This is a genomic window from Neochlamydia sp. AcF84 (genome assembly GCF_011087585.1).
Taxonomy (GTDB): Bacteria; Chlamydiota; Chlamydiia; order Chlamydiales; family Parachlamydiaceae; genus Neochlamydia.
The window spans coordinates 1-57,671 of the sequence record NZ_VJOT01000074.1; the positions used below are offsets into that span (position 1 = coordinate 1).

Sequence of the window (57,671 nt, forward strand, 5' to 3'; positions counted from 1 at the left end):
AACTTAAGAATAGGTAGATTAAATGGTTATTGGGAAGCTTACTGGAATTCCTACAAAGCTGCTGCTTAAAAAGAATTGCCAACACTTTTGTTTACACCCTTTCTTAAGTTTAATATAAGTGCCTAATTAACCATGCTAAAAAATTTAAGCGATAAAAAATTTTAAAAATCGAGCTAGCTTATGCTGCGCCTGCCCGCTCTTAGCCTTCTGAGGCACGGCGAGCTTCTTCTTGTATCTGCTTTAAATGGGCTTGCTGTTGGGCCATTCTACTGCATATATTCATCGCAATTCCTTGCATCATGGCAGAATAAACTTCAGGGGATTGCTCTTTTAAATCTGACAAGCTGCTGATATTCCCTGATTGAACGCCTGTAGAGGCATTATTCTCAGACCCAGCCGAAGAGGGAGTAGCAGAGCTTACTATTGCTGAAGACACTGCAGCAGAGTTAGAATTTATGATAGTCTCACTCATAGTGTACCTTCCGGAAAAAGTTTTATCTCTCTAATATTTATTATAACAAATTATTATTTTACATTCATCTCTTTGTAAGAAAATTAAATTATATAAGATAGGGAACATCTTAATAATTGCGCAAATTGTTACTTTTAATAATCTTGCAGTTAAAAATAAAATTGATTAACCATTCGACTTAAGGCTCTTCCGGAAGCTTTTTCCTTAACCCCGTCACTTTTCCTCATAAATCCTTGAAGATGAAGATAGTGAATTTTTTTATAGGCACTAGCGCGAAAAAGAAAGGAGAAAAAAGTATGAAATTTACTGGCCCACAAATACAAACTCTTGCTTTTAAGATAAGGACGTTCAAAAAGTGAACGAGAGTCATCTTTTATCTCAAGTTGAACGAAAACTTTTCTTTTAGAAAGAATATGGGGGCGGATTGAGCTTGATCAAATAGATAGATCTAATGGCGTGATTCTTGGAATCATTATATTGTTTCCGCAAAAACAGCCAGGCCACGAGGACCCATTAAGGAAGATTCAGCATGAAATACTCATGTGCTAAATGAAATTCATTCCCCCTACCTGCCAACTTTTTAAAAATTAGACTTCTTGCTTAAATAAATTTTTGCTATTTTCTTATCCTTTAAACTAAGGAAAAAGATATGGAAAAATATGAGAAGCTTAAAGTACTGTCTGCCGAACAATTTAGAAGGCTGACAGGAGTAAAGCGTGAAACATTTGAAAGAATGGTCGAGGTTTTAGTAGAAGCACAAAACAGAAGATACAGAAGAGCAGGAAGAAGAGGCGGGCTAAGTATCCAAGACAAGCTTTTGATGGCGTTGGAGTATTTAAGAGAATATCGAACTTATTTTCATTTAGGTAGAAGTTATAGATTGAGCGAAAGTGGTTGTTATCGAGCATGTAGATGGGTGAAAGACACATTAATTAAAAGTGGGGAATTTTCGCTTCCTGGAAAGAAAGCTCTTCTGGAAAAGGATAGTGAATACGAAGGAGTGCTTATAGATGCATCAGAATCACCTGTAGAGCGACCTAAGAGGAGAGTTAAAGAAAAAAAAGATAAGGAATCGCAACAACAAGCAGCAGCATTTCTATTCAGGAAAAAAGAAAAGGCATACCCTAAAAAGTCAGGTGGTGGTCGATAAGAAGAGTAGGAAAGTTATTTGTACGGCCTGTAGCAATGGTAAAAAGCATGATTATAAGTTGTTTAAAGAAAGTAAGGCGCGCTGGACTGATAACCGCTGCGCGATAACCGATAGTGAATATACAGGTATAAAAAAACTTCGAAGAAACTCTAGGCTATCAAAAAAATCTAGAAAGAGAAAAGCGTTAACTCAGGAAGAAAAAAAGCAAAACCAAGCAATATCTTCGGAAAGAGTAATAAACGAAAATGTGATTGGGAGTTTGAAAAGATTTAAAATCATAAGCGATAGATACAGAAATCGAAGAAGAAGGTTTGGTTTGCGCTTTAATCTTATTGCGATGATCTACAACTATGAAATTGAAATCTAATTACTCAAGAAGCCTATTGAAAAGTTTTGAATTCTTGCTTTAAAGATTAGTTGGCATCTGAGCAAAACATTTCAGAGTTCTTATGCTATATCTCCTCAGAGATTCGTGTTACATTCCCCTTCGAGAAGATAAGGGGGCTCCTATGCTTTGATGGAGGCGTCATGCTCTTCCGAAAAATTAGACATACAATTTAGCCCTATTCCTTAAACATAAATGTGGGATGGGTAGTCAGGAGATTTTTTTTAGGATGGATGGGAGTGAGGAAGCAAGCCTTTCTTTTGGGAAGAGCTTATCAAGCGTCCGAGACTTGTCAAGGCAAGGGGTAGGATGAGAGAGAAGAGCAACAAGTGCTTAAAGGTTTGATCTTCAAGAAAATTTCTTATTATTCTTCTACTTTTAATGCATCTTTTACCGCTTGAATATCAAACCCTTTACGGATAAGGGCGGCAAAAACTTTTTGTTTTTCTCTATAATCAGCCAGATTGCGTGTTTTATATTTGGTATTTATTAAATGCTGAATACTTTGCTGAGAAGTATTGGCTTGAGCATACATTTCTACATATCTATGGGCTTCTAAACGAGATATTCCTTTATTCATCAACTGACAGATAATTCGTTGAGGCCCTGTATGGCGAGACAACTGCCTTTTAACAAATCCTTCAAGCCAATCATTATCATTTAAATAGCCTAGACGTATACACTCTTGCAAAATTTCTTCTATAGTTTCCTCTGAAACTAGATTTCTTTTTAGCAATTTTTTCATTTGAATAGATAGATAACTGCGCATGGCTAGACAATCTAAAGCATATTTTTTAGCTTTGGCATATTCTAACTTTTTAAATTTTTCTTGAAAGGCTGCTAAGCTATCGCTTTTTGGAAGCAAAGGTTGGCGCCCGAATATTTTGGTATGAATATCTCGCCAAGGTTCCTCTTCAATAAGTACCGTCATTAGCAAGCGAGATCCTTCTTTGGGCAGGCAACTAATTTTCATGGGGCTCCCCTACTCACTTCATGAGAACGATCTTTTTTACAGGCCTTTGATCCATACGGATTCCTTTAGAAGAAACGCTTTTAACGGTGGTGTTAGCAAAATCAAATATGACTTTAGATTGCTTCTGTTTAATTTTAGGAATGAGTTGCAATTCTACTCGGGCTTGCTCTGCAGTAGAAATATACTGTAGCTCCATTCCTTTTTCAATATAAGTATAGACTTTATCCAAAATAAACTGCGTAATAATGAAGCGTTTAGCAAAACAAATATGAGTTTGAGGGTTTTTGTAGGCTACATTTATAACGGTTTTCTTATCAGCAATACCGGCATACACGACTTTATTGCCGTCCTGATGGACATATTGCTTTTCAGGTATATTAATAACAGTGTAGGTACCATCTTTAAACATAAGCAAAATTTTATCAAAATTTGTACATTCAAAAAGATTACTGCTGCTTACTTTAGTGCCAATAAATCCTGAAACAGGATCAAACCCTACTTTAACATTGCGTAGAGTCATAGCACGCTTATCTACTTGTTGGATAGCTTGTAGCTGTGTTGTACGCGGATAAGCTTTGCCATATTTGTTAATTATTCCTCGAATGTAATTAATCGTAAACTTTTTAATATCTTTAAGATCTTTTTCTACTTTTGCTAGTTGCTTGCGTGTAGCAGCAATTTCTTCTTGGTTTTTATTTAAGTCGAAACGAGAAATACGTCGAATGGGAATATTCAGCAAAGCTTCGCGATCTTCATAAGTAGGGACACGAGAAAGTTGGGGATGGAAAGGCTCTAAGCTTAATTCTATCGCTCCATGAATTTTATCGTAGGAAGAGATATTCTCTATTGTTTTGTAAAGGCGATTTTCAATAAAGATTTGTTCCAAAGTCTTATTAAAAATTTTCTCATAAAGTTTTTTACGCTCAATTTCTAGCTCTTGAGATAGATAACCTTGTAGCAATTCGGTATGATACTCTAAGACTTCATTAACAGTAGGCTCCCAAGGTAAATTATCCTTAATGACCACCAGGGAAGAATTCAATATTATTTCACATTCGGTATAGGCATGTAAGGCATCAATAAGGTCGGGTGCATACTGTCCACGAGGTAATTTGATTTCAATTTCTACTTTTTCAGCGGTGTAATCATTGATTGAATCAATTTTAATTTTGCCTTTCTTGGCTGCTTCATCAATCGAGCGAATTAGTGATTCTGTGGTAGTTCCATAGCAAATCTCGGTGATCACCAAGGTCTTAGGATCTCGTATCTCTATCTTAGCACGCAACTTGACTCTACCCTTACCTTTCTCATACTCTGAAGCATCCATGATACCGCCAGTAGGAAAATCAGGCACAATCGTATACTCGCGTCCCTCTAAGATAGCAATCTCGGCTTCCAGCAGCTCTACAAAATTGTGAGGTAAAATATGCGTTGCCATTCCTACTGCTATACCATCAGCGCCCTGCATAAGCACTAAAGGAATTTTGGCAGGAAGCGAAATGGGCTCTTGATGCCGCCCATCATACGAAGGAATCGTTTGGGTGAGTTCAGGATTAAACATGGTGCTTTGAGCTAAATCAGAAAGCCGCGTCTCAATGTAACGTGCTGCTGCTGCAGGATCTCCCGTGAACATATTACCAAAATTTCCTTGCTGGTCTAGCAGGTAACCTTTATTAGACATGTTTACTAGAGCTTCCACGATAGGCGCATCACCATGGGGATGGTAGGCCATTGTTTGGCCAGCTACATTGGCCACCTTATGCAATTTGCCATCATGCATCATCCACAAAGTAAATAAGATACGCCTCTGCACCGGCTTAAGGCCATCTACTACATTAGGAATGGCGCGATCTAAAATCACATAAGAGGCATATTTAAGATAATTAAGCTGCATGAGTTGCTTAATGTCGTCCATAAAATTTTATACTCAATAATTATTTAGATAGGTTAGGGATGCTAATAGGCAATAAAAATATAGTCTTAATAAGAATTATAATAAAAAAAATAATAAATCCACTTTAACAAACCAGTTGAAATAATCTTTATTTAATGTTTGCTAATTTCAGTAGAATTTTCTTTTTATTTCTTGCTAGAAAGGCTATTTTTCTTTATTGCTTGGTTTATCTGCTGCTAGGATAGCTATTTCTTTTAAGGAATCTTCATCTTCGTTAATTAAATTACGCATGATAAATTGCTTACGTTCTGGTGTATTCTTACCCATGTAAAATTGCACCGTAGTTTTAATATCAGAAAAAGCATGAATGGTTACAGGAAGAAGGCGGATATCTTGGCTGATAAACTGCTTGAATTCTCCCGGAGAAATTTCCCCCAAGCCTTTAAAACGGGTGATTTCTATTCCTTTTTTTAATTTAGCTACTGCTTTGTCACGTTCTTCAGGGCTATAGCAATAATAAGTTTTTTCTTTATTCCTCACTTTAAATAAAGGCGTTTCTAGGATGTAGAGGTGTCCATTTAAAACTAATCCCTCAAAATAGGTAAGGAAAAAAGTAATCAATAGGTTGCGGATATGCATGCCATCTACATCCGCATCGGTAGCTAAAACAACCTTCTGATAACGAAGCTGAGAAATATCATCTTCCACATTCAGGGCGCTCATCAGATTAAACAACTCTTCATTTTTATAAAGTTGATCCAGTTTCATGCCATGCACGTTTAAGGGCTTGCCGCGTAGAGAATAAACAGCCTGAGTAAAGGGATTTCTAGCAGCTACGATGGAAGCGCTTGCAGAATCTCCTTCCGTAAGGAAAATCATGCTTTTTTCTCCATCCGCAGTTCCATCTTGAAAATGACATTTGCAATCACGAAGCTTAGGAATTTTAAAGGAGATTTTTTTTTGCTTTTCTTTGGCTTCTTTCTTAACATTTGCCAGCTCTTTACGCAGCTTTTCATTAAAAGCGATTCTCTCAATAATTTGATTAGCTGTCGCTGAATTTTTATATAAAAGATCGATCACCGCTTCTTTTACTTCTTGAACGACCGGCCCACGCACTTCATTATTGCCTAATTTATTTTTAGTTTGCGATTCAAAAAGAGGATCTTTAACCTTAACAAGAACTGTTCCTACTATACCTTCCCGTACATCCACACCCTGGAAATTCTTTTTGGCATATTCATTGACACCTTTTAAAAGACCTTCACGAAAAGCTGATAAATGTGTACCTCCATCAGCCGTATATTGACCATTCACAAACGAGAAGTAGGTCTCCCCATAACTTTGCGTATGAAGAAAAGCAAATTCAAGCATTTTGCCACGATAATGCAAAGGCTCATACAAGCGATCGTCTACAGCCACTTCAGCATTTAATAGATCGAGTAAACCGTTTTTGGACTCAATACGCTCACCATTAAAGTGAATCACCAAGCCAGCATTCAAATAAGCATAATGCCAAAGGCGTTTAATAATGTATTCTTGATGAAAGCTATATTTCTTGAAAATTTCTATATCGGGAATGAATTGCACAAAAGTGCCGTTAGGTTCTTTCGTGGTCCCTTCAATTTTGTGCTTTAAAACCCCTTGAGAAAATTGGGCCTCAAGGTAATGGCCATCCCGATGACTGCGCGCTATAAAGCGGCTAGAAAGAGCATTTACCGCTTTGGTTCCCACACCATTTAGGCCTACAGAAAACTGAAAAACATCATCATTGTATTTGGCACCCGTATTGATTTGGCTTACGCATTCAATCACTTTACCAAGAGGGATTCCTCGACCATAGTCTCTTACGGCAATCATTCCTTTCTCTTCGTCTAATTCAATGACAATTTTATTCCCATGCTTCATAATAAATTCGTCAACACTGTTGTCGATAATTTCTTTAAGCATGATGTAGATACCATCATCTGGATGAGAGCCATCGCCTAAACGCCCTATGTACATCCCCGATCTCAATCGAATGTGGGATAAGGCGTCTAAAGTTTTTACGCTACTTTCGTCATATTGCTTTGCCATGAGTTAAACACTATGTTAAAAGGAATTTGAATGATTTATGGAAACAGAATATATAAAAACGAATTCTGAATCCAGGTTTTTGAACAGGAGCACCTACACGAATGCATGCAACAAATTTTTTTAAAGATAAAACGTTATTGATTACTGGGGGCACCGGCAGCTTTGGCCAAACACTAGCTAAGCGTCTACTCCTAGAAGATCAATGCCGTAAAGTTATTATCTTCAGTAGAGATGAATGGAAGCAGTGGGAGATGCGTCAATCAGCTCCTATTTTTTCTCATCCTAAAATCCGCTATTTCCTAGGAGATGTACGCGATAAATCCCGCCTTAAGCGCGCTTTTAGTGAAGTTAACTATATTGTGCATGCGGCTGCTTTAAAGCAAGTACCTGCTGCTGAATATAATCCTACTGAGTTCATTAAAACAAATATTATAGGTGCCATGAATGTAATCGATGCTGCCATCGATAGTGGTGTGGAAAAAGTTATCGCACTATCAACCGATAAAGCTGCCAATCCTATTAATCTTTACGGGGCGACTAAGCTATGTGCAGATAAACTTTTTGTAGCAGGAAACTCCTATGTAGGCGCTCGTAGTCACCCTACCTTTGCTGTAGTACGCTATGGAAATGTGCTTGGTAGCCGAGGAAGCGTTATTCCTTTTTGGAAGAAACTATTAGCCGAAGGCGCCCAGGCATTGCCTATCACCGATAAAAGAATGACACGCTTTTGGATCACCCTTGAGCAATCTGTTGATTTTGTGCTTCAATCTTTTTTACGTTCCCGAGGAGGAGAAATTTTTGTGCCCAAAATTCCTAGCATGAAAATCACAGATTTAGCTCAAGCATTTGCTCCTGCAAGCTCTCACATCTATACCGGTATTCGAGAAGGTGAAAAGCTGCATGAACTTATGATAGGCCTAGAAGATGCCCGTCATACCTGGGAATTTACCGATCATTATGTGATCATCCCGGAAATCTACCATCACGATGAATTACTGCAAGAAAAGCTATTAACAGGCGAAGAGGGGCGACGCTTGCCCGAAGATTTTTCTTATGCTTCTAACACTAATTCTCAATGGCTTGGAATTGAAGCTCTGCGTCAATTGATCCTCCAGCTTTGACCATAATTTTAAAATTATTTATAAGGGCGTAATTTATATCTTTTAAGGAATGCCATGCGAATTGGAGTACTGGGAATTAATTATAAGCTTGCTGATTTGAAGCTCCGAGAATTATTGGCTAAGGCTTGCCAAAAACGCTTGGGAGCAGGAATCTCTATGCATGGCCATCACCACTTTATTCTTCTCTCTACTTGTAACCGCACCGAGATTTATTTTTGCTCAGATGATTTAGCTGATACTCATACCTATCTTCTTAATATTTTTAGGAATGAAGTCGATACGCAATTTGATCAAAAGCTTTACTCTTATTTTGGGCATGATTGCTTCTATCATCTTTCGCGCGTGACGGCAGGGCTTGATAGTGCTATCGTGGCAGAAACAGAAATTCAAAGCCAAGTTAAGCATGCTTACAAGATCTCTTGCCAATTTTCTCAACTTCCCGAGGAAATGCATTATCTTTTTCAAAAGTCTTTAAAGATAGCTAAAAAAATCCGCTCGCAACACCTTTTAACTCGCACTCTTCCTGATATAGAACATGCAATCTTCAACACAGGTAGCCATTTTTTTAAAAATCTTTCTCAGGCCAAAATCCTTTTGGTGGGAGCCTCTGCTATCAATCAAAAAATTCTTCGTTTTCTACTGAGTAAAAACTTTTCCGACATTACGATTTGTAATCGAACAAAAAAACATGCTATCGATCTTGCAAGGACCTACCAACTTAACCTTTTAGATTGGCAGTCTCTTGCGCAATGGCATCAGTTTGATTGGATTATCTGTGGCACTAAAGCTCCTCAGACGGTGATTAATTACTCGCACTTACCCTTTAAAGAAATTCCAGCTAAGCTACTGATAGACTTAGGGGTGCCTCGAAATATAGATCCTTCTGTTGCTCGGCATACTCAAATAACTCTTCTTAATATTGACCAAATTAATCGCATGCTTACCTTTCGCAAGCAAAAGCTTTACGAACATTTGACTAAGGCTGATCAGGGCATTATCGAAGCTACTAAGCAGCATATCCATCTCTTTAAGCAAAAGCAAACTTATCGAGAGCAGCTACTAGCTGTAGGAATGGGCGCTTAAAGTTTTTTTAAGCTCCTTGCCCGCATTAGATAGAAGCTTATTCAATTTTTTCTTCTCAATTCTTACAAGCTATTGTATGATCGAGATAAAAAAATTGAGCGCACTACCATGCAAGGCATCCTAAATTCTTCAAAAACCTTCCCCCTACTCCTATTTCTTGTCCTTGGAAAGGCTGCCATCATGATTTTAACCATTCTCTATAGCCCTATTGGCTTGGGGCCAGACGAGGCTCAATATTGGACATGGAGCCAAGATCTTAGTTGGGGTTATTATAGTAAGCCGCCCGGCATTGCTTGGCAAATCTGGTTGGGCACTCATTTGCTAGGAAATACAGAGCTAGGGGTACGCTGTATGTCTGTAGTTTTAGCAGCCCTCTATCCTCTTTTGATTTACTCCTTAACATGGAGTTGCGGATTAAAGCCTAAGACATGCTTTTGGGCAGGGCTCGTTATGGCTTTAACCCCTCTAGGCATGGCAGGAAGCTTTTTTGCTATTACGGATGGGGGGATGATGCTCTTTTGGATCTTGGCATGCCTAGTGATAGCTTATGCTTTAAATAGAGATCAGACGCCTTCTTACTGGCTTTTAGGCCTAATCGTGGGATTAGGAGCTCTTTTTAAATGGCCTATCTATATTCTATGGCTAGGGATTCTTTGCCTTTTCCCTCTCTATCCTCGGCTCATCCATCGCCATTTTTTAATAGGCTTAGCTATTTCACTTTTAGGGCTTTTTCCTTCAATAGTTTGGAATGCCCAGCATGATTGGGTAACTTTTCGTCATGTTTTTTCTACCCTGTATCTCCCCCCAGTTCCTTTAAAGGCAAAATCTACCTTTTTCAATGGCAATTTTTGGGAGTTTCTAGGAGCTCAATCAGCCTTGCTCTCGCCTGTTGTTTTTATACTTTTACTCCTTAGCCTTTATAGGTTATACAAAGAGCGGCATACGCTCCCTTCTGCTTTATGCTTTTGCGGTTTCCTTTGCTTTTCTTTGCTTAGCCTATTTTTAACGCTCTCTATTTTTAAAAAATTGCAAGGCAATTGGGGAGATTTTGCCTTTCCTTCAGGAATGGTATGTCTCTGCTGGTTTTGCTGTGAACGAGCGCAAAAAATGCTTTTTTGGCTAAAAGGAGGGCTTGTTCTCTCCCTTTTATTATGTCTATTAGCTTTTCTACTCCCCACCCTGCAACCCTCTCTTGCTTTTAACATCCCTTATAAAATTAATCCCTTCAAGCATAACCTAGGATGGAGCACCTTGCGTCAGGAATTGGCTACTATAAAGGTAGATCCTACGAAGGAATTTTTATTTAGCGATAAGTACCAGATGAGTAGCCTCTTAAGTTTTTATAATCCAACTCAGCAAAGAGCTTATTTTTTAAATTTACAAGGAGCAAGAAAAAATCAATTTTCCTTTTGGCCTAGCATGAAAGAAGAGCAGCTAGGAAAAACGGGATATTTTATTGTAACTGAGAATAGTCCCCATCTTGATCAGCTGGATGATCTTCAGATCCAACACTACTGCCACTTACTTGCCAAATATTTTCAGACAGTTGAATTTAAAGAAAAAAAAATTCTTTTCTCCCTTGGCCATCAGAAAGTTAAAGAAGCGGCTTTATTTAAATGTATTAATTATCAAGGCCTCCTCCCGGCTGATCCAGAGTTATATTGATCTTAAAGAAACACTTAAAAAAAGAAGCAGGCCAATAAGTTCTAAGCACTCAATCATCAAGAGAGAGGCGACAAAAAGCTCTTTCTTTTTCGATTTTAGAGCTTTACATCTAGAATATTAATAAGCTTTTACGCTACAATGAGACCATGAAAGCAGAATATCCTAGCTGCTGTTTGGGACTCCTTGGGAAGATAAAGCCAATCAACGATATTATTTTTTTGGGGGATCACGACGCTAGCCACTCGGTGCCAGAATACCTGTTATTCGAGGCATCGATCGCTAGGGAGTGGACCCACCTATACAGACTGTGTTGATTACGCAGTTTTCCAAGCCCCTTACAGCGGCCTTTTTACCCTCGCTGAGCTCTTTTTTTAAGCCCTTCATTTAAGCTAGCCCTTTTAGTAAAGCGCATGGATCCATTTAACCTTAAAAAAGAGAAGGTTATTGCTCTTATTTAAAATAGATCGATTCGTTGAGAAGTTTTTCGATGAGGAATTTGGGTGATTTTGCAAGCTTCAGAGAGAGAGAAAATTTCAACTTTAAAATAAGCTTCTAAGGTTTTTAAAAATCTATCCACCACTTCTTGCTTACTTGGCAAATACTCACCTAACTTGCATAGGAAATTATTATGAGAGCGTTGTTCACGATACCCAGGCATTTTAGGAGGCATTTTTAGGTAAGCCATGTTTTCTGCCTGGTAGTCCCACAAAAATGAAGTATGATGGAGCCAACGATTTTTCGTCATATATTGGGCATTCCCTCCACATTTTCTTCCTTTAATCACATAATCATTCTCACATAAACGCAATTCTATCTCCTTAAAGACCCCACGATAAAAAATCTCGCTCCACCGAAAAACAGCTTGTGGATAGCAGGGAATGCCCAGATCTGCCTGATTAAAAATAAAAGTCTTTATTATAGAATTCGCATCAATGAAAACGGTCCCTCCCCCACTGAATCGGCGAATCAGCGGCACAGGCTGCCTTCGAAATTTCTCCAGATCGATAACTTTTTCAGGCGAAGAAGATATCCCCATAACGATCGCTTCTGGAGGGTTGGGGTTGATTAAACACCAATTGCGTTGATCGGCGCGCAAAAGAGCTTCTTCTAGCTGCAATTGCTCCAGGATAGTAGATTGGCTTAAAAGCAGCAAATTAAGAGGGGGACGCAAGAGGAGGTTACTCACTTCCTTCACTGTTAGGAAAAGAAGAAAGGGCCTCTTGATTGACCAGCTCAAAATTTTTATTAGCATTAAATCGCACCAAGGCAATCATTAGAACAGAAATATCTGCTGGCGAAACTCCTGAAAGGCGTGAAGCCTGTCCTAGATTTAAGGGATGGGCATCTGCTAGTTTTTGGAGAGCTTCATTTCTTAAGCCCGTAATAGAGGCAAAATCGAAATCTTTAGGGATGAGAATATGCTCAAGATGAGCCAATTTAGCGACTTCGCCATGCTGACGTTGAATATACCCTGCATATTTTAGAGCAAGCTCAATCTGAAAGTTAATTTCCATACCGTAATTCTGCATCTCAGCGGGATAATCATTTAATAAACTTGCATAATTATTTTCTGGGCGGCAAAGAAGCTGCGCTAGGCTATACCCTTTTCCTTTGAGCTGAACAAAAGCTTTTTCCAGTCGATTCACGCCTTCTTGAATCATTTTTTCTTTATATTTAAGAGAAGCATAGCGTTTTTCTTCTATCAGGCCAATTTCATAACCATAGTGGCGCAATCTAAGGTCGGCATTATCTTGCCTGAGCAAAAGACGGTGCTCGGCTCGGCTAGTAAACATGCGATAAGGCTCCTCTAAACCCTTAGTGACCAGATCATCGATCATTACACCAATATAAGCTTCCGATCTTTTCAAGATTAATGGGGGTTTAGCTTGTACATGATGAGCGGCATTAATTCCTGCCATTAATCCTTGTCCAGCAGCTTCTTCGTACCCTGAAGTTCCATTGATTTGCCCAGCAAGAAAAAGTCCTTCTATCGTCTTACATTGCAAAGAGCTATCAATTTGCCCACTGACTACATAGTCATATTCGATAGCATAAGCAGGACGCATGATTTCAGCATTTCTTAAAGCAGGAATACTTTTAATGAAAGCCATTTGTACATCAAAAGGGAGAGAAGAAGAGACCCCATTAACATATACCTCTTCTGTTTTTAAGCCCTCAGGCTCCAAAAAAATTTGATGGCGCTCTTTATCTGCAAAGCGCACGATTTTATCTTCAATCGAGGGACAATAGCGGGGGCCCACGCCTGTGATTTTACCTGAATACATAGGAGAGCGATGAATATTTTCTAAAATGATCTTTTTAGTTTCTTCGGTAGTATAAGTGATATAGCAAGATATTTGAGGTAAGCGATTGATGGGCTCATCATCGAAAGAGAACTTCACATTCGGATCGCCGGGCTGCTCTTCAGTGTGACTATAATCGATCGATCGCTGGTTCACTCGTGGTGGAGTACCTGTTTTTAGACGCCCTAACTTTAAACCTAGCTTGATCAAGCTAGCTGATAAGCCCACAGCAGGCTGGTCACCAGCACGGCCGCCGGCATAGTTAGTCTCCCCAATATGCAGCAAGCCTCGCATAAAAGTTCCGGAAGAAATCACTAAAGCTGAGCAATAATAAAGAATGCCTTCCTTAGTAATGACCCCTTGGATACGATCTTGTTCAACAATTAATTCTTCAATGGTCCCTTGTTTAATTTCTAAGCCAGGCGTTTTCTCCAAGCGATGCTTCATCTCCAACTGATAAGCGGCTTTATCGGCTTGCGCTCTAGGAGCCCATACCGCAGGACCTTTAGTCGCATTCAACATCCGAAATTGAATTCCTGTACAATCGATAGCTTTGCCCATTTCTCCACCTAGGGCATCGATTTCCCGGACAATATGGCCTTTAGCCACACCCCCTACAGCAGGATTGCAGCTCATTTTTCCAATCGTATCCAAATTCATTGTTAATAGAAGTGTCCTTGCACCTAGGCGAGCAGAAGCTAAAGCAGCTTCACAACCTGCATGGCCAGCTCCCATGATAATAACATCATACTTGGTTGGATATTTCCACATAAAAATTAAAGATTGAAAGAATGATTTGAGAAGCAAAAGAGAACGCAGGGGTTCTCTTTAAAACTCTGCCAGCTTTTTTAGCCGGTTAGGTTTTGTGACGATCACGTCTACTACGCTTTTTGCGCTTATGCTTTGCAATTTTGTATCTGCGCTTCTTTTTTACAGATGACATAGTTTCTCCCGAACAACAGTTATATATTTTAAATTTAAATGCTTAAAAGGCTAATTTGGGGAATGATACTCTATTTGGCATTAAAAAGTAAAGTCATATCTTGAAGAGAAAAGGGGTAAAGCTTTTTGCCTTTCATAGCAAATCTCTTTACTTCCACTAAAGCGCTCATTAAGCTTCTTTTACTCTTATTTAGCAACTCTTCAGCCTCCTTTGATTCTTGCTATAGAAATCCAAAAAATTTATAAAATATATAGAGTACCGATAGGCCTTGATAGGCTTAAACTTAACTAGTTATTTCCTTTGCTAGGGATAGGAAAAGAGCTAGAAAAACAAAAGAATGCTTTAATTAAAATTGCCAAATTCGGAGGCCATCTCTTTTTCTGCAGAGGCATTGGGATCGTATTTAACAGGAATATAATTAGCAAACTGCACGATTTCTTTCCGATAGGTGAAGTTAATACTTCCTACTCCACCATGGCGGTTTTTAGCTACGATCAATTCAGCCATGCCAGGTTTATCCATCGGATCATAATATTCTCGCCTCAATAAGAATAAAATAATGTCCGAGTCTTGCTCAATGCTTCCACTTTCACGCAAATCACTCATCATCGGGCGGTGTCCTTGACGCTCTTCTACTTTTCGCGACAGCTGTGAGAGGCATAGGACAGGAATATTAAGCTCCCTTGCCAAATTCTTTAGCAAGCGTGAGATCTCTGAGATTTCATTTTGACGATTTTCCTGTCCTCGAAAAGAGCCAGAGCCTGTAATCAACTGCAAATAGTCTATCACTAAAAACCCTATGCCGTAAGTTTCTTTCATACGTCGGGCACGTGCTCTTAAATCTGTAATTTTAAGTCCTGGCTGATCATCAATGACCATGACATGATTTTGCATCATATTGACAGCTGAGACAATCCTTTGGTATTCAATGCCATTTAAAGAACCTGTTTTAATTTTATCTGACTCAACCTCCGATTGGGAACAAATAATTCGATGCACGAGCTGCTCTGCACTCATCTCTAAGGAAAAAACCCCTACGGGCATATTGCTCTTAAAGCAGACATTTTCGGCAATGTTGATGGCCAAGGCCGTTTTACCCATAGCGGGACGAGCAGCAAGGATCATCAAATTAGAATTGTTAAGTCCATTAATTAACTTATCCAGGTCGGTATAGTAAGTAGGAAGGCCCGTAATGCCGCTTTCTTCCGGCCCACGTTCTTGATAACGAACCTGCCGCTCTTCTAAAGCTTTCAAAAAAGGAGTAGCAGTTTCAGCCTTAACGCCCGATAAAATTTGGCTAATCAGCTTACCTGTCGTCTGATTGGCAGTTTGGCTTATTTGATAAAAAAGTTGTTGGGCTTCATCTAAAGCACCTAGCACATCTTGTGGCTCTTCCAGGGCTTTTTTTTCAACCACTTGAGACGTATTAATCATGCGTCTTAAAATAGCTTTGTTGCGAACAATGTCGGTGTATTCTTCAATATAGGCGGAAGTACCAGCATATTGAGCTAAAGTTGTTATATAAGCAGCTCCCCCTGCAGCTTTTAGCTTACCTAAGCGCTTTAACTCTTCACAAACAAGATGCACATCAGCAGGCTTATCATTTTTATAGGAAGTCTTAAGAACCTCGAAGATTATTTTATGCTCGGTGTAATAAAAATCGGCTTCATCTAGGCCATCCGCCGCAATGTTAAGGCCGTTGACACTGGTAAGCATGCACCCTAGAACCATCATTTCTGATTCTTTAGAGTTAGGAGCAACACGAACTTTAGAAGGATTATCTGACATACCCACATCTCATTAAATTTGGATAAAACTATACTATAAACCTCTAGTTTATCCCAAGAAATTGCCGTTCATTTCGTTAGCTTTAGCTCTTAATCCTCCTTAATTTTCTTAACTTAAGTTTCTTAATATGAAAGGCTTAAAATTATTTAATTTATAGTTTAGTAAATATTTATTTACATAGATCAAAGCCCACCATTAAAGAAATGCTATAAGTTAAGATTTATCGGCTATTAGCAAAAACAAGAGGAATGAAAGTAGCTTAAGTACTGAATTAATGGCAGGCTTTGCCTTAATTTTTTAAGCTGTCTTGTAACCTATTAAAAATCAAAATGACATTCATTCAACAGCTGACGCTATGTTAAAAAAATTCTTGTCAATTCTATAAAAATCTTTTAAATAAAGGGGGTATGAGTGATCCAATTTCTTTAAACCTATTAGCTCGCCAAGCCACAAGCCTTAAGCAAACGCAGCGCCTGATGATGTCGCCGCAAATGCAACAGGCTATTCATTTACTGCAAATGCCTGTGCTAGAGCTTTCAGCCACAGTGGAGCAAGAACTTCAACAAAACCCTTTGCTCGACTTTATCGAGGATGAAGAAGAGCATTCTAGTTTAAAAAAGTTAGAAGAAGAAAATGCGGAAATTCCTGAAGAGGGCGAGCAACAACCTGAAAAAGAATTAACTTTTAATGAGAATGATTTTGAGATTATGAAAAAACTCGATGAAGAGTTTCGGGACTATCTATATGATCTTCCTCCCTCTAACCATCGCACACGAGAAGAAGAGAAGCTTAAAACATTTCAGGAAAGCTCCATTTATGCGGAAAGTTCTCTTTTTGAACATTTAATGCAACAGGCAAAAGAATCCTTTGATTGCGAAGAAGATAGAGCAATAGCTGAAGCAATCATTGGTAACTTCGATGAGAATGGATTTTTGCAAACCCCTGTCCAAGAAATCGCTTTGCTTTATAATTTTCCTATAGAAAAAATTAAAAACCTTTTGAAAACAATACAAGCTTTCGAGCCCTATGGGGTTGGAGCAGCTAATATGCAAGAATCTTTGCTGATTCAATTACGTTGTCGCCAAAAGCATCATACTCTCGCCTACAAAATTCTTGAAGAACATTATGAGGACCTTATTCATAATCGCATTCCTTCTATTAACAAAAAGCTTGCTTGCTCTTCGGAAGAAATCTCAAAGGCTTTGCAAAAAGATATTTCTCGCTTGGATCTGCATCCTGGAACAGGACATTTCAAACATTTTGTCCAATATATTACTCCAGATGCTACTATTGAAATAAATAATGATAACTTAGCTGTACGCATAAACAATGATTTCCTACCCTCCATGCGGATTAACAGACGTTATTTACAGATGCTAGAGGACGAATCCCTTTCTGCAGATACCAAAGAGTTTATTCGTACTAAGTTATCCTCGGCTAAATGGCTCTTTAAAAATGTCCATCAGCGCAATGACACTCTTTTAAAAATCTTAGAACTACTTACCAATCAGCAAAAGGAATTTTTTTTGGATGATTGCGGCAAGCTTATGCCTTTAACCATGAAATCAATAGCCGAACAATTAAACTTGCATGAATCTACTATTGCCCGCGCAGTTGCTAATAAATATATTGATACTCCCCGCGGGATTCTGCCTTTGCGCTCTTTTTTTACAAATGCTTTACAATCAGAAAAAGGAGAAGACATTTCTTCTAATACTATAAAAAACTTACTAAAGGAAGTAATTAGCCAAGAAGATAAAAAACATCCTTTGTCCGATGCCAATTTATCTAAGCTATTAACGGAAAAAGGAATGGACTGCGCTAGACGTACAATAGCCAAATATCGAGCAGAACTCAAGCTAGGCAATGCTCAGCAAAGGCGCCAATATTAAAGTTTTTTTTCGAAAAATATGTAAAAGGTAACGACTTACTTTTTATCTCTACTCAATTTTTCAATCCTTGAAGTGAGTTTAATAGAGATCTGATGCAATCGATAAACTTGGGAGAAAGAGATCCTGACGACTAAGAAAAACTGCTTAAAAAATAGAGAAAAAATGGTTTAGCTAAAAAATTTACGCCGTCTAGCAGAAAAGGCAAATTAAACCTAATATTGGGTTACTTTATAAACTTAAGAGCTAAGCTTTATTTTTAGCATGAATGAGCTTACACTTTAAGCTGCACTAGATAAAAAAGGATGAAATCGCTGCTTATAATTTTGCTTTGAAAACATCTCCTTTCACCGTTTCCTATCGGTGTAAGCTGCTAGCAGCTAATAAGCTATTATGAAGGACTCAAATTAGTAAACTTAGACGATTGATTTAGCAGCAGGTGCGAATATAGAGGGAGCTGGAAAAAGAGACCTTTTACTCTTAGCCAAAAAAATTTATCTCCTCATCCTTGCAAGCTATTATGCTGGTATATTGAATTATTTAATTATGTAGGACAAGTTATGCAATCTAAATATACGGATTTTATTCCCAAAAGCATTGTATGTTTTCGTGAAGGTTACTCAAGGCCATACTTTTTAAATGATCTTTTTGCAGGAATCAGCGTAGGTGTCATTGCCCTTCCATTAGCTCTGGCTTTCGCCATTGCTTCAGGGGTGTCACCAGAGAGAGGATTATTTACAGCAATTATCGCCGGTTTTCTCATTTCTTTGCTTGGTGGTAGCCGTGTGCAAATTGGGGGTCCAACGGGAGCTTTTGTTATCATCGTAGATGCAGTCATACAAAAGCACGGATATGAAGGGTTAGCTTTGGCCACCCTCATGGCTGGTATCCTGATCGTATTGATGGGGTTGGCACGCTTGGGTGTGCTTCTTAAATTTATTCCCTACCCTGTAATCACAGGGTTTACCACAGGCATTGCACTGATTATTTTTTCTTCGCAAATTAAAGATTTTTTTGGACTAGAGGCAGATAAAGTTCCTTCTGAGTTCCTTGAGAAGTATAAATTCTATTATGAAATCGCACCTACCTGGAACCTATGGGCCTTTTTAATTGCCTTTTCGACGCTCACCTTAATATTTGTATTAAGGCATTATCATCCTAGATGGCCAGGTGCAATCATTGCAATCACTCTAGCTACGGCTGCTGCCTATTTTTTTGATCTTCCTATTGAAACTATTGAATCCAAATTTGGAGGAATCCCTAGAACGCTTCCCAGCCCCTCTCTTCCCCACTTTTCCTATGATCTTTTTAAAGCGGTGCTCCCTGACGCCATTACAATAGCTTTATTAGGGGCTATAGAGTCTTTATTATCCGCTGTTGTGGCTGACGGAATGATAGGAACCAAACATAAATCAAATGGGGAGCTAGTGGCTCAAGGATTAGCTAATATAGGATCAGTAATCTTTGGAGGCATTCCAGCAACGGGAGCCCTTGCCCGTACCTCCGCTAACATAAAAATGGGGGCCAAAACGCCTGTAGCAGGGATGATTCACGCCCTTACCCTTCTTCTGCTTATGCTTTTTTTGGCTCCTCTAGCGGGGAAAATTCCCTTAGCTGCTCTTGCGGGTGTCCTAACATTTGTTGCTTGGAATATGAGCGAGCTGCCGCATGTTATAGAAATTCTGAAAGGACATCAGAGTGACGCAATTATTTTACTTATCACATTTTTGCTAACCGTTTTGATAGATCTTACGGTTGCTGTACAAGTCGGTATTATCTTGGCAGCTCTTCTATTTCTAAAACGCATGACTGATAAAACTACCGTAGAAATTTGCCAAAATTTGGTGAATGAGAATAAAAATGAAATAGCAGAACCTTCTGATGCTGAACTTCTTTTTCGAAAAGATATCCCCTCTGATGTGACAGTTTTTGAGATTAGAGGGCCATTTTTCTATAGCGTGGCTGATCTACTCGATGAGGTTCTTTTTCAATTAAACTATCACCCCCGAGTTTTTATTCTACGTCTTCATAAAACTCCCTTAATTGACGCGACTGGATTACGAGCTATTAAACAATTTGGGTTGAAGTGCAAAAAGAAAGGCATAATATTTATGCTCGCTGATGTTGATGATAAAAACTATGATTTATTTATTAACTCAGGAATAGCAGAAGCCATAGGAAAAGATCTTATGTTTAAAGACATTGAAGCTGCCCTTGCTTATTGCAAATAGTTAAAGTCACAGTTTGCCCCTAATTTTTTAGCGTTTATTATTCTCTGCTCCCAATGAAATTTAATGGCACATAGAGAACTTCGCTCCTTTACGGTTGGGCTGCTCGAAGCTTGTTTTTTCTGGCAACTAGGCGCTTTAAAAATTAAAAGTAAGATTTTTTGCTTTTATTAATAGATAATTGTCCTTCTCTTTCTATTTATTATTAATTTCTTGCTCTTTGTCCTTTTCGTGCTGAAAAAGCTAACATTTCATATAAGATAGCAAAAAAAGAAATACCAGAGGCCATTCGAGGCTATAAAGAAAAGCTTAAAAATTTAAAAGACGAACAACACACAGCTATTCAAGAATATATATCGTAGTAAAGAAATAAACACCTATATATCTATAGTATTTGAGGATTTAAATAATTTTCTAAAAAGTAATCAGCCAGATATCCCGGTAATGACAAATGAACTTAAACAAGCATTATCAAGATACCAAACATATGTTGAATTACAATTTAAAGCCACCCAACAGCTAACGAAGCAGATAGAAAACACTTCTGAAGAAGAGACAAATCTTCAGAACTTACAAATATTTTTAATTAAACGCCTTAGGCCTCTAACACCTAACTGAAGAGGAAAGGTGTGAGGTGTAAAAGCGTATCTTTATGCTTGTCATTACTTGGGGAAATACTTCCTTTTTTCCGACTGATGATTCCATCATAATTCCATTGCTCTAGCCAGCCATCGGTATCACAACTGGCTACGCTTCGTTTGTTAGAATAAAAGCTTCTCAATTTGGCAATTACTTCTTCAGCTTTTCCTGGCCGCTTAGCATAGAGGCGTTTCCTATCTAGATCAGTAAAAGAAAGTGGGTGCATTTCAAAAAAGAAGTCTAGATTAGCCGCAGTAATACAGTACTCTTTGCCTACCTGAAGAAATCTAATAGCGCGAAAAGTCATCAATTTCTCTCTTATAAATTTTCCATTAGCAGACTCATAACAGGCAATTGTTCCATCGCTAAACCCGACCACTAATTGGCTTTGATTATAGTCGCAAACCGTAAGCTTAACTTGCTTTTTCTTGAAATACTTATCTGAAGGTAAGGGCTCAAGCTCTCCTTCATATATTTTGGTTCCATTTTCTGCATTCCACACGCGATATTCTTTTTTAGAGCCATTATTCCATAACATCATCACTTGAGAATCATCAAACTGGCATAGCTCTTTAAGGGGTAATTCGATGATCTTACCCTCTAAACGAATAAGCTGATCAGCAGGTAAGGAGTTAAAGTATCCTCCTAAATCTTTAAGAAGGTAAAGTGAACCATCTATACAATGAATCAAGGCTTGATTATCACGGCAGTCCATGCAAAGAATAGGATAGGCAAAAGATGTTTTTATCTCATGCCCCTCTGCAGTGGCTATATTAATTACCTTAATCTTTTTGCGTTCAGGCAGAATAAGGAGAAGAAAGTTTTGCTCAAAATAGGCTTGTTCAAATGCTCCTAGAAAACATAGGGCTTGCTTAGCTCTAGGTTCATTGTCTTTCCAACGGTAAAGATAGCCATCGGTAGTAAGCAAGTGAAGATGGTTGCCTTTCCAATGGATTAAATGGGCATGCTTATCCTTTAAATTATCAAAAATCAGCCTACCTGTCTTTCTGTTCAGTTTATAGAGCTGGGCTGTCCCCGCTGTCATTTTCAAAAAGGCTAGGTCTTTCTTGACCTTTAATTCTAAAATCTCTGGGGAGCCAGTCAAAGGAAGCTTATGCATCTGATGATGAAAATGTTCAGGAGAAAAAGAGGAGCGCAGCTTTCCAGGAACATACTTTTTCTTATAAATCTTTTTCCAGCCGAAGCGTGAAGTTTTAATTTGGGTAAGGTTACTCCAGCGGCGGCAAAATAGCTTTTTCCATAAAAAAGAGTCTTCTGCTAACTGTTTCCAGGGCTTACTGACTAATGCGGCCATGCCTAAATCTTTTTCTGGCAACCAACTAAAGATAGCTGCTTGTAGCTCATTAGGTAGGTGACTAAAGCTAGGATTGAAATTTACTCCCATCGCTTTTTCCTTTTTCATTGAAATTAAGTTTAAAAAATCAAACAGAGAGATTATTAAATGATTATTTAATAACAAGCATACTATGGAAGAGATATTTGCATCAAACAATAATGATTTATATACATAATCATTAAAAAGCCATCAATCTTATTGCCTTGTTACGTTAAAAGCATAAAGTTATTAGGATCTTTAATTGGCTAAGAAAATTTTGCGTGCCCGGCCAACATGGCGGTACTAAAAAAAGATGATAGGGATAAATTTCAGATTATTTAACTAATTGTGAAGGAATCTTTAGGCTTATTAGCAGCAGAATAAGCTGATTCTTAAGCACGAATAGACGATTAAGCATCCGGGTATTTGAAAAAAGAATAAGTTTAAAGATGACCTTAAAAAAAGCAACAGCGAGATGAAGATGATTTTCTTATTCCCTTATCTATCGCTCCCGATTAAGTTCTGCTTTTGAGCCCCTGAATTTTAGCTAATACTCCTGCATGCATCCTTCATTCATGTATCCTTCATTGGAAAAGGTAAAAAAGAAACTTTTAGGATTTTTATTGCTTACTTTGTATATTCTATTTCACTTGCTTTTTTTAAACCCTTAGATATCCTTGCTTAAATATGCGCTATTTTCTTTCCTTGATTATCCTCGTTAATTTTTTAGCTAATTACTTACAAGCAGCTCCGCAAGTTCAGGTTGGCGCAGATCTTTTATTTACAAAAGATTACGTTCACCTACTTAAAAACAAGAGAATTGGGTTAATTACTAATCATACTGCTGTCAACAGCCAAATGAAATCCACTGCTTCTTTACTCCAATCTCATGCTAAGCAATACGATTTTACTCTTGCAGCTCTTTTTGCTCCCGAACATGGGATCACAGGTTCTGCGCATGCCTCCGAATTTATAAAAGATGAAAAAGACTCTGCTGGTATTCCTATTTTTAGCCTGCACGGCGCCACGCGTCGCCCGACAGATAAAATGCTCGCCCAGCTAGATCTGCTTCTTTACGATATTCAGGATATCGGGTCACGCTCTTATACTTATATCACCACCCTATTTTACGTAATGGAGGAGGCAGCAAAACGTCAGATTCCTGTCATTGTTCTTGATCGTCCTAATCCTATTAATGGTAAGGTGATTGATGGCCCTTTGCTAGAAGAGAAGTGGCGCTCGATAGTAGGATACATTAATGTTCCTTATTGCCATGGAATGACAGTCGGTGAACTGGCGCGCTATTTTAATGATCAAGGCAAGGTAGGTTGCCAGCTTGAAGTTATTCCCATGCGAGGATGGCACAGGAATATGACTTTTCAAGACACAGGCCTTCCGTGGATTCCTACTAGTCCTTATATCCCTGAGGCCACTACAGCTTATTACTATCCTGTGACTGGCATCTTAGGAGAATTGCAAATGGTAAATACGGGCATAGGTTATACCCTTCCTTTTAAAGTCCTGGGGGCTCCCTGGATTGATGCTAAGATCTTTGCCCATCACCTCAATAGCCAAAAATTTCCAGGTGTTTACTTTGAGCCTTTTTACTATCGCCCTTTCTATGGAAGGTTTGCCAACAAAGATTGCAAAGGTGTCATCATCATTATTACTAATCATTTAACATATAAGCCCGTCAGTACTCAATATTTGCTCATTGGAATCTTAAAAAGCCTTTATCCCAAAGAATTTAAAGAAGCTTTAGCTAATTCACAAGATCGCAAGGCAATGTTTTGTAAAGTTAATGGGACAGACAAAGTCTATCAGATTATAAAAGAAGAAAAAAATATTGTCTGGAAGCTGCGTAGCCTTCACGAAAAAGAAAGAGAAAAATTTGCTCATCAAAGAAAAAAATATTTAATTTCTTCCTACGCAGAAGATTAGCACTCTCATAGACAAACTGCTAAAAACGATTATCCTTCTATTGACAAAAATTACACTAAAACCTAGAATCCGTATCTCCCTAAACAATTTTTCTAAATAGGAGCATTGTGCTATGACAAAAATAAAACCTCTTGGTAATCGCGTTTTAATTAAACGTTCTAAACCTCAGCCTACCAAAGGTGGTATCCTACTGCCAGACTCAGCACAAGAAAAACCAAAAGAAGGAGTGATTGTAGCTGCCGGTCCTGGTAAATTAAACGATGAAGGACAAAGAGAGCCCCTTAATGTACAAGTGGGTGATCGCATTTTATTCAGTTCATATGCGGGGACTGAAATCAAAAGTAGTGATGAAGAAGATGAGCTTCTAATCATGTCTGAAGATGATATACTTGGTATTCTTGCTTAACTGTGATTCCCATTCAAACTTTAAGGAGCTCTACTTATGCCAAAACTATTGCAATTTAACGAAGAAGCTCTAAAGTCCATCCTTAAAGGTGTGCGGACTTTAGCTAAAGCAGTCAAAGTAACCCTGGGTCCCAAAGGACGCAATGTGGTGATCAACAAAGGCTTTGGTTCTCCACTATCTACCAAAGACGGAGTAACCGTTGCTAAAGAAATTACTTTGAAAGACAAATTTGAGAATATGGGCGCACAACTTGTTAAAGAGGTGGCCTCTAAAACTTCCGATATAGCTGGCGATGGAACGACTACAGCCATTGTGCTTGCTGAAGCTCTTTTTAGTGCGGGTGTTAAAAATGTGACTGCTGGTGCCAACCCCATGATGATCAAGCGTGGCATGGATCAAGCAGTGAATGTAACTTGCCAAGCTTTAGATCAGTTAGCTTGCCCTATTAATACTCCCGAAGAAGTCAAGCAAATTGCTACTATTTCTGCTAATAATGATAGTAGTATAGGTGCCATTATTGCCGAAGCAATGGAAAAAGTTGGCAAAGATGGCATTATTTCAGTAGCCGAAGCCAAAGGTATTGAAACTACATTGGATGTGGTCGAAGGCATGCAATTTGATAAGGGCTATTTGTCTCCTTATTTTGTTTCTAACCCAGAAAACATGACGGTAGAATTATCCAACGCCGCTATCTTAATCACCGATAAAAAATTATCTACAGTTAAAGATGTGGTGCCTTTTCTAGAAAAAGTGATGGAACAAGGAACAAGGCCTCTTCTTATTATCGCTGATGATGTAGATGGAGAAGCTTTAGCCACTTTAGTTGTCAATAAACTTAAAGCCGGTCTTCCCATTTGCGCCGTTAAAGCCCCAGGATTTGGAGATCGTCGTAAGGCTATGCTTGAAGATATGGCTATTCTTACTGGTGCAACGTTAGTTTCCGAAGAAACAGGCCTCCGCATTGATCAAGTAGATAGCGAAGTTTTAGGACACGCTAAGACAATCAAAGTTTCTAAAGAAGAAACAGTAATTATTGATGGAGCCGGTGAGCTGAAAAAGATTAAAGAAAGAGAAAATCAGATTAAAGCTCAGATCAATCATCCAGCTGTCTCAACTTACGATAAAGAAAAACTTGAAGAGCGCTTAGCAAAATTAGTAGGCGGAGTGGCTGTCATCAATGTAGGAGCAGCTACCGAAACAGAACTTAAAGAGAAAAAAGCTCGAGTGGAAGATGCCCTTCATGCAACGCGCGCAGCAGTAGCAGAAGGAATTGTTCCAGGGGGAGGAGTAGCTCTTTTACGTGCTATCAAGAGCTTAGAATCACTCAAATTATCTAGCGATGAAGCAATCGGAGTAAATCTAGTCCTTCAAGCTGCTTATGCACCAGCTACGGCTATTGCCAATAATTGCGGCAAGCAAGGGAATTTAATTGCCGAAAAAGTCTATGAATTTAAGGGAGCCTTAGGATATAACGGCTTAACCGATGAGTTTACAGATTTGATTAAAGCAGGCGTAATCGATCCTGTACGTGTAACTAAAACAGCTTTAATTAACGCCTCTTCGATAGCCTCTCTTCTTTTAACTACCGCTGCAATGATTACCGATAAACCAAAACCTAAATCTGCTATGGCCGGCGCCCCCGGTATGGGCGATATGGGTGGCATGGGTGGTATGGGTATGGGTGGCATGGGCGGTATGGGTGGTATGGGCGGCATGGACATGATGTAAAAATACCAGCTAGAAAGTCTTAACCTAACCGGAAGCCAGCAATGATGGCTTCCGGATTATTTTTTGGAGCAGTTATGCCTACATATGCCTATCATTGTACAAGTTGTAATGCTAATCATGAAGCCTTTCAAAAGATTAGCGAAGAACCTTTGAAAATATGCCTATCTTGTGGAAAGCCTACCTTGCAAAGAGGCCCAGGAGGAGGGATTGGATTAGCATTCAAAGGAAAGGGATTTTACATTAACGATTACGGAAAAGGCGCCTCTTCTGGCGAAGAAAAAGCTTCTAGCCCTGATAGCTGTGCCTGCGGCAAGAATAAATGCGAATAAAAAAGAGCTTATTCTCTTAAAAGCCTCCTAAGGACTCTACTGAGAGCCTCTCGTATTTTTTGAGATGACCATCAGCTTTTTTGTAAAGCCTCCTAATTTTTTCTCGATATCACATTTTTAGGGATTGCTTAAAAGGCTGCTTCAATATGCCTTTAGCTAATGCTTTATGCAATCAAGAATACAATGCAGTACTTAGGCTCTCATTCTTTTTATCTCCTAAATCCTTTTTATCCAAGGAATATTCGTTACCCCTTCTAGGTCTTTGTAACCCCCCAATAGGTGTGATTAGACCAAAAATATTTATGCAAATAATCCCGAATTTGAAAGTTTTTTCTTAGTTTTTAATATTCAAAAATTTAATAAAAAAATTCAGACACGATAACCATTTCTGAAGACGCCTTGGACGATCAACTGACCTCTCTAAAATCCGCCTTTTGCATGTTAAAATAATATCACCCTACTATTTTGGCTTGTAGAATGTAGGGCAATAAATTTGTTTAATGAACGCTTGAAATAAAAATCTACTTATGAAACCATGCCCACTTAATGTATATGATGGCATGTAAGAAAAATCTGTAGCCATCCTGATAAATAATTTTTATTAAAAACAGGTATGGATATGTCATCCTGCGATCATTTATTAGCCTGGCAGCTGCAAGTACATGAGTACAAGAAGTGTTTACAGGCAAATTCTCCAAATTCTAGTGGAAACGTCGAAGGCTCTTTGCAGGGTCGGACCTTTTGGCGTCTATCACAAGGAAAAACTTTGAATTACAAGGTCCGTAATGTACCAGGAGACCGGGATTGTTTCTTTCATGCCGTGAATAAAAGAAATTTAAGCCGCGATAGCCTGATAAAAAAGTTAGAAGCAAAAGCACAAGACAAGGATGTAAGGAAGGCATTTGCATCTGAAATCCGACAATTTCTTTATCTAGGATGCACAGGAGGACATGAAGATTCCGCTGAACAGGAAGCCTTTAAGAATATTGTTGAGGAAGAGTTTCGGGCCTTGATCAAAAAACTTGCTCAAAGTGAAAATATATTGAGAGAACTTATCAATAAGGCCCGCGAAGAATTGGGGAAAGAGGATACTAAAGGTCGAAGGCCCGATGAGTTGTTAGAGCTATTACAAGGTAATGAATCAACACTCGCGCAAGAATTTTCCAACGCCTATCAAACTAGAATGAAGATAGATAAGGAAATTATTAGTTACTGTTCAGATGAATCCATTTACAAAGCATACGTTAAATATTATCTTCAAATAGGACGTGGATATATCCCTTTTGCACGTAGGTTGGAAGGTGAGGATTTTAAGACACCGATAGATATCATTAATGAACTATTTCAGATGAATATTCAGGTGTTTTTGGAGGATAGATCGCGCGTTACAAAGAAGCAGCCAGGTCATCCTATCCCGATTCTTCATAATGGTACCAATCACTTTTTGAGGCTTGAGGAACAAGACCCTCATGTAGTCATGAATCCACGAATCGGTGAAATTATTGATAAAAAGCCTCCCTCAGCTAAACCTAAAGAATTTGAAATGGACCCTTTGTTGCAAGCAGGCTATCGTGGAACAATTTATCAGCTATTAGTGCTTATAGCTAAAATAACGGAACTGTTAGTACAACGCACTTCATTTGAAGCTATGTTTGAGGCAAAAGGCAATGGCAATTTAGACGATATTATCATTGTTCACAAAAACGAAAAAAACATTGATTGTAAATTGCAAGCATTTCAGGTAAAGCATTACGAGGCCAAAATTTCAGCTGAACTTTTTATCAATAAAAAGAATGAGAAAACAAAAAAAAAGAATAGTAAAAATGCAAAAATGCATATAGGAAAATTCTTTCATGGCTGGTTGAGTCTAAAGGAGAAATATCCAACACTAAAGGATGAGGACCGAGAAAGTATCATCTATACTAACACAACCTTGGATTCTACTCTTAATAAATGTGTTAAAAACGATGTTTTTTCCGAAAAATTTATTGAAGGAAAAGAATCCGTTAATTTACAGACTAGAAGAATCAAAGGAAAAAATTTTTATACTATTATAGAGGATCAAGCATGGGACTATCTAAAAGATAAGAAGTTGTATCCAGAAATTGTAGAAAAACGTAAAAAGGCATTATTCCAACAATTTTTGCGTTCCTTCCGTTTTAAAGTAGGTGAAAAAGATTACGATCCTTTAATCAAATCCATTATCGCAAATCTATCAATAATCTGTGATAAGCGCTTTGGGGAAGTCCACCCAGGTCAATTATTCCCTCATTTATACTATGCGATAGGGGAATGGTTTGTACACAATCACAAAGGGTCAAGGAATACATCAGAGCTGACAAATGACATACTGATAGAGTTAATGGATAGCTATCAAATCCGCTTTCATGATGCGGTGAAATTACAGGGAGTGACTGAAGCAACGTTATCGAATATTTCTTATACGTGTGAAAATCAAATCATTAGAAGGAAAGAGCTAGACGAGTTAGAGCACGCGATGAGCAAGCCAGGATTGGTGACGGTTGTCGGAGATAAAGGCATAGGAAAGTCGGGATTGGTCAAACAAGCTCTAGCAAAACGCCTTCCTCTCGAATATCTTTTCATTTCCACCGAAGCACTGATTAAAGATATCAAGCTTAAGAAAAAGATTCTGAAAGTATTAGAACAGGTAGAAATGGTGCGCCTGATTGTACTTGATAGTGCAGAAGCGCTGCTGCCTCCTTTCCCAAAAGATGACGTACAACATCTCCTTCGCTCTCTTTTACAGTCACAGCGCACAGTTATTTTGACCTTAACCCCTATCGCATACGATGAGCTTGCTATTCAACAGGTAAGCCATCGATTGGATGTGCAGCCTTTGCCAATAGAGGCTCTGCTTAAAGTGTTTCCTCAATTGAAACCGTATCAAGAGATCGGTCCCCTCATCGAGCTTGCTAGAATCCCTTTTTATTTAAAAATTATCCTTGAGTTAATTTCTCAAAACCAAGAGGAATTGAATCGCATTGTAAAAGCTAAAAATACGGCATTAGATGCTCAATTAATAAAGCAGGTAGTAAAGGGACGAGACAAAAACTTGGGTAAGGAAAGGCAAATGGTCTGGAAGCAGTTGGCAAGCACGCTAGCTCAATCTCTGGAGAGGACTAGAAATGTTGTTGCCTTGAAGCAAACATCTATTGTAGTGCTCAAAGATGGTAGATACGTTTTTAGCCATGATCTCTTCTTTGAGCATGGTCTGATGGCTTTTTGGCTTGACGATTGGCGCTTATCTTGCATTAAACAAAAGACACTCAATTTCTGGAAAAAACTTCCTAAGTATCTTGAATTTAATAGTCCAATCGCTGTTCTAGCGAAATGGTTCTCCCTTCATAAAGAAAAACTAGAACCAGATCTTTTAGAGCATGCAAAAGAGCTTTCCACAGCTCCTGTTTTTGAGTCTATCGTAGCGATGGCTATTGTGACGGAAGACAAAAAATTGTTAGAAGCCCTTCTAGAACATAGAAATGAAGGACCCATGCAAAAGCGTGCGGTTGACTCAAATGTGATGCTGGCAATTTTTCATAATAGTCCAGAAGCGCTCAAGGCACTCTTCAAGCTAGGCGAGCCTGCTCATCATCCAGAGGCAGGGACTTTACTCCTTCTTTCTGAATCGGCCTGCTATAGTCAGCATCGGCAGAATGCCGATCTCTCTTCCGAAGAAAGTTCTTCCGATGAATCGTCTATCGATTGGGGTGTAAATAGCGAAGATGATTCTTCAGAAGACTTTAGCTACAGCGAGTCAGAAGAAGTTGAAGAAGAATCACCTATGGAAAGGTTCTGCGGACATGTAGCTAAATATTGGTCCGCGGGCTTTTACGAAGAACCCGATTATTTAGATGATGAAGGAGAGTGGATTAAAAATCCATCCTTTCAACCCCTCCCCCGTAATGATACATCATACCTACATCAAGCCGTTTTGTTAAATCGAAGAGACTGCTTATACATACTATTGGATCAATATGAAGAACCGCAGATGATCAATTTTTGCAATGACTGCGAAGAAACACTTCTGCACTTAGGTATATTGGTAGAGGCAACTGATGTGGTGGAGCTTTTGCTTGATAAAGGCGCTTTGGTTAATATGGAGGACTATTGGGGGGAAACGCCCCTACATAATGTGGCCTATACGGGAAATATTCAACTGGCAGAGTTACTTCTACAGAGAGGGGCAAACCCTAATACATTAAGTACAGCCGGATTAACCCCTTTACAAATCGCTGTTGTTCGCTTAGATCTACAAATGGTGAAATTATTTCTAACGTATGAAGGTGATTTATCCATAAAACCCTTCCACTCAGAAGAAATAACAGCCGCGGATCTTTTGGATCATCTCAATTACAACAATCCACAAGAGAAGATGGAGGAGTTTGTGATAGAATTGATTGAAACACTCCATTTCGGTTGGAATCAAGAAATGAATGAAATCGATGAGGACAAGCGAGAAATCGTTGTAGATTTGATGACACTTATTGAACACCGTGCTCAATTATCTGAAGAAGTGCCAGAGTTTGATTATTATGATTCGGAAACAGAACTAGACTACACTCTTAACACATATAATTCAAAAATTGGTGAACTGACATCTGATATTTTAGATGATCCTGAACGCATTGCAAAAGTATTGGAATCAGAGGCAGTTGCTAATCTTAAACAAGACCTTGTAAAGGACTGGCTTGAAGAGGCAGATGAAGAACAGTATCAAAACCTTAAGGATTACGCCGAGGAGTACGATGATCCAGAAACACTCGCATGGATTCAAGAATATGAGCCAGAATCCGAGGAGGATGTTTGAGCTTATCTCGACAGCGATGTAAGACTTACAAACAAGACATAATTTTCTACCAACTCGTGTTAGGCAACCAAAAGAAGGCTTAGATGAATCTCCAAGTTTTTCTAGACGGGGATTAAGGAACGCGGCTAACAAACTGCTACCTTCTGAATAACACATTCAAATTACGTTAAGTAAAACGCTAGGGTAATGGGGTTACTCGTCCGCTAGAAGGCAAGGTTCTACTTTCTAATTAAACGCTAAGACGGTGAGCTACGTAATACGCGCCAGCTAATCGATGAAAGATCGATTAAGAAGTCTCCCCCCCCCCCCCCCTTCTATACAGTTTTAAGCAACTCCTTATGTAACTCCATACTTTATAAAACCATTTCCTTAAGTAGAGAGACAGCTTTTAGAGGATAGGGTATACAGACTTAGTGTTTATTAAGCGCATTATATCTTTTAAATCTTAAATATTTACCTTTATTTGAAGGGCACCTTTTCCTGTTTATTACTTAGCCTGAATGGCTTCTTAGTGGGTAACATTAGTACTTGGAGGGTTCAAATTGTAGACTTACCCACCCTTGTTCCTCTTGCTCTTTAAGCACTTTCCATCCCCAAGCTTGGGCTAAATGGATGTAATCCTGCTTTTGCTCAGATAAGATACCTGATACTAGGCAAATATCATGGCGACCATGAAGACATTTCAATGCTTCCCAAGCATTCTGCTGCTCAGTCATAATCATGTTCATTAAAATTACAGGCGGTGCAGAGAGAGAAGAGAGTATAAAATCTTGAGGGAGGCTAATGGTTACCTTATCCTGCATCTTATTTAGCAGAGCATTCTCTTGGCAATGTTTTAAAGCTTCAGGATCAATGTCCAGAGCATACACATGTTTTGCTCCTAAAGCGACTGAACATAAAGCTAAGACTCCACTGCCGCAGCCGATATCTACGACCTCTTTCCCCCATACATTATCATTTAACATATCCACTATTAATCGGGTAGTAGGATGAGAAAGGTCCCCAAAGCCAGCTCCTGGCCTAAGTTTAAGCTGCTTTCCGTAAGAAGAGCAGGCATGCGGTAAATCAATATGCACGCAGCCATCATAAAAATTAAGGCCATGAGCTTCCCATTGTGACTGCCAATCAATTTCTCCTAGCTCACTAAGCTCAACAAATTGAATGAAAGGGAAAAGCTTAAGTAAAGACTTAACGGTCAGCTCATTCTCTGCCAAAATATAAATGCGAGGAAAAGCTTTAAAATCTTCTTCTATATAAAGAGGGGTTAAGCCTGCCTCTTGCAGCGATTCCCATGCTTCATCTAAAGGGGTTTCATTTTTAACATGTAAAGCAAAACAGGGAAAAGGCTTTATCTCATTCATCAGCTAACCGGGAAAGTCTGTTTGCTTAGTTTTTCTTCAGAAAGCATTTATCTCCCCTCTCCTCTTTTTAATCTAGAGGTAATCACAACTAACAAAGAGTGGTTAAGCAAATATGCCTCTTCATAAAATTTTCGAGCTTGATTACAAATGATTATAGAAGCCATCAGCTATAAATAAAGGGTAAAGGACTAAAAGAAGCTTTCCATTTTAAAATTATTGGATACCAGGGAACTTATAAGGCGTTTTCTTCTTCTTCAAAATCTTCATAAGCCTGTACGATTTCATCATCTTCTTGAAGCTTTGCAGGAGACTGAAGCTGACTTTTGGCCTTTCGTTCAGAGAAAGTAGTTTTTTTCTTTCCTTTTACATAGAGTTCTAAAGGAACTCCTAAAAATCCATAAGTTTCACGGAACTGATTATAGAGATATTTCTTATAACTTTCACTCATCAGGTCAGGATAATTAACAAAGAGGATGAACTTGGGGGGCTGTACATCAACTTGCGCCATGTAGTAAATCCTTAAGCGTTTACCGCCGATCATGGGAGGATGATTCTTCTGTAGCGCGCTTTCAATAAATTTATTAAGCTGATGCGTGGGAATACGTTTTAAAGAATGCTCTTGCACGCTTTTGATTTCTTCAAAGAGCTTTTCAACATTCCTGCCGGTGGTAGCCGACATAAAGATCTTAGGACAATGGCGTAGAAAAGAGACCTCCTCATTAATATCTTTTAAACAATGCTCCATACGAAAACCTTTGACCAGATCCCATTTATTAAATACCAGAATACATCCTTTGCCACTTTCTTCAATTTTATTAGCAATCTTCTTATCCTGAACGGTCATGCCCTGTTGAGCATCTAACATCAACACACAAATATCTGCACGTTCAATCGCCCTTTCCGTACGAATAGCTGCAAATTTGTCTACCACTTCATGTTCAGCATGCTTGCGTCGTATACCGGCTGTATCAATTAGGCGAAAATGATCTTCTTGGTGCGTTACAGAGACATCTACACTATCCCTAGTCGTACCTGGAATGGGACTCACAATGCACCGCTCTTCATCTAATAAAAAATTAATAAGTGAGGATTTCCCTACATTGGGACGCCCAACAATGGCTACTTTGGTAGCCAAATCCTCTTCTGCTTGCAAGTCGCTTTGCTCTAGGTCTTCAAAAGCTTCCTCTAAAAGCTCAGCCATGTGCCAGCCTTGCGCAGCAGAGACTGAAATCATCTTCTTAATTCCTAGAGAGTGAAATTCATGCAACAGATATTCTTGGGCTCCATTATCAATCTTATTGACAGCCAAGCAAACAGGCTTTTTAGTTTTTAGTAAAATTTTCGAGATTTCTTTATCTAGCTTAGTAATTCCCAAATGAGCGTCTACTACCATTACAATTGTGTCGGCTTCTTCAATTGCTACTTCCGCTTGGCGTAAAATATGCTCATTAAAATCTGCTTGCGAATGGTAATCCATCCCGCCAGTATCGATCACTTCAAAAGCTCTACCAAAAAATTCAGCTTTACTATACAAACGATCGCGTGTAATTCCTTCAGCTTCATCAACAATGGCGATCTTCTTTTTACAGATACGATTAAAAAGAGCGGATTTTCCTACGTTAGGTCGTCCTACAATAGCTAGTTTAGGTAAATGGGTCATAACTTTATCGATTTTAATGTTTAGTTGGCAAATCATAACATTTTTAAACGTTAAAAATAAATAGACTTTTCTATAAATTTAATTTAGTATGGTTATGTAAAAACGAATTTCTTTTTATGGGCGCCAATTACCTTTCAGATGACATCTCCTTTTCTCTTTTAAAGAGGGAAATTTCGGCTTATTCTTGGAACACTTTCCGCAGTGATGCAATCGCTGCTCTAACCGTGGCCTTGATTACTTTGCCTCAAGCGATGGCAGCAGCTCTTCTTGCCGGCCTGCCTTTATCGAGTGGCCTTTTTGCAGCCATCTATTCCTCTATCTTAGCGAGCCTATTAGGATCTTCACCTCAACTTGTCGTAGGCCCTAGTAACGCCATCGCTATTTTGGTACAAGCAGGTACAGCAGAAGTTCTTTATCATCATTATCGTGAAGTGGTGGGGGTAGACCGCGACATTATTGCTCTGCAAATCTTAACTCAGTTAACTTTTTTAACCGGTTTTCTACAGATCGTAGCAGCAGGATGTAAATTAGGAAGGCTTACCCAATTTGTCAGCTATACGGTTATTATAGGATATATTGTCGGCACTGCCCTTGCAATGGTAATTACTCAATCCTACGTTCTGCTAGGCCTCAGCTTCATGCCCGGCGTCCATTCACTGTATGAACGAGGGGCCTATCTTTTAGCTCAATGGCGTAGCATCCATATTCCTACGACTTTGATAGGAATGGCAAGCTTAACCTTGCTTATTTTTTTAAGACGTACCAATCAGCGTATTCCTGCAGCTTTTCTCTCTTTGATCTTTGCTGCTGTAAGCGTTTATCTCCTACAGATTCCTGCTATAGGCAATTTTATTGATCATTTCTTTGCCTTTGATGCCCAGCAATCTGTGCATAAAATTCTTTTAGTAGAAGACACGGGGGAATTAAAAAACGCTATTCCTCATGTTAAGCTATTCTTTTTTAATACCGGGATTATGAATGAATTGCTTCCTGTCTCTTTTGCTATTGCGCTCTTAAGTATCATGGAAACTACTTCGGCTGCCAAATCAATCGCTGCAGAGACAGGCCACGCCTTCTCAATCAATCAAGAGATTTTTGGAATGGGGATGGGTAACCTACTAGCCTCTTTTATTGGAGCCATGCCTATCTCAGGCAGTGCTTCACGCAGTAACCTTAATGCTACCTTGGGAGCCAAAACACGCTTCGCTAGTATTATGAACTCATTAATTGTTGCCTTATTGCTAGGAGCTTTTGTCTTTTTCATCACGAAGATTCCTTTAACAACTTTTGCTGCCATTTTATTAATCACCGCTGCCAATCTTGTAAATCCTAAACAATTCCTTGTATGCATGAAAGCGACTAATTCGGATGCCTTAGTTTTGTGGGCTACCATCTTGTCATGCCTATTCTTTAGTCTAGATGTTGCCTTCTACATTGGTATCATCATTTCGATTACATTATATCTAAAAAAAGCCGCTATTCCACAACTAATCGAATATGATTTTGACCAGGCAGGTGAGCTTATTAACCTCGATAGATCTCGTGCTCATAAAGAAAAAAACATACGTTTCATCAAAGTAGAAGGAGAGCTTTTCTTTGGGGCAGCCGATTTGTTTCAATCCACATTGAAGTCCATTACAGAAGATGATAACAAAACTAAAGTTATCATTTTACAACTAAAAAATGCGCGCGATATTGATGCCACCTCCTGCCTTGCCTTGCAACAGCTGAATAATTATCTTAAAAATTCAGAGCGCCACTTAATCACTTGTGGAATTACGCCTCCTTTATGGGATGTATTTTGTGCCTCAGGGATTATTGAATCGCTAGGTAAGGAAAACCTTTTTGTCTTTGATGAACGGCAGCCTCAGCATCATATGTTAAAGGCTTTATCACGCGCCCATGAACTTGTCAGCTATTCATCAACTTCTCCAGAAGTAGAAACGCTTTTTACAAGCTTACCGACTGCCCCCTAATCTAAAACAATCTATTTATCACTTACTCACCCGCCCACGCTTTTTTAAAAATTTGCCTCACCATCACAATATAAATATTTAGCTTCTCTAAGCTTTATACTCGCACAGCTTTTCTCTTTATAATATATTTTATATCTATTTTCACCTTTCTAAAATTAAGCCGGCAGGTAATTTCTCACCAAAAACCTGCTCTTGCTCTTGTAGGGTTAAAGTAGCAGGTTGGGTCAACATTCTCTGCAAATGCTCATGCTGAGGAAGAAGAGAAAAAGCATTCAAAATATTATCTAGAGTAGCTTGCGAAAGATCTACTTCGCGATGAGCCGTTTTCCTAGCTAATTGACCTAGAAGATGAGCTAATTGATCGTGAGGAGAAAGCTTAAGTAAGGACTCAATCCATTTAGAGCACTCCTCGCTGGAGACTACATAAGCTAGAGATCCATAGATTAAATGACGGGCTCCAATACGGCCCAAAGCCCAATAATCTGCAGCCACTGCTTCGCCAGCGCAAATGCGGGTGAGAATAGCTACTCCTATTTTTCTTTTTAAGGCCAGATCAAGCCATTCAAATGAAGCTAAAGTTCTTATTTTTTCTGAATAAGAATAGATATCATTTTTACTTTTAAGAATAATTTTAGAAGCCTTATTAAGTAATAGGGTGGCTAAAATATCATTAGCTAGCTGAATTTGCTGTCCTCTATTTAAGCCCCCCGCTATGCGGCGATAACAGATCCACTGCTGAATGAAGCATTCAAAAGACTTGGCTAACTTAAAATCTCCTAAAATAATTTTCCATAATTCTTTGATGCGAAAATCATCCAAAGGATAGCCAAAGCCAGGCCGCAGAAAAAAACCTATCATATTCCACCAGCGCGGTTCGAGATCCGCAGAAGTTTTACGTTGATCTGCTAAGCTTAACAAGGTATCAAACAATCCTCTCAACAGGCTTAAAGGCCAGTCTAGGCGTGGTCTACCTAAATAATTCTCCATTTTTTCCATCATTTTTTCTGCTTTACCTGAGCTTGTAAATATTTCGCGAAGATACTCCTGCGATGACTTTAAATAGGAGGAATCAAAACTTTCATCCTGGCGTTGCGACTCTAAAGAGGAAACATTATTTTCTTGACCTGATGCCTGCCGTACTTGAAATTCTAAAGGCCAGCGATGCCCGGTTGTTAGCGATTGCAACCATAGTTCTAATGTTCCGATAGCTGTCAGCTTTATATGAAGCTTTACAGGTATATTATCTAAGACACTTTCAGAAAGCTGTTTTTTTCCTAAACGTAAGATGGTATGAATGGCAGGCATAGCCTGCAGTTCTTGATTATCGATCTCTATTATATCTCCTTTTTGGTCATCTAAACGAACTTGAGAAGTATATAAGCTAAACGAGACGGGTACATTGGGCCGCAAGGAAAAGGTATGTTCACATTGATAACTTGCCCCTTCTTCAGCGCCTCGTGGCAAAAGGGTCAAAGCTTGGTGTGAAACTGTACCCTCGAATTTTTTAACATCAATTCCTAGATAGTAGGTTTTAGGTATTCCACTAGCTATTCTTACTCCATAGCCTCGACGTACTTTTCCATAGTAAGCGGCTCCTCGGGCCACAGCTATGTCAAGACCTACACTTTCCAAAATTTTTGTCTGTGAACCCGAGTACCATCTTTCCAACGAGTGTATAAGAGCTTGCTGAAAAATAGTAGGCTTCATAGAGCCCCCATTAAAAAGAATGTAGTCAGGAGCTTTTTGAACCTGCGAGCGCTTTAAGAACGTAGCTAAATGTTTGGTGATAGAAGGCTCTTCTTCGTAGGGAAGGCCTACCATCCGAAATCCTGTAGATCTGCGTAATTGAAGAGCTTCTTCAAAAGAATATTGTGCAAAAAACCCATTCAACAATAAATGAGCCACTTCTTGGCATTTAACCTGGATAGATAAGCTTCCTTTAACTACTGCAGAACCTGAGCCTTGCAACAAAGCTGTAAAATGGTCGGTAGCAGATGCCGCATTTTCTAGCAAAGCTTCCTTAGCAGCCCGAGCTTGATGTTTCAACTGCAGCCATTGAACAAGCTGAAAATCTCTTTTTCCATACTCATGAGATAACCTTTCTTCAAGATAGTGAGCAAGAGCAATATCCATATTATCACCCCCTAATAACAGGTGATCGCCTACAGCTCTACGGTTTAAAGTTAGCTCGCTTTTTCCTTGCTGCACTTCTATTAAACTAAAATCCGTCGTGCCGCCCCCTACATCACAAACAAGAATAGTTTGTCCTGCCCGCATCTGTTGCTGCCATTGATTTTCATGTAAAGAGATCCAACTATAAAAAGCTGCTTGGGGTTCTTCAAGTAAGGTTAAATGAATAAATCCTGCCATCTTAGCAGCCTCAACAGTTAAACGCCTTGCCACTTCATCAAAAGAAGCTGGAACTGTCAGAACAATCTCTTGTTGTTCAAACTCTGCCTCAGGATTTGATTTAGCTATAAGGTAGTTCCAAGCATAACGAATATGGTTCAGATAATGCGCTGTGGCCTCCAAAGGGCTGATTTTTCGATCCGCTTCACTAGCTTCAGGGGGAAGGGTTTTATCATTTCTATTAGTAGCTGAATAGCTTAGCCAGCTTTTAGCTGACTGAACAAGCCGCGTAGGGACCCTAGCTCCGTGTGAATGGGCAAAAGAGCCTACAAATGTATCGTTATTTTTTTTCCAAGGCAAATCTAAAGCTGCTCCTTGCCACTCCAGGGGAGCTGAAAGATATACAAAAGAGGGCAAGGTATGGCGTAGTCCTATATGACTGGGCCCTAGAAGCTGAGGTACCGCAAAAGATTGAATGGAAGCTTTGGGATGTTGAGTATCCACATACGAAATGCAACTATTTGTCGTTCCTAGATCAATTCCAATAATATATCTCATCTCTTATTTCTCCCGTTTAGAGCTAAAGCTTTCAAAAACACCTTAAAAAAAAGACAGATTAAGTGAAGCCTCAATTGCCGCCACCCCTGGCATTAGCAACTTAGCTATGGCATATGTATAGACTCCTAGCTATCTCTTAAGTTTTAATTAAAAATGGCTTACAACCTTTTATTAGCCTTTTAAATATAATGTTCCTGTTTGCCTGAATTAATAGCGATAGAGAGCTATAAAGCGTAAGGGCATCTCTTATAACCTAACGATTATTAATAAATCCTTGCAAATAGCCTTCATCTATGTGAAACTAGCATGTAAGGCAAGGAACAGAAGTTTTAATAAAATCTATAGATTTTATTAAAACCACCTGATTACTTTCTAGTGAAGAGCCATTTTAGATAGCAACAGAATTTAGACTTAATTTAAAAAACATTATGCCAAATAATAGTCAGGCAGCTTCTTTATTTAGTATGATCTATTAATTCTTTAATCGCTAACTAGGTAGATCAGAGTATGTTTAAGGAGACCTTATAATGCCCAAACTAAAGAAAAAGTAGCTTATAATCTTTACCCATCCCGATTATTGAATGGGTTTAATCGCTCTTCAAAACTTTTAGCTGTTTAATTTAAAAGGAGCTTCACTCGAATTGTTTGCCCGTCCAATAATATCCGAGCTACTTTATATCCTGCTTTAGCCCAAGCCAGCTCCCCACTGCAAGGCTCACCAAGCTTATAGCATCCTATATTTCTTAAGAAATTTTACATTTTCTTTAGTACATTTGCAAATTGTAATTGAGAATTTTCTCTAACTTGGAACTTTTTTAGTATGAAGATAGTTAGACAAGCTATTTTAGTAAGAGAAATACCAAAGAAAACATATAACGATTCATTCCATTGACCCGCCTTTCAGGACATGGTAAAAAGCAGAATGGCAATTTATGCAAGAAAAAAATTAAGAATTCCATTGCAGTTATTTCCTCTAACTTGCCCGCAAAAATACCTCTTAATGGATAAAAGTCGGTTTATTTAACACGCCTACATTGTTTTTCATATAATTTTCGCTTATTTCTATAGAGCAGGAAAAGGGCCAATTTTAAGCCATTTACAAGTAGGAAAGTATACAAGTTGAGTGATAAGCTTTTAGAAGAGGGAATAAATAGACTCCTAATTTAAGCTACTAACTAAAGGCTTTCCCTTAAAAAGGCCTTAATTATAATAATTTGTTGGTATGGTTTGCATTTTATCTGGTTATTTAAGCCCTATCTTTATATAATAAAGTCAATTTTCTTTAATTAGTGAGAAAAACTATGACACCTGCCAATGCTTTTAAAACATCCCCCTCTAGAAAATCTGAGAAAATGGAGGATTTAGATGGTGTGACACTCGACTTAAAGGATCAAGGCTCACCGTCCATTGTAAGAAAAGATTCAGCGGGCAGATCTTACACCATCTACACTGAAAATATTTACCATTCTAGTTATGCTTGGCGAGTAAAAAAGGGCTTAATAGCCTTGGCTGCTACCATTTTTTCTGGCGGATTAGCCTTGATATCAAAAAGTATAAGAACGCTTTGGAACGAATGTATAAGCGGCATCGAAACTAAGCAGATTAAAGTTTTGACCAGGTTAAATTCAACCGATGAGAAAACCAAAAATATAGGCAGTAACAAATTTTCTTCCCAGACTCTACCTAGGCAAAAGCTTTCTTCAGCTAAAAAAGAGGAGATAAATCCTTTTCTCCCTTTTTCTTCTCAAACCTCTTACTCTTTAGAAAAGGAAAAGCTTCCCTCTCTATCTACTCCACAAACTCTACTTAAGAGAAGTACCTCAACACCTAAGTCTGCTCTTTTACCTCAAAGCCAATCTCTACTTTTTCAACTCTTTTTTCCTTCTGCTGAGGAAATTGAAAGCTTAAATACAAAAGTGATCCCCTCTATTCTTACCTTAGAGCCAAAAGAGGCACAGCTAAATCAGCCAGGTAATCTTTTTACAGAAAGGCATGATCACTATCATAATCGGATAAAGAGTGTCATGAAGCAACCGTTGCATACATGGCTCGAAAGAGAAGAACATGAAAGGCGACAAATTACAGGCTTACAAAAAGAGAGCTTGCTTAGTTTTCAGAAGCGTATTGAGGATAGGTTTAATCAGCTTAATCAATCTTTTCAGTTGCTACCTCGTTTTCAACGATTAGCAAAAAATCCTTTGCTCAAGGAGCTGAAAATTAAAGACCTCGAAGCTGCATGGGAGGAGTCAGCTCTTAAAATTTTTCTGCTAGATGAAGAAGAAGTGTCTAGCATGAGTATGGACGCTATCAACAAATTATCTACCAGGCAGGCAAAGTTTTTAGGTCAGCAAGCCACGATGTTAAAAAAGCAAAAGCTTGGCCTAGCTATTAATTCCGTTGAGACTTTAAAAAAATTGACTTTGAGAGATTTACGCCAAGTAAATATAAGTTCTCTTGAGCTTTTGGTAAAGCATTTATCAAGCAATTTAATTGAATGCTTAACTGAAGAGCAAAAGTTAGGCCTTCATATCGATCTTTTAAGTGCTAAGCAGTTTAGACTTATTTACAAAAATGAAAGAAGAATTAAAACTTTATCTGCTAACGCTATATTGGTTGGCTTAAATAAGGGCTTATTTGATGGAAAAATTAGTAGGCTAATCTCTTCTGCGCAAGTGAGAAATATAGACTTTACGCAAGTGAATCTCGATGAGCAAGAGCATAATCAAATGATCCTCAATACGATCATCGATACAATTATCAAGAAAGATAAGAACTTACAAAGCCTTCAGCAGGCTAGCCTTTTATACTTATTGCCTTTCCTCAACCCTGTTTATCTTTATTATTTAACACCCGAGCAAATTCAAGCGATAGACTTTAAAAATGAGAAAATTACACAGGAGATGGTCAGCGGGATAATAGGATGGAAGGGATGGCAGCAAATAAATTTACCAAGCCACCTTCATTTTTTTACAACTCAGCAAATTATCAACTGTTTACAAAGAAATCTATTCAATTCTGCAGCTTTAAGCTCTATCTTAGGAAAGCAAGTAGAACTCTTAGATTTTACGCAATTGGATTTATATCAACCTAAGCAGGATCCCCTTATTTTTGAATGCCTTAATACAATTGTAGGTAGTCTCACTAGGCAAGACTCTAGTTTAAAAAGCCTCCAAGAATCCAGCTTTTTATACTTATTGCCTTTTTTAAACCCCATTTATCTTAATTATTTGACTCAGCAACAGGTCCAGCGGATTGATTTTAAAGAAAAAAACATCACACAAGCTATGGTGGATGGAATCTTAGGAGAACTTCTACCAAATAAAAGAAAAAACACCCTAGAGTTTTTTGAACCCCAGCAAATCATCGACTGCCTACGAAGAGATTTGCTCAGCCCTAAAGCTGCACGTCTACTTTCTGCAGAAAAAATTAAGCAGATAGATTTCACCAAGATTGAGCTTCTTACGCTTTCTCCTGCTAGTAAGGCTGCTATCAATGTTTTTATGCATACCCTTATTGTAAAAGATAAGAGTCTGCAAAACCTTGCGAAAAGTAGCCTTTTATATTTATTGCCGATTATCCCACTTTCCTTACTTAATTATCTTAGCCGTGAGCAAATCCAAGCGATTGATTTTAAAAAAGAGAGCATAACTCCAGAGATGTTAAAAGGAATTTTAGGGGCCGATTACACATCTAGGCCTATAAAAACTTTAGAGTTCTTTATGCCAGCACAAATTATAAACTGTTTAAAAAGAGATCTATTGGATATGCGATCAGCTTTCTCTTTAACTCCTCAAAAAATTGCTCAAATAAATTTAAAAGAAATTGAACCTAAAACCGAAGTTATCCTAGCTCTTATTCGCCGCCATTCACCTAGAAGCTAAAAAGGCTTAAAGTTTACCTAATAAGCTACCAATGGTTAGAATGGAAGATGGTTTCTAAGTCTTAATATTGTTTCCTAAGATTAAAAAACATTTTTGCAATAAGGCTAGCAAGAGAGTTTAACTAAAAATTAGACACGCTTTTTGAATTTTTTAGATAAGCAGTCTGGCCCGCTTAAGTACCTGCAAGTTCCTCTATTTTACTTAAAAACTTCAGCTTTCTTTAATAATAGGGACCCTAGATGAGAAAATTTTTTAGCAGTAAAGTTTCTTTTCCTCTAGCTTCCAAATTCTTTTTACGTTCCCCTATCCTCCCTGAAGAGAGTAGGCAAACTTTTTCTCTTTTAACCCCCTTTTTAAACATATCTTCTACAGAAGCCTTGCTAAAATTAAATACAACTCTTAAGGGATTAACCACACCTGACGCGGAAGCTAGGCTTGAGAAATATGGCCTAAATGAAATTAAAGGCGATAAGCAAGCTAATAGCTACTTTTTACTGCTAAAAAATTTTATTAATCCTTTTATCGCTTTGTTAGTATTGCTGGCAGGTATTTCTTTATTTTTAAATAATATAGACGCCGCCATTATTATTTCTGTGATGGTAGCTATCAGCGTGATGATAAGATTTTTCCAAGAGTGGCAATCGAAAAAGACAGCAGAGAGGCTTAAGGCCATGGTAAGTACCCAAGCGACAGTGCTGCGGCGCCAAGGCTCTAATGATGAACCGCAACAGCAAGAGATAGATATTAAGCTTTTAGTACCCGGAGATATTATCCATCTATCAGCGGGAGATATGGTACCCGCAGATGTGAGGTTACTCTCTGCCAAAGAATTATATGTGAGTCAATCAGCTCTATCAGGAGAATCTTTACCCGCCGAAAAAGAAGCTATTTCTCATCCTGCTAGGAATCCAGTAAATTTATGGGAAATGCCCCATGTTTGCTTCATGGGCACTCATGTTTTCAATGGAACTGCCCTAGCAGTTGTCCTAACAACGGGAGATCATACCTATCTTGGTGGAATGGCAAAAAGCATCACCCACTATCGTCCCCTAACCGCTTTTGATAGAGAAATTAGTAAGGTCAGTTGGCTGCTCATCCAGCTAATGTGCATAGCAGTCCCCATAGTTTTTTTGTTGAATGGATTTATTAAAGGAGATTGGCTGGAGTCCTTACTTTTTGCGTTATCAGTAGCCGTAGGTCTAACACCTGAAATGCTTCCTATGATTGTCACTGTTAATCTTGCTAAAGGCGCTGTAAGCATGTCTCATCAGCAGGTAATCGTCAAGCAGTTAAATGCCATCCAAAATTTTGGAGCTATGAATATCCTTTGTACAGATAAAACTGGCACACTTACTCAAGATAAAGTCATTCTAGAAAGGCATTTAGATATCGAGGGAAATGATAATCAAGAAGTGTTGCTCTTTGGTTATTTAAACAGTTTTTATCAAACCGGTCTAAGGAATCTTCTAGACAAAGCTATTTTAGAACATAGCGAAATAGAAAGAACATTAGATTTACAAAACAATTATAGGAAAATAGATGAAATTCCTTTTGATTTTGTGCGTAAAAGAATGTCTGTTATTCTAGAGAATAATGCACAAAAACATCTTTTAATCTGCAAAGGTGCCTTTGAAGAAATTTTAAGCCTATGTAGTGGGGTCAAAATAAAAGGTTCTACTCTTTCTTTGTCCCTCTCTCTCAAAAATGAAATAAATAGCTTAGCAAAGGAACTTTATCAAGAGGGCATGCTTATTTTAGCTGTAGCTTACAAATGTGTAGAGCCTACTGAAAGCAAGGAATATAAGGAAAGTGATGAAAAAGAGATGGTGCTCCTCGGTTTATTAACTTTTCTTGATCCTCCTAAATCAACAGCGGCAGAAGCCATCACTCAATTACGCCGCCAAAATGTTCAGGTTAAAATTTTAACTGGAGATAATGAGTGGGTAACCCATCGAATTTGCCAATGGGTTAATCTTAAAGTTGAAAATTCTCTTACCGGTCATGAACTTGAAAAAATGAACGATAAAGAGCTTTCAAATGCAGTGGATCACACCACTCTCTTTACTAAATTAACGCCTCTTCAAAAATCTAGAGTAATTGCTTCTTTGAAATCTAATGGCCATACTGTAGGATATTTAGGAGATGGAATTAATGATGCTCCTGCCCTTTGCGAAGCAGATGTAGGGATTTCTGTTGATACAGCTGTCGATATCGCTAAAGAATCAGCTGATATCATCATGCTAGAAAAAAGTTTGCTTTTTTTAAACGCTGGGGTGGTTGAAGGACGTAAAACCTTTGGTAACATTCTCAAATACCTAAAGATGGCCCTAAGCGCAAATTTTGGAAATGTGTTTAGCATTCTAGGAGCTAGTGCTTTGTTTCCTTTTCTACCCATGTTACCTATTCAATTATTAATTCAAAATCTTTTGTATGAGATTTCACAAGCTACCATACCGTGGGACCATGTGGATCAAGAGTTTTTAGCCTATCCTCATCGGTGGGAACCTAGAGGTATAGCTAAATTCATGATGGTGGTAGGGCCTATAAGTTCAATTTTTGACTATATAACTTTTGCCGTTATGTGGTTCATTTTTGCTGCCAATACGCCTGAGAAACAATCTATATTCCAAACGGGCTGGTTTATAGAAGGATTACTTTCCCAGACATTAATCGTGCACATGATTCGAACTCCCAAGATTCCTTTTATTCAAAGCATGGCCTCATGGCCGCTTACATTAACAACATGGGTAACTATAGCTATAGGAATTTACCTTCCTTATTCATTTATAGGAGCAAGTATTGGATTGGCACCTTTGCCCTGGAGCTATTTTCCTTGGCTATTAATCATTTTATTAGGATATTGCCTTTTAACCCAGCTAGTAAAAGTTTGGTTTATAAAAAAGTTTGGACGTTGGCTATAAAAGCTTTCCAGTGTGCTATGGGAAAACTATTAGCTTAATAGTTTGCTAATCACGCTTTAAGACAATAGCGTTTATTTATTGATGAGATTTGAAAAATTTAAGTCTCTGAAACTATCCCGATAATATTGAAAAATATAAATTTATGATGCAAGCTTTTCTTTTTTAGAAAGGAGAAGACGTATGCCAGGAAGATTTGAAGGACTTACAGATACTCAATAGAAAATCTTACAATCGCTTTTGCCGCCGAATCCTCCAAAAAATTTAAGGGGAAAGCCGCATACTCCCTGGAGAAAGATTTGTAATAGTTTATTTTGAATTTTGATTACCGGTTCGCGTTGGTGTGATCTTCCTAAAAGACCGAATTGGGGATCAAGATCTGCTACTCATCGGTGACTAGGTAAATGGCAAGAAGATGGAACTTTAGATAGCTTGCTATCGGCCTTAAAGGAATGCGCAGATGTGACGGGAATGATTAATTGGGAAAAACTAGCCATTGATGGTTTTTTTTAGGGAGAAAGGGAGGCGATGAGCTAATAGGCTATGGTTACAAGGGTAAAGGCATGACTACCCATCTTCTGGTAGACGGCAATGGCAGTCCATTAAGCTTTGAAGTAACCAGTGCTAAAGGAGATGAAAGGAAACAGGTGGAAAAGCTGATTGATCCGCATCAAGGTAAGCTGCAAAGACTCTATGAATTCCATCCAATCATACCTATTTTAAGAGCTGATAAAGGCTACGACTCTGAGGAACTTAGAGATAATACCTTTTAAAGAAACTACGTCTGCATAGCCAAAAAAAACTAACCTTTTTCCAAGCTGCTTCTCTCCGTAAAGATAAGCTTTTTATTAAGTGTATGACTACATAAAGAGTTGCTCAAAAGCGTATAAGTTGCTAATAAGAAAGATATACCCATTTATACCTAGGCGCAGAATGGGGGCTATCAAGAAAGCTGAGGTAGTTGTCTGCCAGCTTAAGAAATGGAGATGGCAAGTTGAAAGAGCAATATCTTGGCAACAACGGAAGTTTAGAAAAATCTTGGAAAGGATTGTTAAATTTTAGTCCTATAATGTTCTGGATAGGTCGATTATCGGGATAGGCTCAGAAAAACAATTTTATATAATTTTCATGTAAGTTAAACTGCTTATATCTTAAACTACTTTATTGATTTTAAATAGGATTATTTTTAAATTGTAATTTATAAGATTTGATAAATAAAGGATTACCATGCGAACAAATTTTTTATCTAATACCTGCCGATTCATCGTTAATAAGAGCGACTACTTGCCTTTTGTTAGCACTGTAACTAATTTAGTCTATATCTTTCAAAAAGCTGTTATTTTACCTATCAAGCAAAAAGAGAGTATGCCTAAAAGCTCTTACTATAGCCATCTTAGCCTAAAAAGCTTTAGTCGCTGTATAATCTTGTTGCTCCCTGTATTAGGAAATATAATAGTTGGGATTTATGATTTTGCTCATAGAAAAAATTACAATAAAAACGCTGGGATAGAACCAATCAAGCATGATGATGGCACATCTGCCCCTGCCAATCTACCGCTTGATAACGATATAAAAATAGATCCTACCACTGAGGAGCAAAACGGTTCGGATCTTGAGTATACTAACGAGGCACCGATGAACTCTAACAACATGTTTGAGGAAGTATATTATCGAGTGTTTTATGCAAAGGTTCGGAAAGATGGTTTGATCCTTAAGTATGCTGCCCCCAAGCTTTGCAATAATAAAGAACTTGTTCTTGCCGCTGTACAACAAAATGGGCTGGCATTTAAGTATGCTAGCCAAGAACTTCAAAACGATAGAGAGGTTGTGCTTACCGCTGTACAGCAAAATGGTCTGGCGCTTAAGTATGCTAGCCAAGAACTTCAAAACGATAGAGAGGTGGTACTTACCGCTGTTCAACAAGATGCTTCAGCCGTTCAGTATGCTAGCCAAGAGCTTCAAAATGATCCAATAATTATTGCTCTAGCTACAAGCGAATAAACTTACAAAAAGCTAAAGTCATCGCTTAAGTGCGAAATCTCTTCCTAAAAAATCCTCTTTAATAACCAGGAGAGGAAAAAATTTATTGTAAACAATGCCGGGAGTTTAGCCATTTGAACCAGATCGAAAGCAAAGACATCCCTAAGCTAAAAGTTTATTGGCTATTAGCATACAAAGCCTTTATAAAATAAAAAGATTTTGCCTCTCCCTTTTATATCCCGTGACCGCTTACTATTTATAGATATCTACTTAAGAGCAACTAGAGGGGAATTTTTTCTTTCTTACTAAGAGATAGCTTCGTGTAAGCTTTTTGTTCGCTTGAGACAAGCCAAGGGAATTACTAAAGGGATAAATACTTATACGCTTTAAAAAACTTAATCTACATATTCAACCATCCGCGAGATGTCTTTCTGCTTAGCGAAAGGGATTTTATATAGTAGGGGGATAGATAAGGAGTAGTTCAAAAGCGTATTATTATAAAAAGAGAAAAACAAATTTTCTTTTATTAAATTTTTTAATAAAATTAACATTTTTATTTAAAAAACCTCTCTCTTTTAAGAAATTTGAATTATTATTCTTTTTCTTACCATCTTTTCTATAAAGTTGAGGCAGAGACAGAGTGGTTGGAAAATTCGAGGGAGAGAAGTTTAGATATTCCGCGTTCTTGCATCGAGACACCAAAGAGCACATCGGCAATCGACATTGTAATTTTATTATGGGTAATGATGATAAATTGGCATTTTTCTAAGAAGTGTTTTACGACATTGACGAATCTTTCCACATTTGTATCATCTAAGGGAGCATCAATTTCATCTAAAATGCAAAAAGGCGCAGGCTTAACTTCAAAGATAGCAAATAATAAAGCTAGGGCTGTGAGGCATTTCTCACCTCCAGACAACAAGTTAATCGAACGCATCTGCTTGCCGGGGGGCTGCGCAATAATTTCTATACCCGCTTCGAGAATATCGTCTGTTTCTGTAAATTGAAGATCAGCTTCTCCTCCATTAAATAAAATTTTAAAGTTTTTCTTAAAGTTATGGCAAATCAACTCAAAAGTTTCCTTAAAAATCTTTCTACTTTCTCCTTCCAAGTGAGCAATGATTTGTATAAGCTCTTGTTTAGATCCGTTCAAATCATCAATCTGTTGATTCAAAAATTCATAACGAGCTTTATGTTGATCAAATTCATGAATAGATGTCATATTGATATCACCTGCAGACTCAATCGTTTGGCGTAAAGCACGAATTTTCTTCTCTCCTTGCTCCATACTTTTTTCTAAAGGAAGATTTAAAGCTTTAACTTCATGAATGGTTATTTGATAACGCTGCTGCAGCTCATTCTCTAGTGATTGGCGGGAAGATTCTATATGAGCTAACTGGATGGCCGTTTGATGGAGCTCATTTTCTAGCTGTTTTAGCTCATGGTAATGCCGAGATAATTGCTCATCCATTCCAGCAAGAGTTAATTTTTTTTCTGCAGCTATTTGCTCTTTTTCTGCAAGCAAGTTTACTAATTCTTTCAAATTTCCTTCCGTTTTCTCTAACATGGAATCAAATTCTTGTACACTTTGCTTGAGCTGAATTTTTACTTGCTGTCCATTTTCAATCTCTTCTAACAAATGCTCTTCATGTTGCTGGCTCTCCACATCCTTGACCTCTAATACATTTAAGGCATGTACAAGCTTGCGATTTTCTTCGGCTATCTCCTGGAGAATAGCTTCTTTTTCTTGCATCTCATGACGGGCGCTTTTTAGAAGATGTAATCTTTTCTCCACTTCATCCTGAAGGGAGGTCGCTAATTTTTGCTCAATTTCTAAGGTTGCTTTGGCATCATGATATTTTAACTGAAGTTCGCTAAGAAGGCTTAAGATTTGCTCGCTAACTAGCTCAAGAGCTTTATTTTCAGCCTCAAGCTGCTTAACTTCATTTAACGCTTTTTCTAGATCTGCTTGCGTTCGTTGTAAAGCAAAGTTTACTTCTACCAGCTTCATTTCCTCTCGGCGAATACCTTTATCCAGCTCATTTCTTTCTAATTGAAGTTGGGTTTGCCTTTCTTTTAATTTTTTCAATCTCGCCTGAAGATTATCTATTTGCAGCTCTTTTTCCTCTACGCTTTTATGTAAAACTTTAAGTTCAGCTTCACGTAGAAAAACATTATTTTCCCCTTGAGAAAGCGAGAAAAAGACACGATGCCTATCGATATAAGAACCGTCTATTATCCAAATGCTAGCTCCAGGGAAATTTTCAGAAAGCTCTTCAGCCTGCTCGAATGTTTCAACTATAAAACAGTCCTTCAAAAGTTGCTTTAAGCCTACCGGAGACGCAACAAGATGGGCTAACTCTTTAGCTTTAGAAGAGGGAGGGGATAGCTCGAGGGGCGATGCGGTCAGGCGATCAAGGCAGATTAAAGAAAAGTCTTTTAGCTTATTTGCGGCTGCATATTCCATTACCTCTTTAAGATGCTGAGGTGTATGGACCACTAAAGTCTGCGCATAAGGCTTCATGATCTGGGCTAAAGCCTTTTCAGCTCCCTCTTGGGGAGTTAGATATTCATATAAGCCATAAATCTTATTGTATAAAGGGCTTTTAACATTGGATGATTCTTGCAAAAGGCGTTTACTGCTAGCCGTAAAGCCTTCTTTATCCTCGCGCAATCTTAAAAGAACATTCTGGCGTGCTTTATCTTCAGCTAGCTCACTTTGAAAGTTTATATAATTAGATTGGAGGCCATTGATTTCAGCACTCAATAACTGGATCTGCTGCTCTTGCTCATTCAAAATTTCTCTTTGGCTATCTACAATTTCAACCACTTCTTCCACAATTTTCTTCTTCTCGATAACTTGAAATTGCAACTCTTTAATTAGCTCGTTTAAGCGTTCTTGACGGTTTAGTAAATATTCTCGGCGTTCTTGATGATTCTCTAATCGTACATTGTTTTGCTTAAGATTACTTTCTATCTCACTTTCGGCTTGTACAAATTTTATCAGCTTATGCTGAGCCTGCTGATATTGCTCGCGCACGGCAGATAACTCATTTTCCATACTTTTAACTTTATCGCGTTGCTCTTGCGAAGCTGTTAACATCTGTTGCAAGCACTCTTCCCTCTCTTGCTGCTGCTTCTGTATGTTAACTTTTTCAGCTAGCCGCATCTGCCGTTTTTCTAACATATTTTCCAGTTCGTGCTGCCAGCGCTTCTCTTTTGCAACCGTTTCTTTTAAACGCTCTTGATAGGAAAGCTTTTCACGTCTCTTGATCTCTTTTTCACTCTGAGTTTGATAAAGCTTTTCTTGCTGCTTACGTAGATCCAATTCGCTCTCTTCTTGAATAGCTTTGGCTGCTTGTAATTCTTTTTTCATCTCTTCTATCGTCATTAGCATTTCTGCATGCAATAACCTCTGCTTTTCTTCTTTTTTAAATATCTCTTGGCATCTATGTTGTAAGTTTTCATATTTAATAACAAAAATGCCTTTTTCCAAGATTTCTAATTGTTGCTTATGCTCTTTAAAAAGGCGCGCTTTTTCAGCTTGCTGCTCTAAAACAATGATTTGCTTTTCAACTTCTAAATGAATATCCTTAACTCGCATCAGGTTCTGATCCGATTGCTCCAACTTGCGCAAAGCTTCGCGTTTACGTTGCAAAAAACGAAGAATTCCTGAAGCTTCTTCAAAAATGTAGCGCCTTTCTAAAGGAGTATAGTTAATAACCTGATCAATTTTCCCTTGCTCAAAGATAGAATAAGCATCTTTACCCATACCTGAATCAAGCAAAAGGCTATGTATGTCTTTAAGGCGTACTTGATGGCCATTGATAAAGTACTCAGATTCCCCGCTGCGATGAAGGCGTCGCATAACAGCTACTTCGGTATATTCAATGGGTAAAGTTTTATCAGTGTTATCCAATACTATAGCCACTTCGGCAAAATTAAGAGCTTTACGTGTAGAGGTACCAGCAAAAATAACATCATTCATCTTATGGCCACGCATAGACTTAGCAGATTGCTCACCCAATACCCATCGAAAAGCGTCGGCAATGTTAGATTTTCCACAACCATTGGGGCCTACAATAGCTGTAATCCCTTCGTTAAATTCAAGAGTAGTGCTTTCTGCAAATGACTTAAATCCGAAAAGTTTTATCTTTTTTAATTGCATACTCCAACCTTTACTTTAACTAATAATTGCCTTCTAGGATATAGAATGAGAGATTCTGTTTCAATATAGAATAGGCCTAGCAGCAAGCTATCTTAGAAAGCGGTTTGTTCTTTTAAATAGAACAAAGGAAAGCTTTCTCCTAGAGAAAATGGGTTAAGCTCTATCGAACAGAAGAGGGTCTCTATAAAAAAACAAGCAAAGAGCATAAAAAACTTTATTTCTTCTTTAAAAGAGTTTAAAAAGAAAATTCTTGGGATAGCTTGAAAAAAGATGGGGTTTTCTGCTAAAGCTAAATTTTCTTAAAAAATCAAAAGATAAAGCAAATTTCCGCTGTTTTTATTCTTAAAGCTAAAAATCAAATAACTGGGAAAAAATAACAGCGCAGGAAAATGAGAGTCGGTTGAGTAAAAGTTCCGCTCATTCGAGAATATAGATGATTATGAAAGCTCAGAGTATAAACGCTATGTTTGAAAACACGATCAGTTTTTGGCTTCTTTTCAATCTTGCCATTATAATATTTATTTGGCTGGATTTTAAATTCTTTCACGCTAAAGAAAAAAACCCCTCCATAAAGACAGCCCTCGTCGCTACAAGTTTTTGGATTGGCCTTGCCTTAGCATTCAATTTAGGGATCTACTGGACAAGAGGGCTTGAAGATGCCTTAAGCTTTTTAACAGGCTATCTTATTGAATATTCTTTGAGTATAGACAATCTATTTGTTTTTCTTATCATCTTTTCTTACTTTAAAGTTCCCGAGCGCTACACTCATAAAGCTCTTTTATGGGGCATTTGGGGAGCTATCGTTATGAGGGCCTTCTTTATCCTTTGCGGGATAGCTCTAATCCAGACTTTTTCATGGGTAATCTATTTATTTGGCGCATTCCTTATTTTTACAGGTGTTAAGCTAGGGAAAACTTCAACTGCTGGCAACTCCCCTGAAAACAATCTAATTATTAAAATTTTTAAGCGCTATTTTCCTTTGACAGAAGGCTATGAAGGCGATAATTTCTTTGTAAGAAAAGAAAAAAAACTTTTCGCTACCCCTCTTTTTCTTGTACTTTTAGCTATCGAGACAACGGATGTTGTCTTCGCTATAGATTCCATCCCGGCCATTATGGGTATTACTCAGGATGCAATGATTATTTACTCTTCTAACATTTTTGCTGTTTTAGGACTGCGCTCCCTTTATTTTGCGCTAGCTAACATGCTACGCCTTTTTCATTATCTTCATTATGGCTTAGCTATTATTTTGATATTTATTGGATTAAAAATGCTGCTTTCAGGTTTTTTACATTTTCCTATTGGGGTGACCTTAAGTGTAATTTTCATTATTCTTAGTGCTTCTATTGGATTGTCTTTTTTAAAAAATCAACATAAGGGTGAGTAGCCCTACTAAAAATCCCATTAGCGCTCCATAAAATAATAGAGTATAGAGCTCTGAGCGGATTAAAGGTAAAAGCAATTTTTCCATTTTTATTTTAGAAGACAGACATACTAAGGCTTTTTCTTTTAAAGCAGGCATTCTTTTTAAAATATTCTCTTTGACTAAAGCTTGAATTTTTCCTGATACTGCCTTAGTAAAAAGCATAGCACCCATAGGAATCTGATTTTTTAAATCTTCTATAATCTCCTGTAAATTGTCTTCCAAAAGCTCCTGCGCATTAGGCAATAAATCCATTTGATTGAAAGTTTTATCTAATTGAGTAACCCAGTCATGCTGGCTCCTCTTTAGCCTTCTTCTTAGCAAAAAGCAAGTCATAAGCACGCTCACTATCCCTATTACAGCTCCACAAACAGGAAAAAAGTAAATTAGATTTAGCACGGTCCATCCTTAAAAAAGCAGTAAATACTAATTAATAATTGAATTTTATTTAATTTGATGATAGGCTGTTAGTTATCGCTCATTTAAAGAGGTTATTTATGTTTTCTCCCGACATTTTAGAAGAAAAACTAAATATAAATGAAAGGAAAATGCGAGAGCTGGCTATTCGTTTAGAAAAGCTAGATGAAGATACGCATGCCTTTTTAGAAGAACTAGAAATTTCTCCAGAGCAATTGACCACCTTTATTTCTCAAAAAGAAAATTTCACGGATAGCAATTGGCAGGAGCTTCAACAACAAAAAAAACAGATGGACGACAAATTAGAAACAGAGCTTAACAATATCCGCAATCCGCTACAATCTAAGCAAATCTTTTCCTCTTTAAATGTAGCTCGCCATTGGCTATATGTCCGATAGCAAGCTCTCATTTTCTATTGCTGTAAGTTAAAAGCTTTAGGACTCCTTCTATTCCCCCCATCTCCCCATTTTTCAGCCTACTCAAAGGGCTATAGAAGCTTTTATTACATTCGGTAAATTTCTTTTTATAAAAAATTTAATAGCTTAAAGCCCTTTAAGAAAAACTTTAAAAGTAAGAAATTAAACCTTAGAATCCTAGGTAATAAAGCTAGGATTAATAAGATTTGGCAAATATAGCATCTAAGGTAGCAGGTTTACCCGTCAAAATGCATTTACCTTGCGTCCCGCTTTGATGCATGGGCAGGCAGCGGATAGAAACTTTCAATTCATCAAGCATTTTTTCTGTTCCCTCTTCTCCACACCATTTAGCAAGAACAAATCCACCATGAATTTCGGGTTTATCCATGTTGGAGGGAGTAAAAAAGCTTTTCATCTCCTGAAAAGTATGGAGATCGCGGCGAATATTTCCATCGCGGAATTCTTTAGCTTGCTGATAAAGGGTCGATTGAATCTCGTCTAATAACCTTAAACTTTCAGTAGGAATCTGATCTATTTGCATGGAAAGTTTTTCTTTATGAGGTTTATCTCTTCTATAAACAATTGCCGATTGTTTTTCTATATCGCGTGGTCCTACCTCAATGCGCAAAGGCACTCCTTTTTTAATCCACTCCCAACTTTTTTCTCCGCCCCGTTTGTCGCGTTTATCAATCCACACGCTGAGAGGTCTGCCCGCATATTGAACTTCTTGCAAGCTGTGCGCGATCTTTTCCGCATAGGCCCAAACTTCATCTTCCATCTCGGGCTTCGGGACGACAGGAATGATTACAATTTGCTTTGCTGCTACCCGCGGAGGCATTCTTAAGCCATCATCATCGCCATGGCACATAATCATACCACCAATCAGACGAGTAGTAATTCCCCATGAAGTTGTAAACCCATACTCTACCTGCCCTGCTTTGTTGCTAAAGCGTATATTAGAAGCTTTAGCAAAATTTTGTCCTAAATAATGCGAAGTTCCCCCTTGTAATGCTTTACGATCCTGCATCATCATTTCAAGCGTGTAGGTGCTTACCGCTCCAGGAAACCGCTCACCGGGAGATTTTTCCCCTATGATAACCGGAAGAGCTAGAACATCTTCTACAAATTCTCTATACATTTCTAGCATTCGCAGGGTTTCATCTAAGGCCTCTTGGGCAGTAGAATGTACAGTATGTCCTTCTTGCCATAAAAATTCGGTAGTGCGCAAAAATATGCGAGGGCGCATTTCCCAACGTACCACGTTCGCCCATTGGTTAATTAGCAAAGGTAGATCCCTATAAGATTCTACCCAACGTGAAAAAGACTCTCCGATAATTGTCTCGGAAGTAGGACGAACAATAAGCGGTTCTTCTAATTCTCCCGTAGGAACTAAACGGCCATTTTTTTCTTCTAAACGATGATGGGTAATAACGGCACATTCTTTAGCAAATCCTTCTACATGCTCAGCTTCTTTTTCCAAATAGCTTAAGGGGATAAAGAGAGGAAAATAAGCATTTTCATGCCCGCTTTTTTTAATGCGTTCGTCAAGTTGGCGTTGGATATTCTCCCAAATTGCATAGCCCCAAGGCTTGATCACCATGCACCCCCTGACAGGAGAGTTCTCAGCCATATCAGCTGCTTTAACTACCTGCTGAAACCATTCGGCATAATCTTGTTCGCGCGTAGGAGTAATAGCGCTTTGGACTTTAGCTTGAGACATTTGATACTTCCATTTTATTAATGAAAGCAATTAATCTAGCCGGTTTTATGTTATCCTACAAGGAAAAGTCTACTTAGCATAAAGAATGGAATTTACTTAGCCTCCACACTGCTAGAAGTCTCCTAATAACCTTTCCTCTACTCAATCAGACAAACCTAGGTTTAGCCAGGTAGACCTCTCTGTTTCAAGCATTGCATTTCCAAGCCTTCTATAGAAGGTAAGAGATAAACCTTACTAGATTTTTTAAATTTTAGAGAGCAAAAATTAAAAGAGCTTTGGCATTATTCTCCAAAACTCTTCTGAATTTCATGGCCACTTGATGATCTACAAATGAGGCTCGACGACTATAAAACTGCGCGACAGATTTGACGATTCCTGGCTTTTAGATAGGTTGGTCTTTTCCAACTCTTGTTTCTGATCGATTATCTGATCAATAAGTTGGTAATGGGCGTACTGTTTTTCTAGCTCTTCTTTCAGCCTTTTAACCTCGCTTTTCAAATTTTGAATCTCTAGTTCTCGGCTATCCTTTACATTAATTACGCCTTTAACAGACCCACCTTCTAAATTGCTTTCCGTTTTCATCTGGACTCTATACTTATCAAAACAGTGAGGAAGAATAGATAGAGTAGAGAGCAAGCGCTCATTCAAATTAAGATAGTCTTTTAAGAGGCGATCACAATCTGCTGATTCCTCTTCTTTTTCTTGCCGCCTAGCGAGGGAACGCATATGGTTAAGGAGAGAAAGCACTTGTTGTACTTGCGCCTCATTTTCACCTCTATCTTTTAAAAAGAGAACAATAGTTTGTAAATCTTTTTCAACATTTTTTCGGCCCTCTTCTAAAATCTTTAGATAACTCTTAATCATTTTGTTTCTATCTTCTATTTCTGCTTCTTTTAGCCGCAGTTGCGCATGTAGAACATTTATTTCACTCGTATGCTTTTCTACACTGCTCTCCGCCTTAAGAAGATTTTCATTAGCATTTTTAAGGTATTCATCAATTTTATTAGGGTTATGAATCCTTTCCGGAAGCTGAGAATTAAGAGAATGAGAGTTGTTAGGGTGGCTAAGACGCTCAATATAAAAAGAGCCTACCGCGCTGCTCAAACATACTAATCCACAAGCCAATGCAGCTACCAGCATAGGCAAGGTTGAAAAACCAATGGCAGCTACGCCACAAGCTACTGTAGCCACTCCCCCGATAACAGCTCCACTCTTAAGTAGATAGTAAGGCAAAGGGAGCATTTTGCGCCCATTTAAATTGCCTTTTTGGTTTTCTGCAAACCGCGGGTTTTCTAACATATTTACTATTTTAGAGTTTAATACACTCGTCATAGATGCCTCCTATATTACAAGCCCAATAAATTCATCTATATATTCAAAAATATATTTTACACAAGAAAAAAGCAAATTACGCTTTAATGATTAATTCTTTGGTATTTACTAAATAGATAGGCTAAATGGCTAGCGGTTAACAAACTATTAAATATTCTCAGAAAGTTTTATTTAAAGATTTATAAACAGTTCTCTTAAAAGCTAGATTAAATAGGGTGAAATAAAAGAAAAGAGCTAAAGAGGCTCGCTTTCAAATTTACTGTTTAGCCTTTATGGACCTGTTATACGCTTTTAAAAAACTTAGCCTACATACCCAACCCTCTAAAAGATGTCTCTCT

34 protein-coding genes are annotated in these 57,671 nt (G+C 38.2%); 18 read left to right on the forward strand and 16 right to left on the reverse strand.

Annotated features, from left to right (window positions below):
* Positions 1-199 precede the first annotated feature (199 nt).
* Complete coding sequence (locus NEOC84_RS08575) at positions 200-472, reverse strand: hypothetical protein (protein WP_166158128.1); 273 nt, start codon at positions 470-472, stop codon at positions 200-202.
* A gap of 649 nt (positions 473-1,121) precedes the next feature.
* Here NEOC84_RS08575 and NEOC84_RS08580 point away from each other — a divergent pair.
* A protein-coding gene (locus NEOC84_RS08580) for an IS5 family transposase (RefSeq protein WP_242678243.1) occupies positions 1,122-1,989 on the forward strand; the annotation gives its coding sequence in 2 pieces (ribosomal slippage) (positions 1,122-1,528 and positions 1,527-1,989; 870 coding nt in all).
* A gap of 382 nt (positions 1,990-2,371) precedes the next feature.
* Here the strand turns inward: NEOC84_RS08580 and NEOC84_RS08585 are convergent.
* From NEOC84_RS08585 to NEOC84_RS08595, 3 genes are all read right to left on the reverse strand, one after another.
* Complete coding sequence (locus NEOC84_RS08585) at positions 2,372-2,980, reverse strand: RecX family transcriptional regulator (RefSeq protein ID WP_166158131.1); 609 nt, start codon at positions 2,978-2,980, stop codon at positions 2,372-2,374.
* 13 nt (positions 2,981-2,993) lie between these two features.
* Complete coding sequence (locus NEOC84_RS08590; RefSeq protein ID WP_166158133.1) at positions 2,994-4,895, reverse strand: DNA topoisomerase IV subunit A; 1,902 nt, start codon at positions 4,893-4,895, stop codon at positions 2,994-2,996.
* Between the two features lie 183 nt (positions 4,896-5,078).
* Entirely contained in the window at positions 5,079-6,947 is a 1,869-nt protein-coding gene (locus tag NEOC84_RS08595) for a DNA topoisomerase IV subunit B (protein WP_166158136.1), read from the reverse strand.
* Positions 6,948-7,048: 101 nt separating this feature from the next.
* On the opposite strand from NEOC84_RS08595, the gene pseB reads away from it, so the two are divergent.
* From pseB to NEOC84_RS08610, 3 genes are all read left to right on the forward strand, one after another.
* Positions 7,049-8,068, forward strand: coding sequence for a UDP-N-acetylglucosamine 4,6-dehydratase (inverting) (gene pseB / locus NEOC84_RS08600; RefSeq protein WP_166158139.1), 1,020 nt, complete (start codon positions 7,049-7,051; stop codon positions 8,066-8,068).
* Positions 8,069-8,122: 54 nt separating this feature from the next.
* Positions 8,123-9,151, forward strand: coding sequence for a glutamyl-tRNA reductase (locus tag NEOC84_RS08605; protein ID WP_166158142.1), 1,029 nt, complete (start codon positions 8,123-8,125; stop codon positions 9,149-9,151).
* A gap of 180 nt (positions 9,152-9,331) precedes the next feature.
* The gene (locus NEOC84_RS08610; RefSeq protein WP_166158145.1) at positions 9,332-10,816 is read left to right on the forward strand and encodes a glycosyltransferase family 39 protein; all 1,485 of its coding nucleotides are present in this window, start codon (positions 9,332-9,334) and stop codon (positions 10,814-10,816) included.
* A gap of 454 nt (positions 10,817-11,270) precedes the next feature.
* On the opposite strand, the gene NEOC84_RS08615 is transcribed toward NEOC84_RS08610, so the two are convergent.
* The 4 genes from NEOC84_RS08615 to dnaB form a co-directional block, all read right to left on the reverse strand.
* The gene (locus NEOC84_RS08615) at positions 11,271-11,987 is read right to left on the reverse strand and encodes a lipoate--protein ligase family protein (protein ID WP_166158148.1); all 717 of its coding nucleotides are present in this window, start codon (positions 11,985-11,987) and stop codon (positions 11,271-11,273) included.
* A gap of 7 nt (positions 11,988-11,994) precedes the next feature.
* Complete coding sequence (mnmG, locus tag NEOC84_RS08620) at positions 11,995-13,890, reverse strand: tRNA uridine-5-carboxymethylaminomethyl(34) synthesis enzyme MnmG (protein ID WP_166158151.1); 1,896 nt, start codon at positions 13,888-13,890, stop codon at positions 11,995-11,997.
* 85 nt (positions 13,891-13,975) lie between these two features.
* The gene (locus tag NEOC84_RS08625) at positions 13,976-14,062 is read right to left on the reverse strand and encodes an AURKAIP1/COX24 domain-containing protein (protein WP_079979849.1); all 87 of its coding nucleotides are present in this window, start codon (positions 14,060-14,062) and stop codon (positions 13,976-13,978) included.
* Positions 14,063-14,404: 342 nt separating this feature from the next.
* Positions 14,405-15,850 (reverse strand): replicative DNA helicase, encoded by a 1,446-nt coding sequence (dnaB, locus tag NEOC84_RS08630; protein WP_166158154.1) that lies wholly within the window; start codon positions 15,848-15,850, stop codon positions 14,405-14,407.
* A 407-nt stretch (positions 15,851-16,257) separates the two neighbouring features.
* Between dnaB and rpoN the strand changes: the two genes are divergently transcribed.
* A complete protein-coding gene (gene rpoN / locus NEOC84_RS08635) occupies positions 16,258-17,742 on the forward strand; it encodes an RNA polymerase factor sigma-54 (protein ID WP_166158157.1) in 1,485 nt (494 codons plus the stop codon).
* 557 nt (positions 17,743-18,299) lie between these two features.
* Positions 18,300-19,970: a SulP family inorganic anion transporter gene (locus NEOC84_RS08640; RefSeq protein ID WP_166158160.1), complete on the forward strand. Its 1,671-nt coding sequence runs from the start codon at positions 18,300-18,302 to the stop codon at positions 19,968-19,970.
* Between the two features lie 607 nt (positions 19,971-20,577).
* Here the strand turns inward: NEOC84_RS08640 and NEOC84_RS08645 are convergent.
* Positions 20,578-22,011 carry an F-box protein gene (locus tag NEOC84_RS08645; protein ID WP_166158162.1) on the reverse strand — a complete coding sequence of 478 codons (1,434 nt, stop codon included), beginning with the start codon at positions 22,009-22,011 and terminating at the stop codon, positions 20,578-20,580.
* A gap of 618 nt (positions 22,012-22,629) precedes the next feature.
* Here NEOC84_RS08645 and NEOC84_RS08650 point away from each other — a divergent pair.
* The 5 genes from NEOC84_RS08650 (at position 22,630) to NEOC84_RS08670 (ending at position 31,174) form a co-directional block, all read left to right on the forward strand.
* Positions 22,630-23,883 carry a DUF1343 domain-containing protein gene (locus tag NEOC84_RS08650; protein ID WP_166158167.1) on the forward strand — a complete coding sequence of 418 codons (1,254 nt, stop codon included), beginning with the start codon at positions 22,630-22,632 and terminating at the stop codon, positions 23,881-23,883.
* Between the two features lie 112 nt (positions 23,884-23,995).
* Entirely contained in the window at positions 23,996-24,289 is a 294-nt protein-coding gene (locus NEOC84_RS08655; RefSeq protein ID WP_166158169.1) for a co-chaperone GroES, read from the forward strand.
* Between the two features lie 36 nt (positions 24,290-24,325).
* A complete protein-coding gene (groL, locus tag NEOC84_RS08660) occupies positions 24,326-26,017 on the forward strand; it encodes a chaperonin GroEL (RefSeq protein ID WP_166158171.1) in 1,692 nt (563 codons plus the stop codon).
* 74 nt (positions 26,018-26,091) lie between these two features.
* Positions 26,092-26,346: an FmdB family zinc ribbon protein gene (locus NEOC84_RS08665; RefSeq protein ID WP_166158174.1), complete on the forward strand. Its 255-nt coding sequence runs from the start codon at positions 26,092-26,094 to the stop codon at positions 26,344-26,346.
* A gap of 619 nt (positions 26,347-26,965) precedes the next feature.
* Complete coding sequence (locus NEOC84_RS08670; RefSeq protein WP_166158177.1) at positions 26,966-31,174, forward strand: ankyrin repeat domain-containing protein; 4,209 nt, start codon at positions 26,966-26,968, stop codon at positions 31,172-31,174.
* A 521-nt stretch (positions 31,175-31,695) separates the two neighbouring features.
* Here NEOC84_RS08670 and NEOC84_RS08675 read toward each other — a convergent pair.
* Positions 31,696-32,535: a 50S ribosomal protein L11 methyltransferase gene (locus NEOC84_RS08675; protein ID WP_166158180.1), complete on the reverse strand. Its 840-nt coding sequence runs from the start codon at positions 32,533-32,535 to the stop codon at positions 31,696-31,698.
* Positions 32,536-32,767: 232 nt separating this feature from the next.
* Positions 32,768-34,231, reverse strand: coding sequence for a ribosome biogenesis GTPase Der (gene der, locus NEOC84_RS08680; RefSeq protein WP_242678244.1), 1,464 nt, complete (start codon positions 34,229-34,231; stop codon positions 32,768-32,770).
* Positions 34,232-34,311: 80 nt separating this feature from the next.
* Between der and NEOC84_RS08685 the strand changes: the two genes are divergently transcribed.
* On the forward strand, positions 34,312-36,171 hold the full coding sequence (locus tag NEOC84_RS08685; protein ID WP_166158183.1) for a SulP family inorganic anion transporter: 1,860 nt from the start codon (positions 34,312-34,314) through the stop codon (positions 36,169-36,171).
* Between the two features lie 141 nt (positions 36,172-36,312).
* Here the strand turns inward: NEOC84_RS08685 and NEOC84_RS08690 are convergent, their stop codons facing one another.
* Complete coding sequence (locus NEOC84_RS08690; protein ID WP_166158186.1) at positions 36,313-39,078, reverse strand: hsp70 family protein; 2,766 nt, start codon at positions 39,076-39,078, stop codon at positions 36,313-36,315.
* Between the two features lie 1,301 nt (positions 39,079-40,379).
* Here NEOC84_RS08690 and NEOC84_RS08695 point away from each other — a divergent pair.
* The 4 genes from NEOC84_RS08695 (at position 40,380) to NEOC84_RS08710 (ending at position 47,878) form a co-directional block, all read left to right on the forward strand.
* Positions 40,380-42,959 (forward strand): hypothetical protein, encoded by a 2,580-nt coding sequence (locus tag NEOC84_RS08695; protein WP_166158189.1) that lies wholly within the window; start codon positions 40,380-40,382, stop codon positions 42,957-42,959.
* 239 nt (positions 42,960-43,198) lie between these two features.
* Positions 43,199-45,880, forward strand: a complete 2,682-nt coding sequence (mgtA, locus tag NEOC84_RS08700) for a magnesium-translocating P-type ATPase (RefSeq protein WP_166158192.1) — start codon at positions 43,199-43,201, stop codon at positions 45,878-45,880.
* A 533-nt stretch (positions 45,881-46,413) separates the two neighbouring features.
* Positions 46,414-46,650 (forward strand): transposase, encoded by a 237-nt coding sequence (locus tag NEOC84_RS08705; RefSeq protein WP_347566666.1) that lies wholly within the window; start codon positions 46,414-46,416, stop codon positions 46,648-46,650.
* 454 nt (positions 46,651-47,104) lie between these two features.
* Positions 47,105-47,878, forward strand: a complete 774-nt coding sequence (locus NEOC84_RS08710) for a DUF4116 domain-containing protein (RefSeq protein ID WP_166158199.1) — start codon at positions 47,105-47,107, stop codon at positions 47,876-47,878.
* 595 nt (positions 47,879-48,473) lie between these two features.
* On the opposite strand, the gene smc is transcribed toward NEOC84_RS08710, so the two are convergent.
* The gene (gene smc, locus NEOC84_RS08715; RefSeq protein ID WP_166158202.1) at positions 48,474-52,025 is read right to left on the reverse strand and encodes a chromosome segregation protein SMC; all 3,552 of its coding nucleotides are present in this window, start codon (positions 52,023-52,025) and stop codon (positions 48,474-48,476) included.
* A 463-nt stretch (positions 52,026-52,488) separates the two neighbouring features.
* Here smc and NEOC84_RS08720 point away from each other — a divergent pair, with 463 nt between their 5' ends.
* Positions 52,489-53,412, forward strand: coding sequence for a TerC family protein (locus tag NEOC84_RS08720; RefSeq protein ID WP_166158205.1), 924 nt, complete (start codon positions 52,489-52,491; stop codon positions 53,410-53,412).
* Here NEOC84_RS08720 and NEOC84_RS08725 read toward each other — a convergent pair.
* A complete protein-coding gene (locus NEOC84_RS08725; protein WP_166158208.1) occupies positions 53,386-53,847 on the reverse strand; it encodes a hypothetical protein in 462 nt (153 codons plus the stop codon). The two genes, NEOC84_RS08720 and NEOC84_RS08725, sit on opposite strands and share 27 nt — an antisense overlap.
* Positions 53,848-53,945: 98 nt before the next feature.
* Between NEOC84_RS08725 and NEOC84_RS08730 the strand changes: the two genes are divergently transcribed.
* Positions 53,946-54,263 (forward strand): hypothetical protein, encoded by a 318-nt coding sequence (locus tag NEOC84_RS08730; RefSeq protein WP_166158211.1) that lies wholly within the window; start codon positions 53,946-53,948, stop codon positions 54,261-54,263.
* A 214-nt stretch (positions 54,264-54,477) separates the two neighbouring features.
* Here NEOC84_RS08730 and proS read toward each other — a convergent pair whose 3' ends face one another.
* Both proS and NEOC84_RS08740 read right to left on the reverse strand, forming a co-directional pair.
* The gene (proS, locus tag NEOC84_RS08735) at positions 54,478-56,001 is read right to left on the reverse strand and encodes a proline--tRNA ligase (protein WP_166158214.1); all 1,524 of its coding nucleotides are present in this window, start codon (positions 55,999-56,001) and stop codon (positions 54,478-54,480) included.
* Positions 56,002-56,325: 324 nt separating this feature from the next.
* A complete protein-coding gene (locus tag NEOC84_RS08740) occupies positions 56,326-57,333 on the reverse strand; it encodes a hypothetical protein (RefSeq protein WP_166158217.1) in 1,008 nt (335 codons plus the stop codon).
* Positions 57,334-57,671: the final 338 nt, after the last annotated feature.

What these genes read in the sequence shown, in the direction of transcription:
- NEOC84_RS08575 (WP_166158128.1), bottom strand. Translation starts at nt 472, where the DNA reads ATGAGTGAGACTATCATAAATTCTAACTCTGCTGCAGTGTCTTCAGCA.
- NEOC84_RS08585 (WP_166158131.1), bottom strand. Translation starts at nt 2,980, where the DNA reads ATGAAAATTAGTTGCCTGCCCAAAGAAGGATCTCGCTTGCTAATGACG.
- NEOC84_RS08590 (WP_166158133.1), bottom strand. Translation starts at nt 4,895, where the DNA reads ATGGACGACATTAAGCAACTCATGCAGCTTAATTATCTTAAATATGCC.
- NEOC84_RS08595 (WP_166158136.1), bottom strand. Translation starts at nt 6,947, where the DNA reads ATGGCAAAGCAATATGACGAAAGTAGCGTAAAAACTTTAGACGCCTTA.
- pseB (WP_166158139.1), top strand. Translation starts at nt 7,049, where the DNA reads ATGCATGCAACAAATTTTTTTAAAGATAAAACGTTATTGATTACTGGG.
- NEOC84_RS08605 (WP_166158142.1), top strand. Translation starts at nt 8,123, where the DNA reads ATGCGAATTGGAGTACTGGGAATTAATTATAAGCTTGCTGATTTGAAG.
- NEOC84_RS08610 (WP_166158145.1), top strand. Translation starts at nt 9,332, where the DNA reads ATGATTTTAACCATTCTCTATAGCCCTATTGGCTTGGGGCCAGACGAG.
- mnmG (WP_166158151.1), bottom strand. Translation starts at nt 13,890, where the DNA reads ATGTGGAAATATCCAACCAAGTATGATGTTATTATCATGGGAGCTGGC.
- NEOC84_RS08625 (WP_079979849.1), bottom strand. Translation starts at nt 14,062, where the DNA reads ATGTCATCTGTAAAAAAGAAGCGCAGATACAAAATTGCAAAGCATAAG.
- dnaB (WP_166158154.1), bottom strand. Translation starts at nt 15,850, where the DNA reads ATGTCAGATAATCCTTCTAAAGTTCGTGTTGCTCCTAACTCTAAAGAA.
- rpoN (WP_166158157.1), top strand. Translation starts at nt 16,258, where the DNA reads ATGAGTGATCCAATTTCTTTAAACCTATTAGCTCGCCAAGCCACAAGC.
- NEOC84_RS08640 (WP_166158160.1), top strand. Translation starts at nt 18,300, where the DNA reads ATGCAATCTAAATATACGGATTTTATTCCCAAAAGCATTGTATGTTTT.
- NEOC84_RS08645 (WP_166158162.1), bottom strand. Translation starts at nt 22,011, where the DNA reads ATGGGAGTAAATTTCAATCCTAGCTTTAGTCACCTACCTAATGAGCTA.
- NEOC84_RS08650 (WP_166158167.1), top strand. Translation starts at nt 22,630, where the DNA reads ATGCGCTATTTTCTTTCCTTGATTATCCTCGTTAATTTTTTAGCTAAT.
- NEOC84_RS08655 (WP_166158169.1), top strand. Translation starts at nt 23,996, where the DNA reads ATGACAAAAATAAAACCTCTTGGTAATCGCGTTTTAATTAAACGTTCT.
- groL (WP_166158171.1), top strand. Translation starts at nt 24,326, where the DNA reads ATGCCAAAACTATTGCAATTTAACGAAGAAGCTCTAAAGTCCATCCTT.
- NEOC84_RS08665 (WP_166158174.1), top strand. Translation starts at nt 26,092, where the DNA reads ATGCCTACATATGCCTATCATTGTACAAGTTGTAATGCTAATCATGAA.
- NEOC84_RS08670 (WP_166158177.1), top strand. Translation starts at nt 26,966, where the DNA reads ATGTCATCCTGCGATCATTTATTAGCCTGGCAGCTGCAAGTACATGAG.
- NEOC84_RS08675 (WP_166158180.1), bottom strand. Translation starts at nt 32,535, where the DNA reads ATGAATGAGATAAAGCCTTTTCCCTGTTTTGCTTTACATGTTAAAAAT.
- der (WP_242678244.1), bottom strand. Translation starts at nt 34,231, where the DNA reads ATGATTTGCCAACTAAACATTAAAATCGATAAAGTTATGACCCATTTA.
- NEOC84_RS08685 (WP_166158183.1), top strand. Translation starts at nt 34,312, where the DNA reads ATGGGCGCCAATTACCTTTCAGATGACATCTCCTTTTCTCTTTTAAAG.
- NEOC84_RS08690 (WP_166158186.1), bottom strand. Translation starts at nt 39,078, where the DNA reads ATGAGATATATTATTGGAATTGATCTAGGAACGACAAATAGTTGCATT.
- NEOC84_RS08695 (WP_166158189.1), top strand. Translation starts at nt 40,380, where the DNA reads ATGACACCTGCCAATGCTTTTAAAACATCCCCCTCTAGAAAATCTGAG.
- mgtA (WP_166158192.1), top strand. Translation starts at nt 43,199, where the DNA reads ATGAGAAAATTTTTTAGCAGTAAAGTTTCTTTTCCTCTAGCTTCCAAA.
- NEOC84_RS08710 (WP_166158199.1), top strand. Translation starts at nt 47,105, where the DNA reads ATGCGAACAAATTTTTTATCTAATACCTGCCGATTCATCGTTAATAAG.
- smc (WP_166158202.1), bottom strand. Translation starts at nt 52,025, where the DNA reads ATGCAATTAAAAAAGATAAAACTTTTCGGATTTAAGTCATTTGCAGAA.
- NEOC84_RS08720 (WP_166158205.1), top strand. Translation starts at nt 52,489, where the DNA reads ATGTTTGAAAACACGATCAGTTTTTGGCTTCTTTTCAATCTTGCCATT.
- NEOC84_RS08730 (WP_166158211.1), top strand. Translation starts at nt 53,946, where the DNA reads ATGTTTTCTCCCGACATTTTAGAAGAAAAACTAAATATAAATGAAAGG.
- proS (WP_166158214.1), bottom strand. Translation starts at nt 56,001, where the DNA reads ATGTCTCAAGCTAAAGTCCAAAGCGCTATTACTCCTACGCGCGAACAA.
- NEOC84_RS08740 (WP_166158217.1), bottom strand. Translation starts at nt 57,333, where the DNA reads ATGACGAGTGTATTAAACTCTAAAATAGTAAATATGTTAGAAAACCCG.